General features: G+C 70.3%; 62 protein-coding genes and 1 pseudogene (1 of these 63 only partly in view). 18 read left to right on the top strand and 45 right to left on the bottom strand.

Translation table 11 applies throughout. The annotated features are described in order from the left end of the window. From WAT24_RS13995 to WAT24_RS13985, 3 genes are all read right to left on the bottom strand, one after another. Positions 1-2 carry a 2-nt sliver of a TfoX/Sxy family protein gene (locus WAT24_RS13995; RefSeq protein WP_336808566.1) on the bottom strand. 328 nt of this gene lie to the left of the window's left edge, so just 2 of its 330 coding nucleotides fall inside the window; the start codon is cut by the window's left edge — 2 of its three bases fall inside, at positions 1-2; its stop codon lies beyond the left edge, outside the window. Between the two features lie 65 nt (positions 3-67). Next, positions 68-742 carry a PAQR family membrane homeostasis protein TrhA gene (gene trhA / locus WAT24_RS13990; RefSeq protein WP_336808515.1) on the bottom strand — a complete coding sequence of 225 codons (675 nt, stop codon included), beginning with the start codon at positions 740-742 and terminating at the stop codon, positions 68-70. A gap of 85 nt (positions 743-827) precedes the next feature. After that, entirely contained in the window at positions 828-1,268 is a 441-nt protein-coding gene (locus WAT24_RS13985) for a hypothetical protein (RefSeq protein WP_336808514.1), read from the bottom strand. Between the two features lie 186 nt (positions 1,269-1,454). Here WAT24_RS13985 and WAT24_RS13980 point away from each other — a divergent pair, with 186 nt between their 5' ends. The 3 genes from WAT24_RS13980 to WAT24_RS13970 all read left to right on the top strand — a co-directional run bounded on the left by WAT24_RS13980 (position 1,455) and on the right by WAT24_RS13970 (position 4,214). Further along, complete coding sequence (locus WAT24_RS13980; protein WP_336808513.1) at positions 1,455-2,129, top strand: energy transducer TonB; 675 nt, start codon at positions 1,455-1,457, stop codon at positions 2,127-2,129. A gap of 89 nt (positions 2,130-2,218) precedes the next feature. Then, positions 2,219-2,788: a cysteine dioxygenase gene (locus WAT24_RS13975; protein ID WP_336808512.1), complete on the top strand. Its 570-nt coding sequence runs from the start codon at positions 2,219-2,221 to the stop codon at positions 2,786-2,788. A gap of 16 nt (positions 2,789-2,804) precedes the next feature. Then, complete coding sequence (locus tag WAT24_RS13970; protein WP_336808511.1) at positions 2,805-4,214, top strand: FAD/NAD(P)-binding protein; 1,410 nt, start codon at positions 2,805-2,807, stop codon at positions 4,212-4,214. On the opposite strand, the gene WAT24_RS13965 is transcribed toward WAT24_RS13970, so the two are convergent. Next, positions 4,211-4,579 (bottom strand): hypothetical protein, encoded by a 369-nt coding sequence (locus tag WAT24_RS13965; RefSeq protein ID WP_336808510.1) that lies wholly within the window; start codon positions 4,577-4,579, stop codon positions 4,211-4,213. The genes WAT24_RS13970 and WAT24_RS13965 overlap by 4 nt on opposite strands. Before the next feature lie 67 nt (positions 4,580-4,646). Here WAT24_RS13965 and WAT24_RS13960 point away from each other — a divergent pair, with 67 nt between their 5' ends. Then, positions 4,647-5,276: a nicotinamidase gene (locus WAT24_RS13960; protein WP_336808565.1), complete on the top strand. Its 630-nt coding sequence runs from the start codon at positions 4,647-4,649 to the stop codon at positions 5,274-5,276. A gap of 15 nt (positions 5,277-5,291) precedes the next feature. Here WAT24_RS13960 and WAT24_RS13955 read toward each other — a convergent pair whose 3' ends face one another. The 7 genes from WAT24_RS13955 to WAT24_RS13925 form a co-directional block, all read right to left on the bottom strand. Continuing rightward, a complete protein-coding gene (locus tag WAT24_RS13955) occupies positions 5,292-5,480 on the bottom strand; it encodes a CPXCG motif-containing cysteine-rich protein (protein WP_336808509.1) in 189 nt (62 codons plus the stop codon). Positions 5,481-5,531: 51 nt separating this feature from the next. Then, positions 5,532-5,978: a putative toxin-antitoxin system toxin component, PIN family gene (locus WAT24_RS13950; RefSeq protein ID WP_336808508.1), complete on the bottom strand. Its 447-nt coding sequence runs from the start codon at positions 5,976-5,978 to the stop codon at positions 5,532-5,534. A 10-nt stretch (positions 5,979-5,988) separates the two neighbouring features. Further along, entirely contained in the window at positions 5,989-6,762 is a 774-nt protein-coding gene (locus tag WAT24_RS13945) for an HAD family hydrolase (RefSeq protein WP_336808507.1), read from the bottom strand. Positions 6,763-6,768: 6 nt separating this feature from the next. Then, complete coding sequence (locus tag WAT24_RS13940) at positions 6,769-6,924, bottom strand: DUF3309 family protein (protein ID WP_425605309.1); 156 nt, start codon at positions 6,922-6,924, stop codon at positions 6,769-6,771. A gap of 300 nt (positions 6,925-7,224) precedes the next feature. Further along, complete coding sequence (locus tag WAT24_RS13935; RefSeq protein WP_336808506.1) at positions 7,225-7,599, bottom strand: YciI family protein; 375 nt, start codon at positions 7,597-7,599, stop codon at positions 7,225-7,227. A gap of 62 nt (positions 7,600-7,661) precedes the next feature. Further along, positions 7,662-8,213, bottom strand: a complete 552-nt coding sequence (locus tag WAT24_RS13930) for a hypothetical protein (protein ID WP_336808505.1) — start codon at positions 8,211-8,213, stop codon at positions 7,662-7,664. Positions 8,214-8,327: 114 nt separating this feature from the next. Next, complete coding sequence (locus WAT24_RS13925; protein WP_336808504.1) at positions 8,328-8,519, bottom strand: KGG domain-containing protein; 192 nt, start codon at positions 8,517-8,519, stop codon at positions 8,328-8,330. 235 nt (positions 8,520-8,754) lie between these two features. Between WAT24_RS13925 and mfd the strand changes: the two genes are divergently transcribed. Next, positions 8,755-12,192, top strand: a complete 3,438-nt coding sequence (gene mfd, locus WAT24_RS13920) for a transcription-repair coupling factor (protein WP_336808503.1) — start codon at positions 8,755-8,757, stop codon at positions 12,190-12,192. 45 nt (positions 12,193-12,237) lie between these two features. Here the strand turns inward: mfd and WAT24_RS13915 are convergent, their stop codons facing one another. Both WAT24_RS13915 and WAT24_RS13910 read right to left on the bottom strand, forming a co-directional pair. After that, positions 12,238-12,855: an OmpA family protein gene (locus WAT24_RS13915; protein WP_336808502.1), complete on the bottom strand. Its 618-nt coding sequence runs from the start codon at positions 12,853-12,855 to the stop codon at positions 12,238-12,240. Positions 12,856-13,069: 214 nt separating this feature from the next. Further along, positions 13,070-13,615 (bottom strand): hypothetical protein, encoded by a 546-nt coding sequence (locus tag WAT24_RS13910; RefSeq protein ID WP_336808501.1) that lies wholly within the window; start codon positions 13,613-13,615, stop codon positions 13,070-13,072. 196 nt (positions 13,616-13,811) lie between these two features. On the opposite strand from WAT24_RS13910, the gene WAT24_RS13905 reads away from it, so the two are divergent. Continuing rightward, a complete protein-coding gene (locus WAT24_RS13905; RefSeq protein ID WP_336808500.1) occupies positions 13,812-14,024 on the top strand; it encodes a hypothetical protein in 213 nt (70 codons plus the stop codon). Between the two features lie 22 nt (positions 14,025-14,046). Here WAT24_RS13905 and WAT24_RS13900 read toward each other — a convergent pair whose 3' ends face one another. After that, positions 14,047-14,268 carry a hypothetical protein gene (locus tag WAT24_RS13900; RefSeq protein ID WP_336808499.1) on the bottom strand — a complete coding sequence of 74 codons (222 nt, stop codon included), beginning with the start codon at positions 14,266-14,268 and terminating at the stop codon, positions 14,047-14,049. 105 nt (positions 14,269-14,373) lie between these two features. Then, positions 14,374-15,069, bottom strand: coding sequence for an aspartate/glutamate racemase family protein (locus WAT24_RS13895; protein WP_336808498.1), 696 nt, complete (start codon positions 15,067-15,069; stop codon positions 14,374-14,376). 201 nt (positions 15,070-15,270) lie between these two features. Between WAT24_RS13895 and WAT24_RS13890 the strand changes: the two genes are divergently transcribed. Beyond that, complete coding sequence (locus WAT24_RS13890; RefSeq protein WP_336808497.1) at positions 15,271-15,447, top strand: small, acid-soluble spore protein, alpha/beta type; 177 nt, start codon at positions 15,271-15,273, stop codon at positions 15,445-15,447. 99 nt (positions 15,448-15,546) lie between these two features. On the opposite strand, the gene WAT24_RS13885 is transcribed toward WAT24_RS13890, so the two are convergent. From WAT24_RS13885 to WAT24_RS13865, 5 genes are all read right to left on the bottom strand, one after another. Beyond that, positions 15,547-15,753 (bottom strand): hypothetical protein, encoded by a 207-nt coding sequence (locus WAT24_RS13885; RefSeq protein ID WP_336808496.1) that lies wholly within the window; start codon positions 15,751-15,753, stop codon positions 15,547-15,549. After that, positions 15,750-16,271 carry a hypothetical protein gene (locus tag WAT24_RS13880; protein WP_336808495.1) on the bottom strand — a complete coding sequence of 174 codons (522 nt, stop codon included), beginning with the start codon at positions 16,269-16,271 and terminating at the stop codon, positions 15,750-15,752. Before WAT24_RS13880 ends, WAT24_RS13885 begins: the two co-directional genes overlap by 4 nt. Continuing rightward, a complete protein-coding gene (locus WAT24_RS13875) occupies positions 16,249-16,458 on the bottom strand; it encodes a hypothetical protein (protein ID WP_336808494.1) in 210 nt (69 codons plus the stop codon). The genes WAT24_RS13880 and WAT24_RS13875 overlap by 23 nt, the downstream gene beginning before the upstream one ends. Before the next feature lie 77 nt (positions 16,459-16,535). Further along, positions 16,536-16,802, bottom strand: a complete 267-nt coding sequence (locus WAT24_RS13870; RefSeq protein WP_336808493.1) for a hypothetical protein — start codon at positions 16,800-16,802, stop codon at positions 16,536-16,538. Between the two features lie 145 nt (positions 16,803-16,947). After that, positions 16,948-17,415 (bottom strand): DUF1203 domain-containing protein, encoded by a 468-nt coding sequence (locus tag WAT24_RS13865; protein WP_336808491.1) that lies wholly within the window; start codon positions 17,413-17,415, stop codon positions 16,948-16,950. 155 nt (positions 17,416-17,570) lie between these two features. On the opposite strand from WAT24_RS13865, the gene WAT24_RS13860 reads away from it, so the two are divergent. Together WAT24_RS13860 and WAT24_RS13855 are read left to right on the top strand one after the other, a co-directional pair. Beyond that, on the top strand, positions 17,571-17,765 hold the full coding sequence (locus WAT24_RS13860; protein ID WP_336808490.1) for a hypothetical protein: 195 nt from the start codon (positions 17,571-17,573) through the stop codon (positions 17,763-17,765). 96 nt (positions 17,766-17,861) lie between these two features. After that, complete coding sequence (locus tag WAT24_RS13855; RefSeq protein ID WP_336808489.1) at positions 17,862-18,710, top strand: endonuclease/exonuclease/phosphatase family protein; 849 nt, start codon at positions 17,862-17,864, stop codon at positions 18,708-18,710. A 12-nt stretch (positions 18,711-18,722) separates the two neighbouring features. Here the strand turns inward: WAT24_RS13855 and WAT24_RS13850 are convergent, their stop codons facing one another. Together WAT24_RS13850 and WAT24_RS13845 are read right to left on the bottom strand one after the other, a co-directional pair. Then, positions 18,723-20,120 carry a phospholipase D-like domain-containing protein gene (locus WAT24_RS13850; RefSeq protein WP_336808488.1) on the bottom strand — a complete coding sequence of 466 codons (1,398 nt, stop codon included), beginning with the start codon at positions 20,118-20,120 and terminating at the stop codon, positions 18,723-18,725. 152 nt (positions 20,121-20,272) lie between these two features. Further along, positions 20,273-21,160, bottom strand: a complete 888-nt coding sequence (locus tag WAT24_RS13845; protein WP_336808487.1) for a bifunctional helix-turn-helix transcriptional regulator/GNAT family N-acetyltransferase — start codon at positions 21,158-21,160, stop codon at positions 20,273-20,275. Positions 21,161-21,311: 151 nt separating this feature from the next. Here WAT24_RS13845 and WAT24_RS13840 point away from each other — a divergent pair, with 151 nt between their 5' ends. The 3 genes from WAT24_RS13840 to WAT24_RS13830 all read left to right on the top strand — a co-directional run bounded on the left by WAT24_RS13840 (position 21,312) and on the right by WAT24_RS13830 (position 22,703). Beyond that, positions 21,312-21,653 carry a hypothetical protein gene (locus tag WAT24_RS13840; protein WP_336808486.1) on the top strand — a complete coding sequence of 114 codons (342 nt, stop codon included), beginning with the start codon at positions 21,312-21,314 and terminating at the stop codon, positions 21,651-21,653. Positions 21,654-21,719: 66 nt separating this feature from the next. Next, the gene (locus WAT24_RS13835; RefSeq protein ID WP_336808485.1) at positions 21,720-22,430 is read left to right on the top strand and encodes a M23 family metallopeptidase; all 711 of its coding nucleotides are present in this window, start codon (positions 21,720-21,722) and stop codon (positions 22,428-22,430) included. 111 nt (positions 22,431-22,541) lie between these two features. Then, positions 22,542-22,703: a hypothetical protein gene (locus tag WAT24_RS13830; RefSeq protein WP_336808484.1), complete on the top strand. Its 162-nt coding sequence runs from the start codon at positions 22,542-22,544 to the stop codon at positions 22,701-22,703. A gap of 11 nt (positions 22,704-22,714) precedes the next feature. Here WAT24_RS13830 and WAT24_RS13825 read toward each other — a convergent pair whose 3' ends face one another. Beyond that, positions 22,715-23,272 carry a GNAT family N-acetyltransferase gene (locus WAT24_RS13825; RefSeq protein ID WP_336808483.1) on the bottom strand — a complete coding sequence of 186 codons (558 nt, stop codon included), beginning with the start codon at positions 23,270-23,272 and terminating at the stop codon, positions 22,715-22,717. A 22-nt stretch (positions 23,273-23,294) separates the two neighbouring features. Next, entirely contained in the window at positions 23,295-23,759 is a 465-nt protein-coding gene (locus WAT24_RS13820; protein WP_336808482.1) for a hypothetical protein, read from the bottom strand. Between the two features lie 268 nt (positions 23,760-24,027). On the opposite strand from WAT24_RS13820, the gene WAT24_RS13815 reads away from it, so the two are divergent. Continuing rightward, a complete protein-coding gene (locus WAT24_RS13815; protein WP_336808481.1) occupies positions 24,028-24,618 on the top strand; it encodes an NADPH-dependent FMN reductase in 591 nt (196 codons plus the stop codon). A gap of 1 nt (position 24,619) precedes the next feature. On the opposite strand, the gene WAT24_RS13810 is transcribed toward WAT24_RS13815, so the two are convergent. From WAT24_RS13810 to WAT24_RS13775, 8 genes are all read right to left on the bottom strand, one after another. Continuing rightward, on the bottom strand, positions 24,620-25,552 hold the full coding sequence (locus tag WAT24_RS13810; RefSeq protein WP_336808480.1) for a M14 family metallopeptidase: 933 nt from the start codon (positions 25,550-25,552) through the stop codon (positions 24,620-24,622). 93 nt (positions 25,553-25,645) lie between these two features. Next, positions 25,646-26,236 (bottom strand): OmpH/Skp family outer membrane protein, encoded by a 591-nt coding sequence (locus WAT24_RS13805; protein ID WP_336808479.1) that lies wholly within the window; start codon positions 26,234-26,236, stop codon positions 25,646-25,648. Positions 26,237-26,319: 83 nt separating this feature from the next. Then, the gene (locus WAT24_RS13800) at positions 26,320-26,961 is read right to left on the bottom strand and encodes a hypothetical protein (protein WP_336808478.1); all 642 of its coding nucleotides are present in this window, start codon (positions 26,959-26,961) and stop codon (positions 26,320-26,322) included. 72 nt (positions 26,962-27,033) lie between these two features. Continuing rightward, complete coding sequence (locus tag WAT24_RS13795) at positions 27,034-27,735, bottom strand: hypothetical protein (RefSeq protein WP_336808477.1); 702 nt, start codon at positions 27,733-27,735, stop codon at positions 27,034-27,036. Between the two features lie 107 nt (positions 27,736-27,842). Further along, positions 27,843-28,394: a hypothetical protein gene (locus WAT24_RS13790; RefSeq protein WP_336808476.1), complete on the bottom strand. Its 552-nt coding sequence runs from the start codon at positions 28,392-28,394 to the stop codon at positions 27,843-27,845. Between the two features lie 74 nt (positions 28,395-28,468). Next, the gene (locus WAT24_RS13785) at positions 28,469-29,323 is read right to left on the bottom strand and encodes a methyltransferase domain-containing protein (protein WP_336808475.1); all 855 of its coding nucleotides are present in this window, start codon (positions 29,321-29,323) and stop codon (positions 28,469-28,471) included. A 4-nt stretch (positions 29,324-29,327) separates the two neighbouring features. Beyond that, positions 29,328-29,846 carry a PH domain-containing protein gene (locus WAT24_RS13780; protein ID WP_336808474.1) on the bottom strand — a complete coding sequence of 173 codons (519 nt, stop codon included), beginning with the start codon at positions 29,844-29,846 and terminating at the stop codon, positions 29,328-29,330. 118 nt (positions 29,847-29,964) lie between these two features. Further along, positions 29,965-31,335 carry an MFS transporter gene (locus WAT24_RS13775; RefSeq protein ID WP_336808473.1) on the bottom strand — a complete coding sequence of 457 codons (1,371 nt, stop codon included), beginning with the start codon at positions 31,333-31,335 and terminating at the stop codon, positions 29,965-29,967. A 550-nt stretch (positions 31,336-31,885) separates the two neighbouring features. Between WAT24_RS13775 and WAT24_RS13770 the strand changes: the two genes are divergently transcribed. Then, positions 31,886-32,848, top strand: a complete 963-nt coding sequence (locus WAT24_RS13770) for an ABC transporter ATP-binding protein (protein ID WP_336808472.1) — start codon at positions 31,886-31,888, stop codon at positions 32,846-32,848. After that, positions 32,848-33,609: an ABC transporter permease gene (locus WAT24_RS13765; RefSeq protein ID WP_336808471.1), complete on the top strand. Its 762-nt coding sequence runs from the start codon at positions 32,848-32,850 to the stop codon at positions 33,607-33,609. Before WAT24_RS13770 ends, WAT24_RS13765 begins: the two co-directional genes overlap by 1 nt. Here WAT24_RS13765 and WAT24_RS13760 read toward each other — a convergent pair. The 3 genes from WAT24_RS13760 to WAT24_RS13750 form a co-directional block, all read right to left on the bottom strand. Continuing rightward, on the bottom strand, positions 33,599-35,245 hold the full coding sequence (locus WAT24_RS13760) for an ATP-binding cassette domain-containing protein (RefSeq protein WP_336808469.1): 1,647 nt from the start codon (positions 35,243-35,245) through the stop codon (positions 33,599-33,601). The genes WAT24_RS13765 and WAT24_RS13760 overlap by 11 nt on opposite strands. Before the next feature lie 10 nt (positions 35,246-35,255). Further along, the gene (locus WAT24_RS13755; protein WP_336808468.1) at positions 35,256-38,129 is read right to left on the bottom strand and encodes a type 2 lanthipeptide synthetase LanM family protein; all 2,874 of its coding nucleotides are present in this window, start codon (positions 38,127-38,129) and stop codon (positions 35,256-35,258) included. A 71-nt stretch (positions 38,130-38,200) separates the two neighbouring features. Next, entirely contained in the window at positions 38,201-38,389 is a 189-nt protein-coding gene (locus tag WAT24_RS13750; protein ID WP_336808467.1) for a DUF6229 family protein, read from the bottom strand. Positions 38,390-39,109: 720 nt separating this feature from the next. On the opposite strand from WAT24_RS13750, the gene WAT24_RS13745 reads away from it, so the two are divergent. Then, entirely contained in the window at positions 39,110-39,730 is a 621-nt protein-coding gene (locus WAT24_RS13745; RefSeq protein WP_336808466.1) for an SEC-C domain-containing protein, read from the top strand. A gap of 51 nt (positions 39,731-39,781) precedes the next feature. Here WAT24_RS13745 and WAT24_RS13740 read toward each other — a convergent pair whose 3' ends face one another. Continuing rightward, positions 39,782-40,660, bottom strand: a complete 879-nt coding sequence (locus WAT24_RS13740) for an isocitrate lyase/PEP mutase family protein (protein ID WP_336808465.1) — start codon at positions 40,658-40,660, stop codon at positions 39,782-39,784. A 103-nt stretch (positions 40,661-40,763) separates the two neighbouring features. Between WAT24_RS13740 and WAT24_RS13735 the strand changes: the two genes are divergently transcribed. Next, a complete protein-coding gene (locus WAT24_RS13735) occupies positions 40,764-41,483 on the top strand; it encodes a GNAT family N-acetyltransferase (protein ID WP_336808464.1) in 720 nt (239 codons plus the stop codon). A 223-nt stretch (positions 41,484-41,706) separates the two neighbouring features. Here WAT24_RS13735 and WAT24_RS13730 read toward each other — a convergent pair whose 3' ends face one another. From WAT24_RS13730 to WAT24_RS16555, 7 genes and pseudogenes are all read right to left on the bottom strand, one after another. Beyond that, positions 41,707-42,183: a hypothetical protein gene (locus tag WAT24_RS13730; protein WP_336808463.1), complete on the bottom strand. Its 477-nt coding sequence runs from the start codon at positions 42,181-42,183 to the stop codon at positions 41,707-41,709. Positions 42,184-42,432: 249 nt separating this feature from the next. Continuing rightward, entirely contained in the window at positions 42,433-43,098 is a 666-nt protein-coding gene (locus tag WAT24_RS13725; RefSeq protein ID WP_336808462.1) for a CC0125/CC1285 family lipoprotein, read from the bottom strand. A gap of 194 nt (positions 43,099-43,292) precedes the next feature. Next, positions 43,293-43,706: a hypothetical protein gene (locus WAT24_RS13720; RefSeq protein WP_336808461.1), complete on the bottom strand. Its 414-nt coding sequence runs from the start codon at positions 43,704-43,706 to the stop codon at positions 43,293-43,295. A 119-nt stretch (positions 43,707-43,825) separates the two neighbouring features. Beyond that, positions 43,826-45,634, bottom strand: a complete 1,809-nt coding sequence (locus tag WAT24_RS13715; protein WP_336808460.1) for an amidase — start codon at positions 45,632-45,634, stop codon at positions 43,826-43,828. 315 nt (positions 45,635-45,949) lie between these two features. After that, positions 45,950-47,101: a response regulator gene (locus tag WAT24_RS13710; protein ID WP_336808459.1), complete on the bottom strand. Its 1,152-nt coding sequence runs from the start codon at positions 47,099-47,101 to the stop codon at positions 45,950-45,952. After that, positions 47,071-47,958: a PAS domain-containing protein gene (locus WAT24_RS13705; RefSeq protein ID WP_336808458.1), complete on the bottom strand. Its 888-nt coding sequence runs from the start codon at positions 47,956-47,958 to the stop codon at positions 47,071-47,073. The genes WAT24_RS13710 and WAT24_RS13705 overlap by 31 nt, the downstream gene beginning before the upstream one ends. 103 nt (positions 47,959-48,061) lie before the next feature. Continuing rightward, positions 48,062-48,361, bottom strand: a pseudogene (locus WAT24_RS16555) (PAS domain-containing protein); the annotation flags it as partial. Between the two features lie 476 nt (positions 48,362-48,837). Here WAT24_RS16555 and WAT24_RS13700 point away from each other — a divergent pair. Further along, entirely contained in the window at positions 48,838-49,068 is a 231-nt protein-coding gene (locus tag WAT24_RS13700) for a hypothetical protein (RefSeq protein WP_336808457.1), read from the top strand. A 36-nt stretch (positions 49,069-49,104) separates the two neighbouring features. Here the strand turns inward: WAT24_RS13700 and WAT24_RS13695 are convergent, their stop codons facing one another. Together WAT24_RS13695 and WAT24_RS13690 are read right to left on the bottom strand one after the other, a co-directional pair. Next, on the bottom strand, positions 49,105-50,319 hold the full coding sequence (locus WAT24_RS13695) for an MFS transporter (protein WP_336808456.1): 1,215 nt from the start codon (positions 50,317-50,319) through the stop codon (positions 49,105-49,107). 161 nt (positions 50,320-50,480) lie between these two features. After that, entirely contained in the window at positions 50,481-51,998 is a 1,518-nt protein-coding gene (locus WAT24_RS13690) for a beta propeller repeat protein (RefSeq protein WP_336808455.1), read from the bottom strand. Positions 51,999-52,488: the final 490 nt, after the last annotated feature.

Here is a 52,488-nt window from a genome sequence, read left to right as displayed (position 1 = left end):
AGCGGCTCGCCCGGCAGGCCGGCCGCGCCCTCGAGCTCGCGTCACAGTGCGAACGTCTCGGCGCGGGTCACGCCTGCCCGTCCGGAATCACGTACAGCAGCACGGCCAGGTAGTGCAGCACGCTGCCGGCCAGCACGAAGCCGTGCCATACCGCGTGATGGAACGGCAACCGCCGGCACAGGTAGAACGGCACGCCCAGCGTGTAGGTGGCGCCGCCGGCGATCAGCAGCGCCAGGCCGCCGGACGCCAGGTGCGCCCGCAGCGGCTCGAAGGCCGCCAGCGCCACCCAGCCCATCGCCACGTAGATGGTCACCGCCGGCGCGCGCGAGCGCACCCGGCGCAGCAGGCCCAGCTCCAGTGCGCTGCCGGCGAGGGCCAGTGCCCAGATGGTGCCGAACAGTCCCCAGCCCCACGCGCCCGGCAGCACGATCAGCGTGAACGGGGTATAGGTGCCGGCGATCAGCAGGAAGATCGCGATGTGGTCGAGCGTGCGCAGCACCCGCCGCGGCAGCGCCCCGGGGATGGCGTGGTAAAGCGTGGAGGCGGTGTACAGCAGGATCAGCGTGGTGCCGAACACGGCGCTGGCCACCACGGCGCGCGCATCGCCCCGCGAGGCCGCGACCGCGACCAGCGTCGCCAGCCCGGCGATGCTGAGCACGATGCCGACCGCGTGGATCAGCGTGCTGGCGAGGTCGTCGCCGGAGCGGTAACGCGGCGGAATGAGGCCGGAAGGCGCGGGCATGGCGGGAGCTCCTGGACGGTCGGCCGGAGAAGCACCCTACCATACCCGCGCGTACTGGTTTCGCGATGGACGTCCAGACGCCCGTTCACTGCTCGATGATGAAGGCACCGAAGGACACGCCCAGGTTCCAGCCCTCGCCCTTGCCGCTGAGGGCCAGGCCCACGTTGCCCTTGGTCAGCGCCTGCGCACCGGCCGACTTCACCGCACCCGCATGCGCTTCGGCATTGGCGTAGTGGCCGAGCACCTCGTGGATGTCGTACACGCCGGTGAACTTGCCGATGCCGTTGTCGATCCGGGTCTTGCCGAAGGTCAGGCCGCCGCCCTTGGCGCGCAGCTTCACGTGCATGCTCTGGCCGTTGCTGCAATGGACCGTACCGCTGCCGCTGGCGGTCTTGTAGAACACCGACCAGCCGGACAGCGAGAAGGTCATCTTGCAGGAGATCTCGCCGGCCCGCGCCGCGCCCGGCGCCATCGCCAGCCCGCCGAGCAGCAGCGCCACGGCACCCATGTAGTTCCAGGTCTTCATGACTTCCCTCCACGGCCCCCGTGGCCGCGCGCGCCGATTGTGCGGCAAGAAGCGCCGCGGGTGGGAGCCGGCGCGCGCTTGCGTGGCTGGGGCGGTCAGGCCTAGGCTGGAGCCGCGCCGGCCCGATTCCCTCTGCGCCTGCAGCGGGCCCGCGCCACATCGCAAGCACCGTCAGGAGGATCGCTCATGTCGTCCGCAGCCCTGGCTTCATCCCGTGCCCACGCCCACGCGGTTCACCCCGACCGCGTCCGCATCGCCGCCCTGAGCGCGGCCATCGCCGTCAACCTCACCGTGTTCCTGGCCGCCACGCGGCCGCTGCCACCGATGCCCATGCCGCGTCTGGTCGCCACCGCGCCCATCACGGCGCGCTTCGTGCCGCCCGAGGCACAGCCCCTGCCGCCGCCTCCGCCACCGGCGGTCACGCCGCTGCCCCGGCACAGCCAGGCGGTACCGACGCCGACGCCGGCCCGGGTCGAGCGCCCGAGCGACGAGGGCCGCGAGGCGGCGCCACCGGTGCAGGTCCCCACACCGACGCTCGTCCCGGACGCGACGCCGGTCACGTCAGTCGTTTCGCCGGTCCCGGTCGAGGCCAGCCTCGCCTATCGCACCGCGCCGCTGCGCTTCCCGCCGGAGGCGGTCCGCCGGCACATGCACGGCACCGTGTTGCTGCGCGTGCTGGTCGACGAGCAAGGCCGGCCGGTCGAGGCGGTCGTCGAGCGAAGCAGCGGCTACGGCCTGCTCGATCGCAGCGCCCGCGAACAGGTCCTCGCCGGCTGGCGCTTCCAGCCCGCCAGCGTGGGCGGCCACGCGGTACGCGCCTGGGCGCGCATCCCGGTCAGCTTCGAACTGCAGAAGCTGTAGCGAGCCCGCCAGCATCGCCCGGCGACGGGTTACGAGTGCTTAACGGCGCCCATGCTCCACTGGGCGCCGTTCTTCGTACGGGTTCATGCATGGCCAATCACCGGCAAAGCCTGAAGGTGCTGCGGCGTATCGCGCTGGCGCACTGCCGCGGCGAGCATCCCGACCTGGCCACCCTCGCGCGGGAACTGGGCAGCGCCGTGCGCAGCCATGCCGACGGGCTCGGCGCGCTGGCCGCACGCGTGCGTGCCGGTTCCGCGACGCCGCTGATCCGTGCGCTGCGCACCGGCAGCGCGAGCGGCCTGCAACTGCTGCTGATCGCCTGGCCGGCGAACCATGCCTCCGCGCTGCACGATCACGGTGCCTGCTGGGGGCTGGAGATTCCTCTGCACGGAGCGCTGGAGATCGACACCTGGCGCCGGCCCCCCGACGGTGGCGCGCCACAGGCGCAAGGACGCCACTGGCTCGGCCCGGGCGACGCCCTGTGGTTCGACGCGAACGAGGCACGGATGCACCGCTGCCGCAACCTGTCGCGTCGCGAGGTGGCGCTCAGCCTGCACCTGTTCGGTGGCGCGCCGACGAGCCTGGCCTATGCCCCGTCCGCGGCGGCACCGCGGCGCGTGCCGCCGCGTCAGCTGGTGGCCGGGCCGCTGCAGGGCTGAGTACCGGGGAGCTGCCATGATCCGTCGCATCGCCATCATCGGCGGTGGCGCCGCCGCCGTCGCCCTGCTCAGCGAACTGGTCGAGCGCGCCAGCGCACCGCTGCACCTGGACTGGTACACCGGGGGCGCCGAGCGCCTCGGACGCGGCGTTGCCTACGGCACGTCCTCGCCGCGCCACCTGCTCAACGTGCGCGCCGCCACCATGGGCATGTTCTCGCGCCGGCCGCGGGGTTTCCTCGACTTCGCGCAGCAACGCAACCCGCAGGTGACCGGCACGGACTTCCTGCCCCGCTCGCTGTACGGCGACTACCTCGAGCACGAAGCCGCGCAGGCGCTGGCGCGCTCGCGCGAGCGCGGCGTCGACGTGCACGTGGTGCCGTTCGTCGCCGACGCCGTGGTGCCCGAGCCCGACGGCGTCACTGTGCTGCAGGGGGAGCGGGTCACCCGCTTCGATGCCGCCGTGCTCGCGCTCGGTGCCCTGCCGGTGCGCCCGCTGCCGGGCGTCGATCCGGGACTGCTCGCCGACGGCCGCTACGCGCTCGACCCATGGGCGGCGCTGGCCGGCGCCCGTTCCGAACACGCGCCGCGCGAGGTCGCGCTGGTCGGCCTGGGGCTGACCGCGGTCGACGTGCTGCTGGAACTGGCCGAGCGCTGGCCGGACACCCGCTTCGTCGCGATCTCGCGGCACGGCCAGCTGCCGGCCGCGCACCTGCCGGCGTCGACGGTGCCCGAGGACGACGGCGGCGCGCTGGTGGAAGCCATGCAGGAGGCGCCGGAGATCCGCCGCTGGCTGCGCCTTCTGCGCGAGGCGATCGCCGCCAGCGACGACTGGCGTGTGGTGATCGACAGCCTGCGCCCGGCGACCCCGGTGCTGTGGGACGCCCTGCCGCTGCCGGAACGCGCCCGTTTCCTGCGCCACGCACGCTGGGCATGGGAGCGCGCCCGCCACCGCATGCCGCCGCAGGTCGAGCAGCAGGTGCTGGCGCTGGAGCGGGCCGGACGGCTGCAGCGCATCCGCGGCCGCGTCGCCGGCGCGCAGGCGGAAGGCGCGCGTGTGCGACTGCAGGTGCGCCACGCCGGTACGCCGGTGGCGGTGCCGCTGGCCGACCGGGTGATCCAGACGGTAGGCCTGGATACCGACTTGCGCAGCACGGCGCATCCGCTGATGCGCCAGTTGGTCACCAACGGCCACGTCACGCCCGACCCGTTGGGGCTCGGCTGCCAGGCCACGGCGGACGGACGGCTGTGCCGCGATGGCAGGCCCTGGCCGCGGCTGTTCGGCATCGGCAGCCTGCTGCGCGGCGCGCGCTGGGAAACCGTGGCGATGCCGGAGATCCGCCTGCACGCGCGCGTGCTGGCGAGCCGGATGCTGGAGCCGGTGCAGGCGCCCTCGCGCGGCCAGCTCGCGCCGGCCAGCTACGCCTAGCGGCGGCGCGCCATCCATTCGCTGGCCAGCCAGGCCAGCCCGATGCCCACCGCCACGCCCAGCAGTTCGCACAGCACGCGCGTGCCGAGCCCGTCGGGGTCGTGTACTTCCGCCAGCTTCACGCGCAGCAACTGCACCGACTGCAGCCGCGCGTAGTTGAAATAGAACAGGTCGGCCAGGTCGCCGCTGGCCGCCAGCACGATGCCCAGCACGTAGGCCCAGGCCATCTGCGCGCCGTGGCTCCAGGCGCTGCGGGTGCGCCACCGGAACAGCGCGAACAGCAGCGCGCCCGCCACGGTGGCGATCAGGCCGGCCTGCAGCCCGCCGACCCAGCCGTAGCCCATCCAGGATTGGTCGTAGTGCATCGCGTCCGCCGTGCTCACCAGCCGGCATTATGCCGTGCGGTGGCCCGCCCGCCGCTACACTGGGGCGATGGATGCGAGCTTTCCCGCCGACGTCGCGCTGATCGTGGTCGACGTGCAACCCGATTTCATGCCCGGCGGCCCGCTGGCCTGCCACCTGGGCGACGCCATCGTGCCGGGCATCGACGCGCTGCTGCGTGCACGGCGCTATCGGCACGTGGTCGCCACGCAGGACTGGCACCCGCGCGGGCACGTCTCCTTCGCCGCCAACCACGCCGGCCGGGCGCCCTTCACGCCGATCGAGCTGCACGGGCATCCGCAGACGCTGTGGCCGGTGCATTGCGTGGCCGGCAGCGAAGGCGCCGCGCTGCACCCGGCGATCGACTGGACGCCGCTGGACCTGATCGTGCGCAAGGGCACCGATCCGGCGGTCGATTCCTACAGCGCCTTCCGCGAGAACCACGGTCCCGGCGGCGCGCGCCCATCCACGGGGCTGGCCGGCTGGTTGCGCGAGCGAGGCGTGGACGAGGTGCACGTCTGCGGCCTTGCGCGCGACGTGTGCGTGCTGTGGACGGCGCAGGACGCCCGCGCGCTGGGCTTTCGCGCCCACCTGCTGTGGGACCTCACCCGGCCGGTGACGCCGGCGAGCGACGCGGCCACGCGTGCGGCCCTGGCGGCGCAGGGGATCGCGATCGCGTGAGGCGTGCGGGGCCGCTCAAGCCTCGTCCTCGCCCGCCACCCGGGCCCGCGCTTCGCCGTCGTCGCCCAGGTCCACGCGCACGCTGATCGGGCGGCAGCACACGGGACAATCCTCGATGTAGTCCTGTCCGCCGGCGGAGGCGTCGAGCAGCAGCTCGATCGGTTCGCCGCAGTAGGGGCAGGCCACGTGGGCCGAGGTGAGCATGATCGCCTCGCGTTTCGGCCTTCGGTGGAGCGAGCTTGCTCGCTCCTGCCATTACGGTGCGGAATTCCACGCCAGCGTCCATTGCTCCGGCGTGAGGACCGCGAAACCCGCGGTACGTAGCGTGCGGCGTCCCAGCCGCAACAGGGCGCCGTCGCGGCTGAGCAGCCAGCGCGCGCCCACGGCCGAGGCGAGCGCCAGGAACTTCTGGTCGTCCGGATCGGTGCAGCGCGGCAGCGGCGGCAGGCTCGCCGGCGGCTCGTACAGGTGCAGGTGCCGGTCGAAGGCCGCCATCGCGCGGTCGCGCACCGTAGCCTCCAGGCCCAGTTGCGGATAGTGCAGCACTGCCTGCCATTCCTCCCGGCAGGCCGGACAGGTCACCGCCTCGACCCCGCCCCGGCGCAGCGCGGCGGCCAGCGCCGCGCCGCGCGGATCGGCGAACACGAACAGGTCCAGGCAGACATTGGTGTCGAGCACCACGCGGGGCGTCGCGGCCGCCATCGTGCCCCGGCTACGCCGCCAGGCGGGCCGCCCGCTCGCGCAGGCGCGCCAGCGCGGCAGGAATCCCGGCCGGGCCGTCCACGCTGACCAGACGGTCCTCCTCGCCGCTGAGGCCGGTCTCCAGCTCGTGCGCCCAGGTCACGTGATAGGGCATGTGCACGCCCCAGCCGCCAATCGCCAGCACCGGCTCGATGTCCGAGCGCAGCGAGTTGCCGACCATCGCGAACTGCGCGGGCGCCAGCGCGAACTCGCCCAGCACGCGCCGGTAGGTGGCCTCGTTCTTCTCCGACACGATCTCGATGCGGTGGAACAGGTCGGCGAGCCCCGAGCGCGTTACCTTCTGCTCCTGGTGGAACAGGTCGCCCTTGGTGATCAGCACGATGCGGTGCTGCGCGGCGACCGCCTCCACCGCGGCGCGGATGCCCGGCAGCAGGTCCACCGGGTGCTGCAGCACCGTCTTGCCCAGCTCGACGATGCGGTGGATGTCGCGCGCCTCGATGCGTGCCCCGTCATCGCGATCGCGGTCTCCACCATCGACAGCGTCATGCCCTTGGCGCCGTAGCCGAACAGTTTCAGATTGCGCCGCTCGGTCGCCAGCATGGCGTCCTGCACGTCGCGGTCGCCCAGGTCGACGTAGCGGCCGAGGATGGCGGTGAACTCGGCGTTCGCCGTCTGGTAATAGCCTTCGCTGTGCCAGAGGGTGTCGTCGCCGTCGAAGCCGATCAGTTGCAGCATGGGATGCGGTCGTGCGTGGAAGTTGCCCATTCTCCCACGCACGCCGCATCGGGCGTCAGTGGAAGACGCCCAACAGCCAGAGCACGATGACGATCACGATGATCAGGCCAAGGCCACCGCTCGGGCCCCAGCCCCACGAACTCGAGTAGCCCCAGGTCGGCAGGCCGAGCAGCGCCAGGATCACCAGGATGACCAGGATGGTAATCAGCATGAGTTACTCCTTGCGGCCAGTGGAAGTACCAGCCATCGTGCGCGCGGCGCCCGTCTAGGGGGTGTGAGCCGATTGAGCGGGAAGCGTGCAGGCACGGCCTTGCCTGGCGGGGGCGCCGACAAACGTTCGCGGTCCATGAAGCGCACGCCAACGGCCGGTGACGGGACCGCCCGGTCTCAGGATCTGGGACGGCGGACGCCTAACCTGCCCGGGCCGTCGCGGTCCCTCCGCCGCCGGCACCGATCCGCTTGGCAGTGGCCCGGTATCCTTCGCCGCGCCCCTCGGGGCGCGGCCTCTTTTTCAGGCGCCCACGCGCCGGCGCACCACGTCCATGTCGCGCACCGGCCGTAACTCGATGGCGCCGATGCGCGCCCAGGGGAACTCCTGCGCGATGCGCATGGCTTCTTCCAGATCGGCCGCTTCGATGAGGTTGAAACCGGCCAGGTATTCCTTGGTCTCGGCGAACGGCCCGTCGAGCACCGTGGTGTGCTGCCCGCGCACGCGAAAGGAGCGCGCGGTCGACGGCGGTTCCAGCTGCTGCGAGTCGAGCACGCACCCGCTGGCGCGCAACTCGTCGGCATGCACGAGGCAGCCACGCATCATCCGGTCGAACTCCCCCGCCGGGAGCGCCTGCAGCAGGGTGTCGTCGACGTAGATCATCATCAGGAACTTCATGACGGCCTCCGGCCGGCTGGGGGTCGGCCGATTATGGCCGCGCCCCGTGACGGATGCAGCCTTCAGTGCAGACGCGCCGTCACCTGCTTGCCCAGCGCGAGCACGGCCGGGCGCAGCGTGGCGGGCTGGCGGCCTTCCACCTGCAGGTTGATCTGGCCCTGGTAGTCCCCGATGCGCAGCTTCAGGCCCTCGGCGCCCTCGGCCTCGGCGACGAAAGCCTCGTCACCCAGGTCCGGCACCGGAGTGACGGCCACACCGCGATCGGCGAAATCCTGCCGGCGCGCCGCCAGCGCCGCCTTCGCCTGGTCGGCGGACGGCATGCGGGTGAAGTCGATCAGCAACCGGGTGCGATAGTCGCCCGGCTGCGGCACGTGCAGGTAGGCGCACATCCCGCCCGCACCGGCCTTCTGCTCGGTGACGGTATCGGCACCGTTGGCCTGCAGGAGGGCGGCGACGTCGGCCACGGGCATGAGCTGGCACAGGTCCAGCGGCGTGTCCGCGGACGCGGACGGGGTGGCCGCCTGCGGCGCGGTCGGGCCGGCGCCAGTCTGATCCTGCGACGAACAGCCCGCCAGCAGCAGGCCAGCCAGCGCCAGCGTGTGGATGCGCTTCATCGTGTTCCTCCCCTTCCCGCCGCCCCTCGCGGCGCCGCCATGATAGGGCCGGCGGGCACAGGCAAGCGAAGGGCGGCCAAGGGGCCGCCCTTCGTACAGGCTCGGGTGTGCGGATCAGTCGTTCTTGTGGCTCTGCTGGCCGGCCTTCACGTGCTGTTCGTGCGTGCCGCCGCTGCTCTTCTTGCCGGCCTGCACGTGCTGCTCGTGGGTGGCGTGGTCACCGCCACCGGCCTTGCCGCCCTTGCTGGCGATCGCACGCTGCTTGTCTTCGTCCATCGAGGCGAAACCGCGCTTGTCGTTGCTCATGAGGTTCTCCTGTTGAGTGGAAAAAAGTCCGCCCAGCTGGCGAACGCTGACCACCCTAGCGGCGGGCACCTAAAGAACCTCTTAGCTGCGGATCAACAGGCTCGTCCACAGGTGTCCGTTCACGTTGGCTGTGCGCCGCCACCCGCATAAGCCTGGAGCGCGCGCCTTCCTGCGCGTATCCACCCCACACCTTCAGCGGTAGTGCCGCCGCGCTGCCGCGCCCATGCGAGTTTCGATGGCCCTGCACCTCCCACCACCCCCGCGTCCCGCCTCCGCCGATACGCAATGCCGGTGGCGGCCACCCCACGGCGCCGCCCGCGCCCTGCTTCCCGCGCTGGCGGCGCAGGCGCACGCGGGGCCGGTGGTGGTGGTCGCCGCCGATGCGCAGGAGGCCTGGGCCCTGGAGGACGAGCTGGCCTTCTTCGCCGGGCCCCTGCCGGTGCTGCATTTTCCCGACCGGGAGACGCTGCCCTACGACGTGTTCAACCCGCACCCGCAGATCGTCGCCCAGCGGATCGCCACGCTGTGCCGCCTGCCGGCGCTCGAGCGCGGCGTGCTGGTGGTACCGGCCGCGGCGCTGGCGCACCGTCTGCCCCCGCCCTCGTACGTGGCCAGCGCGGGCTTCACGCTGGCCGTCGGCCAGGCAAGCCCCGCAGCCGCGCTTCGCCGGCGCCTGGCCGCGGCCGGCTACCGCCGCTGCGCGCACATCGCCGAGCCCGGGGACTACGCGCTGCGCCGCGGCGTGCTGGAGATCCATCCGCCCGAGGCCGAGCGGCCGTTGCGCATCCGCCTGGCCGATGAAACCGTGGCGTCGATCCGCGCCTTCGACCCGCAGACGCAACGCTCGGGCGAGGCGCTGGACGAGCTGGCACTGCCGCCCGCACGGGAGTACCCGCTGGGCGCCGACGCGGCGCAGCGCCTGCAGGCCGGCCTGGCCGACGCCGGTTCCTCCCCGAGCGACGCCTGGCTGCGCGAACTGCACGAGGGCGAGCCACCGGCGGGCGTGGAGTGCTACCTGCCGCTGCTCCTCGACGACACCGCCACGCTGTTCGACTACCTGCCGAACGGCGCGCTGTTCGTGCTCGACCCTGGCGTAACGGCCGCGGTGGACGCGGTGTGGCGCGAAGCACGGGCGCGTCACGCGCGGCAGGCCACCGACCGCCCGCTGCCGCCGCCCGAGGCGCTGTACCTGGCACCCGGCGACGTGGAGGACCGGCTCGCCTCGCAACGGCGCGTCCTGTTCGCCGACGACGCCGACGCGCCGGCCAGCGCACCGGCGCCGGAGCTCGGCCTGGCGCCGGCCCAGCGCGGCGCGGCCTCGTTGACTCGCTTCCTTGCCGGCTACGCCGGCGCGGTGCTGGTAGCCGCCGACTCGCCCGGGCGACGTGCAACCCTGGCCGAGGCGCTCGCCGGCGCGGGTCTGGAGGCGGTCGCGGTGGAGGACTGGGCCGGTTTCCTGCAACAGGCCGGGCACGGCCACCGCCTGGCGCTCACCACTGCACCGCTGGAGCAGGGCTTCGCACTGGCCGAGCCGGCGCTGACCGTGCTCACCGAACGCGAACTCTACGGCGTGCGCGCGCGCCGCCCGCTGCCGCGCCGGCACCAACCCGGCCCGCTTGCGCCCGGCGGCGGGCTCGCCGACCTGCGCGAGGGCGACCCTGTCGTGCACGTCGAGAGCGGGATCGGTCGCTACCGCGGACTGGTGTCGATGGAGCTGGGCGGCACCAGGGGCGAGTTCCTCGCGATCGAATACGCCGAGGGCGACAAGCTTTACGTGCCGGTCACCCAGCTCGGCCAGGTCAGCCGTTACGCCGGCACCTCGCCCGAACACGCGCCGCTGCACGCGCTCGGCAGCGGCGCGTGGGAGCGCACGCGCGACAAGGCTGCCGCCGACGTGCGCGATGCGGCCGCGGAGCTGCTCGCCCTGCAGGCCGCGCGCGAGGCACGACGGCGGCCGCCGCTGGAATTCGATCGCACCCGGCTGGCCGCCTTCGCCGCCAGCTTTCCCTACGAGGAAACGCCCGACCAGCGCGCGGCCATCGACGCGGTGCTGGCCGATCTCGCCGCGCCGCGCCCGATGGACCGCGTGATCTGCGGCGACGTGGGCTTCGGCAAGACCGAGGTGGCCTTGCGCGCGGCGTTCGCGGTCGCCAGCGCGGGCAGGCAGGTCGCGGTGCTGGTGCCCACCACGCTGCTCGCGCAGCAGCATCACCGCAGCTTCGCCGAGCGCCTGGAAGGCTGGCCCGTGACGGCGGCCGCGATCTCGCGCTTCCGCTCCAGCAGGAAGCTCAGCGACACCCTGGCGCGACTGGCGGACGGGCGGCTGGACGTGGTGATCGGCACGCACAAGCTGCTGCAGCCGGACGTGGCCTTCCACGACCTGGGCCTGGTCATCATCGACGAGGAACAACGTTTCGGGGTGCGCCAGAAGGAGCAGCTGAAGAAGCTGCGCGCGCAGGTCGACGTACTCACCATGTCCGCCACGCCGATCCCGCGCACGCTCAGCATGGCCCTGGGCGGCTTGCGCGGCCTGTCGCTGATCGCCACGCCGCCGACACGGCGCATCGCGGTGCGCACGACGCTCACGCGCTGGGACGACGCGGTGCTGCGCGAGGCGCTGTGCCGCGAACTGAGCCGCGGCGGCCAGGCGTACTTCCTGCACAACGCGGTGGAGAGCATCGAAACGGTCGCCGAGCGGTTGCGCGCGCTGGTCCCGGAGGCGCGGCTGGCGGTGGCGCACGGCCAGATGAAGGCCGCCGTGCTCGCGCGCGTGATGGAGGACTTCTACCGCCGGCGCGCGAACCTGCTCGTCTGCACCACCATCATCGAGACCGGCATCGACGTGCCGAGCGCCAACACCATCGTGATCGACCGCGCCGAGTCCTTCGGGCTGGCCCAGCTGCAGCAGTTGCGCGGCCGGGTGGGCCGCTCCAACCGACGCGCCTATGCCTATCTGGTGATATCCGACCCGGCGGCGATGACCGAGGAGGCGCGCCAGCGGCTGGAGGCCTTCGCCCGCGAAGAGGAACTGGGCGCCGGGTTTGCGCTCGCCGCGCACGACCTGGAGATCCGTGGCGCCGGCGAACTGCTGGGCGAAGCCCAGTCGGGACAGATCCAGGCGGTCGGCTTCGACCTGTACGCGCGGCTGCTGGAGCGCACGGTGGGCGCCCTGCAGGCCGGCACGGAGCCCGACCTGGAGCTCGGCCGCAAGGACGTGGAGATCGAACTGCACCTGCCCGCGTCGATCCCGCCGGAGTACGTGCCGGACGTGCCGACCCGGTTGGACCTGTATCGGCGGCTGGCCGGCGCCACCGCTGCCGAAGCGGTCGATGCCCTGCAGACCGAGCTGATCGAGCGCTTCGGCCTGCTGCCGGAGCCGGCCGCCCGGCTGATCGCCGTCGCCCGCCTGCGCCTGATGGCACGAGCGCTCGGCATCGCGCGGCTGGACCTGGATCGCCGTGGCGGGGTGGTCAGCTTCGGGCCTGCCGCCACGATCGACGGGAAGGCGCTGGACCGGCTGCTGGCGAGCCAGCCGCAGGTCTATGCGCGGGAGGACGACACGCACCTGGCGGTCAAGCTCGAACTCGGCTCGGACGAGGACGTGCTGCGTGCGGCCGAAGAACTGCTGGCGCGTCTGGGGGCGCCGCGACCGGTGGCGGACCCGGCCGCGTGAAAGGTGCCCTCCCCGACCGGGAGGGCACCGTCGTCGCCATGGGTGTCAGCCGGTGGTGCTGCCGGACGACATGGCGTTGTTCGAGCTGGCCTGGCCGGCGAAGTCGACCACCAGCGTCACGCGGCGGTTGGGCGCGCCCTGCTCGCGCGTCTTGCCGCGTTCGACCTGGCGGTTGACCGCCTCGCCGTAGCTCACCGCACGCAGGTGGTCCGCCGAGAGGCCGTTCTGCACGAGGTAGTCGCGCACCGCCTCGGCACGGCGCTGGCCCAGGCGCCGGTTGTAGCTGGTCGAGCCGGCCGGATCGGCGAAGCCTTCCACGGTCACCACCGCGTCGGGATAGTGCTGGCTGATCACCTTGGCGAAATCGTCCAGCAGCGGCTTGTCCTCGTCGCGCAGGGTGGCGTCGTTGAAGGCGAAGTGCGCGGCGGTATCCAGCCGCACGCGGCCGCCCATCTGCGCGATCTGCGCGTCGTACTTGGCAAAGCGCTGCTGCATCTCCTGGGTCAACGCATCCAGTTGCTGCTGCTGCTTCTGGTCGTTCGCGCGCAGTTCGGCGATCGCCGCGTCGAAGTCGGCCTTCTTGACGTAGTTCGTGCAACCGCCCAGGACGATCGCGGCCAGCGCCAGCGGCCCCGCCGTCCACCGGAATGTCGAGTTGAACATGAGCGCCTTCTCCTTCACTAGCGAGCCCTTGGCAGGTGGCTGCCCTGCGGACGGCCACCGCCTTGTCGGCCCAGGGTCCCCGACCCTAGCACTACCGTTCGCAACCAACCTTGACGATGCCTGACTCGCGCGTGGGGCCGGTGCGGCGGAGCGGGCACGACCTGGCGCGACGCACGCGGCGCCTTCACGCAGCCTCGTCGCGCGCGGCGGGGCGCTAGATCTGCGGGTCGCGTTGCGCGTCGTTGCCGCTCTGCCCGCCCTGGATAATGCCTTCGTCGGCGTCCTGCCCGGGGATGTGCGAAGGCGCCATCTTCGCCGGGCCGCCGGGCGAGCCGGCGGTGCCGCCGCGATTGGGCGAATCGGCGCCGGTGGTGCGTTCGGCCGGGTCGCGCGGGACGCCGTGTACACGCTGGTCCTGTTGCGCGCCCAGGTCGGCGGCGGGCCCGGGCGAGCGCATCGGCGGCGTGCTCTCGCTGCCGGTGGCCAGGTGCGCGCCGTCGTCGCCGGTGAAACCGTGATGCGCGCGGCCATCGGCAGGATCCTCGCCGCCGCCCTCGTCGAGCGACATCTTCGGCGGGTCGACCTTGCCCAGCGGTCCGCCGGGAAGCCCGGTGGCCGGATCGTACTGCTCGCGCGCCGCCTCGACCACGCGGTGGCCGATGCCGCCCTGGCTCTGCGTGTTGGCGCCGGCGGTCTTGCCTTCGGCGTCGGGGGCCATTGGCCCGCCCGCCGCGCCGCGCTCGTTGCGTTCGTCACCCATGGCGCCTTCCGCCTGCTGCTTTGTCATGGCGACAGTGTGGCGCCGGCGCCGTCAGGATCGCGTCGAAAACCACGCCAGCGGCCGCGTCGTCACGGCGCTGGCTCCGCCATTACGGACACCTAACACGCGTCGTTGCACAGTCAGCATTCAGGCGATGGAGTGCGCCACCCTTCCTTGCCCTTTCGAGGATGCTCCCATGACGACCCACGCCCAGCTTCCTCCGCATGCCTTCTGGCCCCTGGCCAAGTGCCGCGAGCAGGCCGTCCGGCTCGGACGCTACCTGGGCCTGATCCCGCAGCAGGCGCCGGCGCTTCCGCCCACGCGCCGTCAGCAGCTGCTCGCCGCTCAGGATCGCCGCCGGGCCGAGCAGCGTCGCGCCGCGGAACTGGCGCGCAGCCGTCGCCATTGAGCCGCCTGCCACCGGCACGCCTTCACTCCCCACAGACCCAGCGATACAGGTCGCGTGCGATCGCCGTGCGCGGCAGCCCCTCCGCGTAGCCGTAGCGCACTTGCTCGCCGCGCGCGACGATCTGGCGCGCGAAGGCATCGGCCAGCCGCCGGCTCGGCTGGCGACCGAGCAGGAACGCGCGGAAGCCGTCGTAGCGCAGCCGCTCGGTCTTTGCGTCGGGCTGGATGATCCATTCGCTGTTCATCACGTCATGCGGCTCGCACTCGACCGTACCGGGCGAACCCGGCGCGCGTGAAGCTGGCACCGCGAGGGTGAAGCTGCCGCGCGCGTGCCGTGGTCAGGCCGACGGTCAGACGTCCGCCAACGCCCACGCCACCGCCGCTTCGGCGTGCAGGCGCGTGGTGTCGAACAGCGGCACCGGCGCGTCGGCGGCATCGACCAGCAGGCCGATCTCCGTGCAGCCGAGCACGATTCCTTCCGCTCCCCGTTCGACCAGGCGCGCCATGACCGCACGGAAACACTCGCGCGAGCGCGGCAGCATGCGGCCCACGCAGAGCTCCTCGTAGATGATCCGGTGCACCTGCGCGCGGTCGCCCTCATCAGGCACGCGCACGTCCAGTCCATGCGCCCGGAGCCGTTGCCGGTAGAAGGCCTGCTCCATCGTGAAACGGGTGCCGAGCAGGCCGACCCGGCGCAGTCCGGCCGCGGCGATCGCCTGCGCCGTGGCGTCGGCCACGTGCAGCAGCGGAATACGCACGGCCGCCTCCACCGCCGGTGCCACCCGGTGCATGGTGTTGGCGCCGATCAGCAACACCTCGGCGCCGGCCGCTTCCAGCCCGCGCGCGGCTTCGGCCAGTCGCGCGCCGGCCGCCTCCCACTCGCCGTGACGCTGCATCGCCTCGATCTCGTGGAAGTCCACGCTGTGCAGCAGCAGCTTCGCCGAATGCAGGCCGCCCAGGCGCGCGCGCACCGACTCGTTGATCAGGCGGTAGTACGGCACGGTCGATTCCCAGCTCATGCCGCCGATCAGGCCGATGGTCTTCATGTCGCTCCCGCGAGCCGTCGAAGCGGGAAAGGATAGGCCAGGACCGGCATGAAAAATCTCCTCGCGGCAGACGGTTTTTCAGCCTGCGCGGCCGGCACATGGCGCAACCGCGCGGCGTCGGTCTTGGCGCCAAGCTTGCATTGTCTTGCGATGCCCGGCTGGGCCGGGTTTTTTTGCATGCATCAACCCCACGGAGGCTCCATGAAGAACCAAGACAACGAGCGCAGCAACCAGCAGCAGACTGGCGGTCGTTCCTCGCACGAGGACAACGGCGACATGACCGTGCGCGAGGCCGGGCACAAGGGCGGCCAGCGCGTGCGCGAGCTCATCGAGGAGGGCAAGGAGTCCGAAGGCGACCGCGGCGGCAACGAGCGCTGAGGCCAGAACCGGCACCGAGGAAAGCCTGGCTTGGCGGCCAGGCTTTTCCGTCTCCGTCTCCGCACCTGCACCGGGTATGGGCGATCGGCACCATCCCGCTCACTGGTCGCTCGAACGCACCCGCGCCAACCCGGCCGGGGTCAGTTCCAGCGAGGGCGCCCCCTCGCACAACCGCTCGGGCCGACGGACCAGTCCGGCCCGCATCAACCGCGCGACGGCCGCTTCTGGCAAGGCGCCACCGCGGCCCTCGGCGACACGCGCCAGGTGGTGCAGGTCCTCAAGGTCGAGCTCGCGTTCGTCCATCATGCCCCGCCTCCGCGGCAACCACGGCAGTGTGCGCCACCGCGCGCGCGCACAGCCCAGGGCCACCAGCCCCGCCCCTCCCCGGCATGGCGATCGGCCGCCCGCTCCAGCGGGTTGCGCCCGCTCACGCCGCCACACAGCAGGTACACCGGCAGGAACAACGGGCCCAGCACCATGGCCTGGTACACGTGTGCCCGCTCGTGGTCGGCCAGACGGATCAACGGCTCGTCCGCGCGACCGGCCCGATGCGCATAGGTGCAGCAGGCCACCTCCAGGCTGTCGCCGGTGTGCAGGATGACGTTGCCCAGGGTGAGCGCACCACGCCACGGCGAGGGCATGCGCGCGAAGACCAGTGCGCGCTCGCGCCGGCCCAGGTACGCCCGCGCGCCCAGCAGCAGCCCGACGCAGCCCGCGAGCAGGCCGGGCAGGGTGGTGGGCGAGGCCCACGCGATACCGACGGCCAGCAGCAGGCGCCGGCCGAGGCCCGCGGCCGCGGCGCTAGCAGGAGCCCACCAGCTCATGGGCGAACGCGTTGGCGGCAGCCAACGCCTGTGCCTCGTCGGGGAAATGCTCACCCGGCACCACGCGCATCGTGCCGTCGGGCAGACGCACGGTGACGCTCAGCAGGCCATCGGGCTGTTCGTTGAGGATGGCCACGAACTGCTTGCCGCTCTCTTCGAACACGCGCTCATGGTGGGTGTGCTGCATGGCAGGACTCCTCGGATGGAATGCGCCGATCTTGCGGGTCGTGCCGTGCAATCCGCGTGGCCGGTAACCGCCGCCGTTCAGGCGGAGGGCACGCCCGGCGGGAACGGGACCGCGGTCAGCTCCGGCTTGCCCTGGACCTCCTTGGCCGCCTGGATGCCGGCCTGGTAGGCCGCCTCGGCGGCGTCGAACAGGTCGGGGAACGCAGCATCGCGGACCACGTCGGTACGGATCACCGGCAGGCCCGGCTGCGCCTGCAGCAGGGCGAACTGGCCCAGAAAGCCCTCGCGATCGGCAGGCGCCACCCACGACCCCACCACCACGATGTCTCCGACGAGGTACGCCATGGGCAAGCCCTCCTCCACTTCGGATGGCTCCATGGTGGTCTGCCCCACCATCACGCCGAGATGAAAAAGGCGGGGCACGCACGCGCAAAATGTGACGGTGCGCACAGGGCCGCGATGGGCCATGCCGGACCCCGGGGAGGACAGCTCACTCCCGCCCGATGTGGCAGGCGAAACACCCGCGCAGCGCGTAGTGCGCCTGCAGGTAGGCCACCTCCTCCTGCCCGAGCAGCCGTTCGATCGCCGGCTCCAGCGCGCTGCCGTCGACCAGCGCGGCGTCGACCATCATGTGCATGGCGTCGAACGCCCGCAGCGAGATCGGCCGGATCCGCAGCACCGCGGGGATCTCGTCCACGGCCTCGTAAGGCACGGTGGCGCCCTCGCGCACGAAGATCGCGTGGCTGGCGCGGTACGGCGTGTCCGCGCTCTGGTGCACGTGGTTGACCAGCAGCGCCGTCTCGCCCGGCCGCAGGTCGCGCATCTCCACCCGGTCCGGAAAGCCGGGCGCGTGGTCGACGACGTAGCGCCGTGCGCCGGCGGCCAGCAGCGCCGGCTCGTCGAGGTCGAACAGGTGGCGGAACGGTTCGGGCGAGAGCCCGCGGATACGAAAGTGCATGGACGTCCCGAGGGAAGCGGCGATGCGGGCAGGCTAGGCACCTGCCGCACGACGCACCATCCGGTTCCTGCGGGCGGCCGTGTCGACAGGCCGCTCACGCGCGCTTCCCGGGCGTCGCACCAGACTGCACGCACATCATCCGGCAGGAGAAACGCATGAACCCGTCCCGCCCCGACTCCCGCACCCCCGGGCCGCCACAGCGTTCGACCGCGCCCGGCACCGACCCGGGCGAGGAGATCCCGCGCAAGCCAGCCGACACCACCGCCGGCGGCGACGCACGCAACGATACCGGCGAGGACAACCAGCGGCAGAAGGGCGAACGGCCGGCGGGCGATTACATCCGCCGCTAGCGTCCCTGGCTGCGGTCCGCAGCAGGAGACCGGCCGCCTGCATGCCCGCGCTTCGCCCTGTAGGCTCTCCCGTGCCAACGACTCGGGAGAACGCCCATGCACCGGATCCGCCTGCGCACCCTCGCACTCGTCGCGATGCTCGGCCTGGCCGGCCCGCTGGCCGCGCAGACCTTGCGCATGATGAGCTTCAACGTGCGCCTGCCGGTGGCCAGCGACGGCCCGAACCGCTGGGAGCAGCGCCGCGACCTGCTGGTGCGCACGGTCCGCGAACGGCATCCGGACGTGCTGGGCACGCAGGAGCTGTACAAGCTGCAGGGCGACTACATCGTCGGCACGCTGCCGGACTACGCCTGGTTCGGCGAGGGCCGCTACGGCGGCGACCGCGACGAGCACATGGGCGTGTTCTACCGGCGTGACCGCCTGCGCCTGCTCGACTCGGGCAACTTCTGGCTGTCGGACACGCCGGACGTGCCGGGCAGCATCAGCTGGGGCCACCCGCTGCCGCGCATGGTGACCTGGGCGCGCTTCGAGGATCGGCGCAACGGGCGCACGTTCTACTACTACAACACCCATTTCCCCTACCGCGACCAGGACACCGACGCGCGCAACCGCGCCGCGCAGGAGATCGCCGCGCGCGTGGCCGGGCTGCCGCCGCACGCGCCGGTGGTGCTCACCGGCGACTTCAACACCGAACCGTCCAGCCAGGCGCACGCCCTGCTCGGCGGCGTACTGCGCGACGCCCGCCAGGCGGTCGCGCATCCGGATGGGCCGGAAGCGACCTTCCACGATTTCACCGGCACGCCGGACCGGCGCATCGACTGGATCCTGGTACGCGGTTTCCGTCCGCTGGACTACGCGACGGTGACCACCCACGAGGGCGGGCGCTATCCCTCCGACCACTTCCCGGTGGTCACCGACCTCGAGTGGGACACGCCGGCGAAATAGGCAGCCGCTCGCTCAGAGTTGCGAGGCGAAGCTCGCGTAGAAGCGGTCGGTCAGCTGCTGCGTCCAGGGCCGCGCACGCAACTGCTGCAGGCTCACCGGGACCGACACGGCCAGGTCGCGGTCGAACACCCCGGTCATGTGCCGTGCGAACCCGCCGTCGTAGACGAGGATGTTGGCCTCGTCGTTCAGGTGGAACGAGCGGTAGTCGAAGTTGGCCGAACCGGCGATGGTGAGGTAATCGTCCACCACCATCAGCTTGCTGTGGAACAGCGAAGGACCGTAGCGGTAGATCTTCGCCCCGGCGGCGATGAACTCGCCCCAGTAGGTGCGCGAGGCGTAGCCCACCGCATGACCGTCCACGTGGTCGCCTTCGACGAGGATGCGCACCTGCACGCCGCGCCTGAGCGCCGCCAGCAGGGCGCGGCGGGCCGGCTCGTCCGGCACGAAATAGGACGCCTCCAGGTCGATCGACCGCCGCGCCCCGGCGATGGCGAGCAGGAACATGCGCTGCGAGTTGTAGTCGCCCACGCGGTCGGCGCTGGCCACCACCTGTACCGGCAGGCCCCCCGGTGCGCTGGCGGGCACCGCGCGTTCGACCGGTGGCAGCGGCTGACCGCCGACGGCGAGCCAGTGCTCCTCGAACACCGCGCGCATGCGCGCCATCGCCGGACCCCGGATGCGGAACATCATGTCGCGCTTCTGCGAACCGGTGCGGGCGTTGCCCAGCCAGGCATCGTCGATGCCCATGCCGCCGGTGTAGGCGACGCGGTCGTCCACCACCATCAGCTTGCGGTGCGTGCGCTTGTTGAGGCTGTCCAGGTTGGCCAGCGTCGGCGGCCGGAAGAAGTGGAAGTCCACGCCGGCGGCACGCAGCCGCTCGGCATCGGCCACGTTGCCGCGCGCCCCCATGTAGTCGACCAGCACGCGCACCTTCACGCCGGCGTGCGCGCGCTCGGAGAGCGCCGCCACGAAGGTCTGCGCGATGCGTCCGGGACGCAGGATGTAGCTCTCCAGCTCGATGCTGTGCTGCGCCGAGCGGATGTCCGCCAGCATCGCCGGGAAGTACGCGTCGCCGTTCTGCAGGTCGGTCACCGCGTCGCCCTGCGTCACCGGACTGCCCAGCAACGCCTCGGCCTCGCGCCGGAACTGCACGCTGGCCACCGGCGCCACGTGGCTGGGAGGCTGCGTCAGTCCCCGCCCGGCCGGCGTCACGTTGCCCACGGTCAGCCCGGCCAGGCCCACCGATACCAGGCCCGCCAGGCCCAGGCCGGCCCTGCGCAGCCAGGTGCGCACGCGGCGGCGGCCGCGCGGGCCGGGAGCCGCCGGCTCGTCGGTGGCGACCGACGGGACCGGCGCGTGCGGGTGCTGCGACCGGGCGTCCTTCGCCAGATCCAGAGGGGACAAAACCATGGGAATACAACGCGGTGCAGGGACAGGCGCATCGTGGGACCGTTGCCGCGGCGGAGCAAGCAAGCTCACCCATGGAGCGGTCATCAAGCTGAAGGCCGCTTCAGCTCGATACCGCACGGGCGGCTGCAGACCCGGCAGGGACAGGCCTGCCTTCATTTCGCGCGCGCGATCCGCTTCTCGAACCAGTGATCGGCGTACGGGTTGTCGTTGTAGCGCGGGATCTCCCGGTAGCCGTTGCGCAGGTACAGCGCGCGGGCTTCGCCGAGCGCGCGGTGGGTATCCAGCCGCAGGGTGCGGATCCCCGTGGCAGCGGCATGCGCCTCCAGTGCCTCGAGCAGGCGCTGGGCGACACCCAGCCCGCGCGCTGAGGGCGCCACCCACATGTGCTTGATCTCGCCGACACCGCGTCCGTGGCTGCGCAGCGCGCCGCAACCGATCGCCTGCCCGTCCAGCCGGGCCACGAGGAACAGCCCGCCGGGCGGGAGGTAAGCCTCGGGCTCCGGCGCCCGGCCCGGATCGAAGCCCTGCTCGAAGCGCTGCGCGAGCTCGTCGAAATAGGCGCGCATGCAGGCGCGCGCGTCCGCATCGCACGGATCCGCCGGCACGATCGTCACCGCGGCCGCGCGCATCAGCCGCTCCACCTCCGCCATCGCGGCCAGCAGGCGTTCGCGTTGGGGTGCGCCGAGCGGCGCCAGCAGCGAGGCGGCGAACTCCCGCGAGTGGCGGTCGAGCGTGTCCCATTCGCGGCGCCCCTTGCGGGTCAGCACCGCCCGGCGCACGCGGCCGTCCCCGTCGGCGCGCCGCGACGCGACCAAACCTTGCGCCTCCAGCGAACGCAGCATGCGGCTCAGGTAGCCCGAGTCGAGGCCTAGGCGGGTGCGCAGGTCGCGCACGTCGGCGCCGCCGGGGCCGATCTCGAACAGGATCCGCGCCTCGCCCAGCGGACGGCCACGGCCGAGGTAGTCGTCGCTCAACACGCCGATCCGGCGCGTCAGCGCGCGATTGAAGTCGCGGACCTGGCTGATCTGGCTCGTCTTCATTAGCTGACCTTAGTCAGGTATTTGTCGCCGGTCAACGGGGGTGCGGCAGCCCGAGCGCCGCTCGCCCCGTCGCACGCGCCTTTCGCCCCCGCATGCTGGCTGCCCGCCGTGCGCTCGGCTAGGGTGCCGATCGACGAACCGGAGACGACGGATGCGTTTGCCCCTGGCCGTGCTCGGCCTGCTGATCCTGCTCGCGCCCGGTCCGCGCCTGCAGGCCGACCCCGCCGCGTCGCGGCCGACGGTCGAACTGGCGCTCCACGACGTCCCGCACGCCGTGCGGACGGACAGCGGCATCCGCTTCATCTACGAGCTGCACCTGACCGATCGCAGCGGCACGACCCTGCGTCTGCAGCGACTGGACGTGGTCGACGACAGCGACGGGCGCGTGCTGGCCTCGTTCGCCGGCGAGGCACTGGCGCGCCGCTTCGCCGCGACCGATGGCGCGCAGGGAACACAGGGGCCGACGCGGAAGAGCGTGATCTACCTCGAGTGAATGGCGCACGGACGCCGACCGCGTGCACTCGTCCACCTGCTCGCCTACGCCACGCCGCGGGATGCGATGGCGCGCATCCAAGGTGGCCGTACCGTGGTGTCGTACGCCGCCGGCGCACCGCTGGGCCCGCCACTGCGGGGCGGCCCGTGGATCGCGATCCACCATGCCGACTGGCCCAAGGGACACCGGCGGGTGTTCGACACGGTCGAAGGCAGGGCGCGCATCCCCGGGCGCTTCGCGATCGACTGGGTGCGCGCCGATGACGCCGGCCGCCTCGCGCACGGCGACCCCGACGTGCCGTCGCACGCGCTGGGCTACGGCGCACCGATGCTGGCCGTGGCCGACGCGACGGTAGCCGCGGTACGCGACGGCATGCCCGAGGCCGCGCGCGTTTCCGCCAACCCCCCTCACGCGCTGCAGGACGAGGCCGGCAACTACGTGGCCCTGCGCCTGGCCGACGGTCGCTATGCGTTCTACGAACACCTGCGGCCGGGCAGCGTGACGGTGCGGCCCGGCCAGCGCGTGCGCCGCGGCGCGGTGCTCGGCGCGCTCGGCTTCAGCGGCGCCTCGACCGGGCCACACCTGCATTTCCACGTGGCCGACGGCCCCTCCCCGATCGGTGCGGAAGGGCGTCCGTTCGTGCTGGACGCGTTCGAGCTGCTCGGTCGCTGCGCCGATCCGGCCGCGCTCGGCAAAGGCAAGTGGCCCGCTGGCGAGGCGACGCGCCGTGCCGGCGAGTGGCCGGCGGAAAATGCGGTGGTGCGTTTCCCGGAATGAACGCCGGGACAGGCACCCCGTCGCTTTACGCGACCTTGGGCGGCCGGCGACCTCGCGTTAACCGGGCAACCGCTAGCGTGTTCCCATCCCAAGCCCCTCGGGAGCCATGCCATGTCCAAGGGCGACAAGTCGTCGTACACCGACAAGCAGAAGCGCCAGGCGCACCACATCGAACAGAGCGAGAAGAAGGAAGGCAAGTCGCAGGAGGCGGCCGAACGCATCGCCTGGGCGACGGTGAACAAGCAGGACGGCGGCGGCAAGAAGAAGTCCTAGCGAGCAATCGCTCAGGCGCCGGCGGCACCGGTCGGCGCAAGTTGCGCCTGCGCGGCCTCGCCCAGGTGCACGGCGAACAGGCGAACCTCGCGCTCCGTACCGGGGACCGCTACCGTGCCATTCGCTTCGAAGCCGAGCTTGCCGAGCAGCCGGATCGACGGCGCGTTGTCTTCGTTGACGATGGCCAGCACCCGCCGGACGCCGAGGACGTGCCGCGCATGCCCGAGCACCGCCGCGGCCGCCTCGTAGGCGTAGCCCGAACCGCCGTATTCGGGCAGGAAGGCATAGCCGATGTCGATGTCCGGCAGGTAATCGCGCCGGATCAGGCCGCACATGCCGATGGGCGTGCCGGCACCGCCCAGTTCGACGCACCACAGGCCGAAGCCGTGGCGCGCGTAGCTGGCCATCGGGCCGTCGCGCAGGTAGCCGCGCGCGCCGTCCAGGTCGCGCACGCCCTTGTCGGCGATGTGCCGTACGAAGCTGGGCTCGTTGAGCTGGCGCAGGATGAACGCCGCGTCGTCGAGGGTGAACGGCCGGATCACCAGCCGTCCGGTCCGGATCGAGGTCATCGGGGCTCCCGCACCGGTAGGCTCATGGACGGTCGCCTTGCGGGGCCGACTCACTGAGCCGCAGCTTCTCCCGCTGGTAATCGATCAGCAGCTGGTCCGCCTTCTGGTAATCCTTGGCCGCCAGGGCCGCCCGCATCATGTCGGCCACCTCCTGGTCGCTCTTGCCGTGCAGCGGCTGACGGTAGCCATTGGAGCGGTCGGGATCGTAGGCGTTGGCAACCACCTGCGCTCCCTGCGGCGACATGCCCATGCTCTGCCAGGCTTCGGCAAGCCTGGCGCGGAGCCTGGTCAGGTTCTTCATCGAGTTCAGCCACGCCTGGTGGTCGCCGCGCTCGAGGTCGCTCTGCATGTTGCGCGCCTCGCGCTGGTGCAGCTCCTGGATGTTGCGCATGGACTGCTGCGTCGTGTCCCGTTGCGGTTGCTGCTGGGCGAGCGCAACCGGCACGACCGAGACCAGTGCCATCACCCATAGCGAAGACCTGTTCATCCCCGTACCCTCCTGATAGAGCGTCTGGCCAGCCAGCCGCGTGGACGTCCATCTCACCCCCGCCGTCTATCCTATACCCGCGCGTTCGCGTAAACCCACCGCCGCAGCGCCCCCAGCCGCCCGCCGCAGGCCACGCACACGCACGGCGATGTCGCGCCTGTGCGACAACCCGTTCCATGGTGCGTCTCCGCCTACCTGAGAGGGCTTCACCCGCGACAGCCGGCCGCCGTGCCACGCTCGCCCTCCCTGCGGCCACCGCCCTCAGCCGATGCCTCATCGCCTCCTCGTCTTCTACGGTTCCTACCGGTCCGACCGGGCGGGCATCCGCCTGGCGCGCTATGTCACGCAGCGCTTGCAGGCCAGGGGAGCCGATGCGCAACTGGTCGATGCCAGGGAGGTCGGCCTGCCGATGCTGGACCGCATGTACAAGGAATACCCGCCGGGCGAAGCGCCCGAGGCCATGGCCACGCTGGCCGGGCGGATCCGCGCGGCCGACGGCTTCGTGTTCGTGGCCGGCGAGTACAACTGGGGTATGCAGCCGGGCCTGAAGAACCTCACCGATCATTTCCTGGAGGAGTGGTTCTGGCGTCCCGCCGGCATCGTCAGCTATTCGGGCGGACGCCTGGGCGGTGCACGTTCCAACCTGCTCTGGCACGGCACGCTGTCGGAGATGGGCATGGTGGTGGTTTCCAGCACGGTCACGGTCGGCCCGATCGCGCAGACGCTGGATGCGGACGCGGAACCGCTGGGCGAGGCGGGCAAGGCGCTGGAGCGTGCCTTTGCCCGCTTCGCCGACGACCTGGCCTGGTGGACGGAGGCCGCGCGCGCGCAGCGGCAGCGCACACCGCCGCCGTACTGAATCAGGCCGGCACGGGCTCGTGCGCGAGCGCGTAGTCGATTGCCGCGCACACGGCCGCGACCTGCGCGGCGTTGCACTGCTCGGGCGTGGCCCGCGGGCTGTCCGGATAGACCTCGGTGGTGGTCCTGTACGGCGCGGCGGTGATGCCTGCGCACAGCCCCAGCTTCCGCAGCGGGTAGTGGATCACCCCGGGCGCGACCACGGGCGAGCCGATGATCTGGCCGTTGGCGTCGGCCGGCGCGATGTGCGTGACCTTGGACACCGCCGCGATGATCGCCTGCTGGAACGCCGGCTGCGCGTTCTCGCTGTCGTCGACCAGGTAGAAGCCGTCGGGGATCTCGCCGGGTTCGAACGGCACGCCGTCGCGCGCCGCGAGCGCCGGGCGGAACTCCGACTCGTCGGAGTCGGTGGTCTCGTGCAGGTCGATGTGCACCCGCACGCGCTCGCGCAGGGGCGCCACCAGGCGCATGAGCGCCGCCGATTCCTCGGCCGGGCTGTTCTCGCGGAAGGAGCGGTTCGGGTCGACCGCGTGCATGTTCCAGCGGTGGATGCGCTCGTACGCCCACGGGCTGATGCAGGGCGCGACCAGCAGGTTGGCCCGCCCGGCATAGTCCTGCGCATGCCGCTCGAGGAACTGCAACGCCCCGTGCACGCCGCTGGTCTCGTAGCCGTGCACGCCGCCGGTCACCAGCACGCAAGGCAGGTCGTCGCGCCACTCGCGGCTGCGGATCGCCAGCAGCGGGTAGCTGTCCGGGCGGTAGTCGAGCCGGCCGTACTGCAGCACGTCGAACCGCGGGCGCAGGGCTTCCACGCGGCTCGCGACGTCCGCCTCGTAGCTGCGCTTGCGCGTCTGCCGGGCCAGCCAGGTGGACACTTCCGCGGGGCCCCACGGCATGCCAGGGCGGCCGATCGGGTAGGAGGCGCGTTTCGTCATCGGTGCTCGAGGGTCGTCCAGGGTCCTTCACTCTAGCACCGGGGCCGCCGGCGCCGGCCTGGGCAGCGCCGCAGGCCGGCGGGCGTGCGTGGCTTACTTGCCCTGCGCGGCGGGCAGCGGTTCCAGGTTGAAGCTCAGCGTGGTGATCTTGCGGTCCAGGCCCTGCACCACTTCGCCGGTCAGGTCGTTGGCCATGTTGCCGCCAAGTACCGAATCACGGTCCAGCAACAGCCCGCACTGGTGGCTCTTGTAGACGCTGGCGACGATCGGCTCGGCTTCCTGGCCGATGCGCTGCATGGCCTTGGCGCGGGTCAGCTGGATCCGCTGGTTCAGTTCGCCGGCCTGGGTCTGGTACGCCTGCATGCGCTGCTGCAGGGCCTCACCCTGCTGCTTGCGCTGCGCCTCGCTCAGCGAGGGCGCCTTCTGCTGGAAGTTCTGCAGATCCGTATCCAGCGGCTTGCGCTGGTCGTCCAGCTGCGTACGTGCCTGCTGCGCGAGCTGGCCCAGGCGCTCGCTGGCGGCCTGGCCGACCTTGGCCTGCGCGAAGACCGCCTCGCGCGAGAGCATGCACACCCCCGGCACGGGATTGCCGCCCAGGGTATCGGCCGCGTGCGCGGACGGCACGGAAACCACGGCGGCGGTGGCGATCAGGGAGGCGGCAAGCAGCGAGCGGTGCAAAGTCATGTCGGGCAGCGTCCGTTGTGGAGAAACATGGTGCGTGGACCGCGCAACGGCGCGGGGGTTCCCCGTCGTCGGCGCGCGGACCGCTACCGTACCGCATCCTCCAGCGAACTCCAGCTCGCCGGATCGAAATCGAGCGCGGCGGGTGCGTCGCCTTTCACCAGCGGCAGGTTACGGCACGCCGGTCCCATCGACGCGGGCCAGTACGACGTGTGCATGGTCGCCGTGTCGAGGAACACCACGCCCAGCCACTGCCGCGTCGCGTCGAGCCGGATGCGGAACATGCGCACCGGCGCCCCCGCGACGCTCGCCGTCGAAAGCCACCCATGCTGCCGGAAGAACGCCGCCCGCCGGGCGGCCAGTACGCCCGCCGGCGCCTCCTGCGCTCCGCCCTGGTCCCGCAGCTGCCAGGCGAACGGCTGCTGCAGGCGCCACGCACCGCCGGCATGCAGGTAGGAGACCGTGCCCAGCGCCGCCGACGCATGCAGGATGTCCACGCGCCCCGGGCCACCCACGCAGAGGCTCGGATAGCCCCGTGCCGGTCCGTGCACGGCCACATACACGTCCTTGCCGGAACGCAGCAGGCGCAACTCCCCGCCACCGGCCAGCGCCACGCGGCGGGCACCCCGCCAGTCCGCCTCGCGGTAGGGGGCGGCGACATCGGGCGGCGCCGCCACCGGCGTCGTGCCTGCGGCCGCCGTCGCGGCAAGCATCAGGTAGGGACCCATGGAAACCTCCTTGCCGTCGGACATGCATGAACACGGTAGAAGACGCACCCGCGCACGGCAGCGGTGCGCATCTCAGGACACCGGCCGCCGCTCCGGCCGCATGCCCTCGCCACGCAGCAGCAACCAGGCCGCCACGGGAACGAAGGTCAGGAACACCAGCGGCAGGTAGGCGGCGGTGTACGCATCATCGAAGCGGGTGCCCAGCAGGTAGGTGTCGCCCATGCGCAGCAGCAGGCGCAGGGCGTTGAGGCCGAAGGCCGCGCGCGCCAGCCAGTCGATGCGCCGCTCGCCCAGGCCGAGGCAGACCAGCACGCTCGCGATCGTCCAGCCCAGGCCGAGCGGGAAATACAGCGCGTGCTGCACGGCTTCGAAGGCGGCCTTCGCCGCCAGCACGCCCGAGCGCTCCAGCGCCGATGTCGCCGCTTCGTACTGCGCCGGCAGGTGCAGGAACACGTAGAACAGCTCGACCGAGCGCAGCTGGATTTCGAGCACGCAGAACACGAGGAAGCCGAGAAGCGCGGCCACCCCGCACGCGGGCGCCCGACGCGCGACCAGGCCGCAAGTGACCAGGAACAGGTAGATCAGCGCGGGAAAGGCCAGCAGCATGGCCACGGCCCGCGTCAGGTTGATCGGCAGCGGCCCTTGCAGCAGTTGTGCCTCGGGCGCGGACGCCGGTGGCAGCTGCGCGAAGGCGTACCACTGGAAGGTCTGGATGGCGACGTAGGCCAGCGCGACGGCCGCCGCGGCGATACGGTGCTTCCTGGAGTCGAACACGGGCGCCCTCCCCACTGGGACGCGCCAGTATTCCGTTGCGTCCGCCACGCGTGACCTGCCATTGGTCACGCCCGGCAGCGGCGCGCGCGCCGGGCCGCACGGATCGTTCACCGGCACGCGGACAGGCGCGTGCAGGCCGGGCCGTGCGCGCTTTCCAGGGCCCACGCATCGCACATCCGTGCATCGGCATCGCCCTGGCGCTCGGCGACCACCGGGTCCGGCGGCAGGGGCGGCGGGCGCGGAGCACTGGCGTACGAGGAAAGCCCCTTGCCCGCCAGGCCGCCGGGGGCCACGCGAAGAACCAGTACGTAAGAGGCATCGACGCCCTCCGGGTCGAGGTCCACCCATACCCCGCCGAGGCGCTCGCCCCGCCACAGGGCGGGACCCGCCCGAGGCCCGCCGAGCAGGCCGTGCCGGCGAAGCGTGGTGAACAGGAAGCACCCGTTCACCGGCTCGCCACCCGGGGTGGTCCGTACCGCCCCGGCTGCGTCGCGCATCGGCATGGCGAGCAGCACCAGCGTGCCCTCCGCCCACGGCACCCCCGCGTTGCAGGAGCCCTCGCAGATCCGCAGCCGGTATCGGCCGGGCACGCTGGGCGGCGCCTGGGCAAGGGCTGCGGGTGCGACCAGCAGGGCGAGCAGGAGCAGGCGGGCGAACATGGCGCATCCCCGCGTACGTGGGCAGTCAGCGTACGAGGCGACCCCGCCCTCGCCCGTGAAGGCATGCCCCGGTCTCACGCAGCGGGCCCGGCGTGGAACAGCGCCACCCGGTCCGCCACGGGCGGCGCGTCGGTGCGCAGCCACGGCTCGTCGGCCAGCGCCAGGGTGCATGGGCCGAAGCTGCACAGCCGCAGGTTGCGGTGGGCAGCCTCGGCGCGCAGCGCGTCGAGCATCGCGCGCAGCACCGTGCCGCGGAACGGCGTGTAGAGGAAGAACACGGTGCCCGTCGACAGGTCGGCCGCGCGTGCGTCCTGCGCGAGGAAGTGCGCCCGATCCAGTCCCAGCGCGCGTGCCGCGCTCCGCGCGCTGGCGACGTAGGCGGGCGCGATCTCGATGCCGACCGCGCGCGCCGCGGTGCAGGCCGCAGCCAGCAGGGGAACGTGGCCCAGCCCGGCGCCGAGGTCGACCAGCACGTCGCCCGCGTGGAGGTTCAGGCGCAGGAGCATGTCCAGCACGTGGCGCGCCGGCGTCGGCTGGTAGAAGACCATCTCCGGCGGCAGGGCGGGCACCTCGCCCGGGTCGGGCGACCGCAGGACGCCGGCGACCAGTTCGTCCAGCGCGTCGTAGCCCTCGCCCCCGGGCGGCGCCTCGGTCTCCGCCCGCCAGTGCTCGAGCAGGCGGGGCCCGGCACCGGCGCGCACGGCGGCGCGCAGGCGCCGGTGCAGCGCCGCGTCCGCGCGGTCCAGCCGTCGCCACAGCGCCTGCACGTCGGCGGGAAGACCGGCGATCGCCTCGCCATCGGCCACCTCCGGCCAGCGCGCCTCGATGCCCGCGCGCAGCTCGGCGCGCGCCCGCCAGGCGCCGGGCGCGTCGAGCGTGCCGATGACCGGATCCGGCGCGAGCCTTGGCAAGTCCGCGGACAGCCGCACGCCGCTACATCTGCTCCATCGGCAGTACCCGCCGGCGGGCACGCTCCTGCAGCGAGCACTCGCGCAGGGTGTCGGCCAGCCCTTCCAGCCCGGGAATGCCGAACAGGTCGACCATCGGCATCTCCGGGTCGGAGGAGTGCAGCTGCACGCGGCACAGGCCGACCAGGCGCATGCCCAGCGGCTTGAGCACGTCGAAGTGGTCCACGCGGAACAGCTCGAGGTTGTCCTGCGACTTGGACAGCAGGCCGCGCTCGACGCGCACGCGCTGGGTGGTGATGGTGAAGGTGAGGCTCAGGCTGCGCAGCCAGTAGACCAGCAGGGCGAGGCCCAGCGTGCAGACGACGATCACGTACTGGCCGAAGGTGTAGAGCGCGCGGGGGTGGCCCGCGAACAGGGTCTTCTCGACACTCGCCTCGTGGGTCGCCACGTAGGCGTCGATGTCGGTGCCGCAGTAGCGGCATTTGCGTGCCGCGGCCTGGATCAGTTCGGCGCAGGCCGGGCAACGCTTCATTTCGTCGTTCATCACCCTCACCTCTGCTGGCGCAGGTCCGTTCCGGCGGCGATGGTAGCGCCGATCCGTGCGGGCCACGCGATGCGGCGGTGCGCCGCGTCGGATCGCGGACGGCCTTTCGACGCCGTGCTCAGCCCGAACGCCCGGCCGAGCGCCCGACGCCCCAATGGCCGAGCGCGGCCGCCGCCAGCAGCAGCACCATCGAGATGCCGGTCGATGCGTGCAGCCCGCCCACGATGCCCTGCGCACGGTTGCCCGCCAGGGCACCGAACAGCGCCACGCCCATGGCACCGGCCGCCTGGCGCGCGGCATTGAGCACCGCCGAGGCCACCCCGGACCACGCCTTGTCCACCGCGGACAGCACCGTGTGCGTCATCGCCGGCACGCCCAGGCCCATGCCCAGCGGCAGCAGCGCGAACGCAGGCAGCATCCGCCAGTACGAACTGCCGGCGTCGACCCACAGCAGCGGGATGAACGCCGCCGCGGCGACCAGCGCGCCCACGGTCATCGGCTGCCGCGCCCCGGCGCGGCCGACCCACCAGCCACTGACGATGTTGATGAGGAAGAAGGTCGCGGTCAGCGGCAGGTAGGCCAGGCCGGTCCGCACCGGGCTGTAGTGCAGCACGGTCTGCAGGTACAGGCTCAGCAGGAACACCAGCCCGTAGTAGGCCAGGTTGACCGCGATGCCGTAGCCCACCGCGCTGCTGAACCCCGGCAGGCGGAAGAAGTGCAGCGGCAGCATCGGGTGCGGGCTGCGCCGCTCGACGTGCAGGAAGCCGCCACCGGCCGCCAGCGCCAGGGCGAAGCCGCCGATCACCCAGGGACTGGACAGGCCGAGCGGACGCGCCTCGATCACGGCGCCGATCAGCGCCCCCAGCATGGCCACCGCGAGCACCTGCCCGGCCAGGTCGAAGCCGTCCGGCGCCGGCTTGCGGATGGTTTCCGGCAACGCCCAGGCCAGCGCGACGCCGACCGCACACACCGGCAGGTTGACCAGGAAGATGCTGCGCCAGCCGCCGAGGCCGAGCAGCAGCCCGCCCAGGATCGGCCCCGCGGCGATGGCGATGGCGCCCGCCGCCGTCCACCAGCCGATGGCACGCGCGCGGACCGCGGGCGCATGCGCGGTGGCATGGTTGAGCAGCGCCAGCGAACTGGGCAGCATCGTCGCCGCGCCCAGGCCCTGCAACGCGCGCCCGGCAACCAACCAGCCGATGCCCGGCGCCAGGCCGCAGGCCAGCGAAGCCAGTGCGAACAGCGCCATGCCGGCGAGAAACACCTTGCGCGCGCCGATCCGGTCGCCCAGGTAACCCATGCTGAGCAGCAGCGCGGCGAACACCAGCGCATAGCCGTCCACCACCCACTGCAGGCGATCGACGCCCGCCTGCAGCTGCGCGGCGATCCGTGGCAGCGCCACGTTCACGATGGTCACGTCCAGCTGCACCAGCGCGAAACCGAAGCTGGTGGCGGTGGTGACTCTTGCGATGCCGTGCGGGGAGTTCATCGGCGGCGGTCGAGGGGAGGACCCAGGTCAGCCGCGGCGGCAGGTGAACGCTTCGATGGGCATCGAAGGATGCCTTGCGGCCGATCGCCGTATCGCCGGCGGGCGCCCCCGTCCGACACCCTGCGGCCATGCGGTCCGTCCGCACCGATCGCCTGCCGTGGAATTTTCATGAAGCGGATCCTCGCGACCTCCAGGCCCGCGCGGCATCGACCACCACGCGCGGCAGCACCCTCACGGCAATGCTGCGGACATGCACCCGCAAGCAGACGGTGCCAAAAGGCCCGGCCATGATCCGGGCGAGGTGCGGGCCGACCCGGACCGGTTCAAGGGCAATGCCGGCACGGCCACGTGGGCGCGACCTTCGGCAGCGCAGCGTACGGACGTCAGGCCCGCCTGCACGGGTCGCATCCTGGGCGCCGTCGTCCGTACGCTGCACGGACGGGCGGTCCGCGCTAGCATGCGCCGGCAGTGCGGCCCGCATGCGGCCGCCTCCTTCACCCACAAGGAACGCCATGAGCCTGCATTGCGCAACTCGGCGGGGTGCCTGCCGATGACCCTCCTGCAGAACGAAGCGCCCGCGACGCGGGTGGCCGACCCGGTCATCGTGGTCAAGGGCCTGGACAAGACCTACGGCTCCGGCTTCCAGGCGCTCAAGCCGATCGACCTGACCATCCGCCGCGGCGAGATCTTCGCCCTGCTCGGCCCCAACGGTGCCGGCAAGACCACGCTGATCAGCATCATCTGCGGTATCGTCAATCCCGGCCACGGCACGATCACCGTGGACGGCCACGACGTGGTGCGCGAGTTCCGCGCCACGCGCTCGCGCATCGGCCTGGTGCCGCAGGAACTGACCACCGACGCCTTCGAGACGGTGTGGAACACGGTCAGCTTCAGCCGCGGCCTGTTCGGGCTGCCGCCCAAGCCCGCGCACGTGGAGCAGGTGCTGCGCGACCTGTCGCTGTGGGACAAGCGCCACAACAAGATCCTGACCCTTTCCGGAGGCATGAAGCGGCGCGTGATGATCGCCAAGGCGCTCGCGCACGAGCCGAAGGTGCTGTTCCTCGACGAGCCCACCGCCGGCGTCGACGTCGAACTGCGGCGCGACATGTGGAACCTGGTGCGGCGCCTGCGCGACGAGGGCGTCACCATCATCCTCACCACCCACTACATCGAGGAGGCCGAGGAGATGGCCGACCGCGTGGGCGTGATCAGCAAGGGCGAGCTGATCCTGGTGGAGGAGACCGCCACGCTCATGCACAAGCTCGGCAAGAAGGAGCTCACCCTGCAGTTGCACGACCCGCTGGCGGCGATCCCGCCCTCGCTCTCCCGCTACCCGCTGGCGCTATCCGCCGACGGTGCCGAGCTCACCTACACCTACGACACCCAGGCCGAACACACCGGCATCACCGCCTTGCTCGGCGACCTCGCCGCCGCGGGCATCCGCTTCCGCGACCTCAGCACGCGCCAGAACTCGCTGGAAGAAATCTTCGTCGACCTGGTGAGGAGCCGCTGATGAACTGGTATGCCATCGCCGCCATCTACAAGTTCGAGATGGCCCGCACGCGGCGCACGCTGATGCAGTCGATCGCCTCGCCGGTGCTCTCGACCTCGCTGTACTTCGTGGTATTCGGCTCGGCCATCGGCTCGCGCATCACCTCGGTCGAGGGCGTGAGCTACGGCGCCTTCATCATCCCGGGGCTGATCATGCTCTCGCTGCTGATGCAGAGCGTGTCCAACGCCTCGTTCGGCATCTACTTTCCCAAGTTCACCGGCACCATCTACGAGATCCACTCCGCGCCGGTGTCGTTCGTGGAGATCGTCGCCGGCTACGTCGGGGCGGCCGCGACCAAGTCGGTGATCGTCGGCGTGATCATCCTGGCCACGGCGCGCCTGTTCGTCGATTACCAGATCGCCCATCCGCTGCTGATGGTCGCGTTCCTGCTGCTGACCTCGATCACCTTCAGCCTGTTCGGCTTCATCATCGGGATCTGGGCGGACAACTTCGAGAAGCTGCAGGTGATCCCGCTGCTGGTGATCACCCCGCTCACATTCCTGGGCGGCAGCTTCTACTCCATCCACATGCTGCCGCCGTTCTGGCAGAAGGTGACCCTGCTCAATCCGGTGGTCTACCTGGTCAGCGGCTTCCGCTGGAGCTTCTACGACCTGGCCGACGTCGCCGTCGGCACCAGCCTGGCGGCGATCACGGGCTTCCTGGTCGCCTGTCTGGCGTCGGTCGGCTGGATCTTCCGCACCGGCTACAAGCTCAAGAGCTGAGCGCGGCGACCGCGTCGCGCGAGGGAGCGCGCACCACCCTCCCCGCATCGAGGGCGATCACCCGGTCCGCCATGTGGAAGTAGCGATCGTCGTGGCTGATCGCCACGACGGTCTTGCCGCCGGCCTTCAGCGCGGGCAGCAGGGTGCGGTAGAAGTGGTCGCGAAAGTGCACGTCCTGGTCGGCGGCCCACTCGTCGAAGAAGAAGATGTCGCGGTCCTCGGCGTAGCACTGGAGCAAGGCCAGTCGCTTGCGCTGGCCGGTGGACAGCGCCAGCCGGGACAGCTCGCCCTCGTGCGCCTCCACCTGGGCGTCCAGGTCGAGCACGCGCAGCAGTTGCTCGATCCGCTCGTCGGACAAGCGATTGCCCGCCGCGTCCAGCACGTGGGGGAACAGGAAGAAGTCGCCGAACACCCCGGTGAACCGCTCCCGGTACGAGCGCAGGTCCGTCTCGATGGGCGTGTCGTCGAGATAGATGGTTCCGGCGTGCGGCCTCAGCAGGGAGGTCAGCAGGAGCAGCAGCGTGGACTTGCCGCTGCCGTTGCCGCCCACGATGAAGATCGTCTCGCCGCGCGCGATCTCCAGATCGACAGGGCCCACCGTGGGCTTCGCCGCGGCGCTGCCCGGGTAGCTATAGCAGACGCCCTGCAGCCTGATCGTGCGCCACGACTCGAACGTCCGGCGCCGCGCCGCCCTGGGCACGTTGGCGTCCGCATCGACGTCGGCATCCAGCCCGACGCGCTCCAGGTGCCGCAGGCTTGCCGCCCCGACGGCCACCTGCCGCCCCGCGCTCACGATGAAGCTCACCGGCCCGCCCAGGAATACCGCACCGATCACGAAGCGGACGATGGTGTCCTGCCTCATCGCGAAGGCGGCGTATCCGAGATAGACGATCAGGAAGACCGAACCGTACATGACGGCCATCGACCAGGCCTCGTTGAGCCCCAGGCCCGCGTGGGCCCGCACCATGAGGCCACGCGCGCGGCCGATGGCGGGGAGCATCAGCTCGTCGGAGAACTGCCTGGCGCGCGCGGCATTGAGGCTCATCTCCTTCTTGCCTTCGCCGATGAACCGGAAGTACTCGAATACCTTCTCGTTGGCCTGGCGCAGTTCATCGAGTCTGTCCCGCATGACGCGCTCGAGCGCCAGCGAGGCTGCCAGGCTGGTGCCCAGGAACAGCAACAGCGTGCCGAGCAGCGCGATCGACACGGTCGCGAGGTAGCTTGCATACAGCACGGCGAGCAGCAGGTTGTAGGCAAGCAGGGGCGCCACCAGCGCGAGCGGCGCGATGGCTGCGACGTCCTCGATGAGCGAGCCGAACACCGCGTGCTTGCGGTCGGCCAGCTTCTCGTACTCCATGGCGACGAAGCGGCGCGAAAGCTCCGTCCGCAGCTGTGCTACCAGGCTCCCGCCCAGCCGCGCCAGCAGCAACTGGGACAGGGCGTTGGTGGCGAGCAGGCAGGCCAGCCACAGGATGCCCAGCAGCAGCGGGCGCGACGCCGGGCCATGCATGCCCGCCGAGGCCAGCCGGTTGATGTGCGACAACAGCGCCACCGTGGAGGCGGCGCTGGCGCAGGACAGCAGCGCCGCGCCGGCAAGTGTCCGGTAGTGCTGGCGCAGGAAGCGTCCGAGGATCATGGGCCGGCGGCTAGGCGGTCAGGAGCTCGGCTTCGAACGCCTGGCTCCTCGGGTACTCGTCCAGGCGGCACTCCATCAGCAGAGGTGAGGGAATACGGCAATCCGGATGCATGCGCAGGAGCTGGTGGATGGATCCGGAAATGCCACTCATGAACCCTGGCGTGAAGGCATCCCTCGCCAGGCCGCCGACAATGCCGTGCTCCTCGATGCTCGACAGGATCAAGGCGCTGTCGGGCAGGGCATCGGCCGGCCGCAGGTCGGGCGCGACCGCACTCGCGCGCATCATCAGCTCCCACATGCTCAGGTCGCCGTGGCACAGCGTGTGGCTGTAACCCCAGCCGCCGCGCCGTGCCGCCTGCACGGCGCGGCGCAAGGTGCCCAGGTGGCGCTCGTCGCCGGTGCGCGTGTAGAGATCGCAGGCAGCCAGGCCGATGCCCACGCTGCCGTGGCACCAGGTGTTGGGGAAGTCGCGGCTCTCCGGCTTGCGCACGTCGACCCAGTTGCCGAACTCGGGGCGATAGAGCGAGTCCTCGAACTCGAACGCCCGCTCGCCCAAGGCCAGCCAGCGGGCGCGGTCGGCGGGGCTGCCCGCCGCGCTCATTGCCAGGCGGGTCAACGCCCAGCCGATGCCGGTAGCGCCGTGGGCGAATCCGCCGATCGGTTCGTCGAACACCGAGGCGGGCCAGCGCGCACCGCGTGCATCGACGATCGCAGCCCGTTCCAGCCGTCGGCCCGCCTCCACTGCCAGGTCCAACCAGCGCGCGTCGCCCGTCACCTCGGCGAGCTGGAGCACGGGCACGATCGCACCGGCCACGCCTTCCAGGATGTCGAGGACGCGCTCCTCGTCGAGATTCCAACGCGCCAGCACATGCCCCTGCCGCAGCGCCATGGCGAGATGATCGGCCTGTGGCTGGAGCGCATGCAGCGTCAGCCAGGCAAGGATCTGCGCGCCCAGTCCGATGAAGCCGCCCACCGCCTCGGCTGGGCGTGCCTCTTCCGTACGACGCCAGACCCCGAGCACGCCGCGCAGCGCCTCCTCCACACCCTCCACCGGGTCGGCGCGGCCCTGCCGCATTTCATGCAGGTAGCCGGCCAAAGCGATCGCGATGCCGCTCAAACCCACGTAGAGGTTGGCCTGCAGGCTGCGCATGGCCCAGCCGCCACGCCCCAGGATGGGGCTGATCCAGGTCATCGTGCCGTCGCTCCCCCGCACGGAGAGCTGCAGCAGCTCTCGCAGCGTCAACGCTGCCATCGCGCGCCGGCGGCGGTCCAGGTTGGCCGCGCTGGGGTGTCGCGGCTTGAGGTCGTAAGGCGAGCGCTTGTCGTCGTTAAGGCGCGCGTTGAGGTGGGCGGTGACCAGCGCACCGCGGATCGTGAGTTCCTCCAGATCCGGCCGCATCGCGCGCCACGCCTGGAACACCTCGTCGAGCTGCTTTTGGTCGAGGGTATTGGCGAACACGGGGATGTCGCCGTAGCGCATGTCGTCGATCTCGGCAGCGATCGCCGCCGGCTCCGTCGGTGCGACCAGGGATACGGCCGAATTCTTCTCCAACAGGTCGCGCGCCCGCTCGATTGCGGCCACCTCGTCGTGCAGCGAGGCCGGATGCCACAGCATGCGCATGATCTCGACATAGATCTGCGTGGCGCGGCGGATGCGCCGGATGCGGCAGCCGAGAAACACTTGGAGCCGCGGCGCGAGCACTCCCTCGCGATCCATCGCCGCAAAGCGCTCGGTGAGCTCCAGGAACCCCCCCACGATGTCGGACCAGAACCGCGAGATGTTCGGGTTTTCGCACGGGTGGTTCCTTGCCGTGCCGATATCGACACTGACCAGGCCGAAGCGCGCCTCGGCGGTGCCGTGCTGCAGGATCTCGGGCACGCGGATCTTCGGCTGCTCGCCCGGCAGCGCGCCGATGGCGGAGATGTCGACGCCGTCCAGGCCCAGTACCGGCGCGCGGAACGGCACCAGCCCGGTGCGCAGCACCGACGAACGGATCATCGCCTCGGCCAGGTCCACCGCCTGCCCCAGCCCGGAGGGCCTGGCGGGCGGGTCGGGAACGAACAGGCTTTCCACATCCACCACGTACGGCACCGGCCCCGAGGCGATCAGGTTCTCGTGGTGGATGTCGGTGCCGCCGAGCAGGCGCATCACCGCGAGCCAGTGCCCGATGTTGCGGTAGAAGAGCTTCAGCTCGCCCTCGTCCGCGCAATAGCGGTGGTCGGCGAACGCGGTCCAGCCATATGCGCCGCGGTCCAGCACCGCGGGTACGCGGATGGCATGCTCCACGCCCGGGAAGAGATGCCCGAGGAATGCCTGCAGCGCCGCATCGATGCGCAGCGAGCGTGGCTTGTACATGACCTTGCCGCCATCGAAGTCGAGTTGCGCCACCGTCTGGCCGCCATCATGCACGTCGCCCTCGCCCAGACTGACGGCGCGCAGGGCGCCGGCGGGCCGCCCGCCCATCAATCCACGAAGCGCGTCGCGATCGCAGGCGATGCGCCCGGCCAACCGGACGACGGCGTCGCCCTGTTGCGCCAGCGCTCGCCCGAGCCGGGCCTCCAGCACGGGGTAACGCCGCCGTAGCCCGTCCCTGAAGGCCTCGCACGTGGCCAGATCGAGGAACTGGGCGAACTTGTCCTTTTCGTCCGCCGCGGTGAGCTGCCCGGCCAGCTTGGCCGCGTGCAGCTCGAGCAGGAGGACCCGGTTGAGTTTGCGCTGCGCGCTTTCGCGCAACGCGCGGATCGCCTCCTCGACGAGGACGGAGCGCTCGTCGGCACCCAGGCCCGGCAGCGACAGAAGCCTGTCGGTCACGGACCGCCTGGCGTCCAGGGTCAGGACGTCGATGATGGTGAGGAACGTATCGTTCGACGGCTCGTCGTTCATGCTCGATACCCGGCAATGAGGGGGTGAGCTCGTCCGCAGCCGTGGCGCGCCACGGCTGCGGCGAAGTCAGATCAACAGCAGAGCACCGGACGCGAAGCCGTGCAGGAGCTGCAGTTGGTCAGCAGCGCGATGTCGGTGTTCGTCACGGCGGCGATCGTCACCTCGTGACCTTCGGTGTAGAGCGGGCCGGCCGGATTGGCGTAGCCGTTGACGCTGTCGGAACCCTTCAACCAGCCTGCCACGATGTTTTCGGTTTCCATGTGCGTACTCCTTGGGTGAGTGGATTGCGCTCATGACACACGTGCGTCACCGCAGTGAGCGCAACTGCGGTGATGCGTCGCGACGCAAGACGGTTCCACACGAGCGGGGCGCCCGTGGATGAAGGAAGCGGGGAATGGGGCGCAGGGTCGAGCGGGACGGCCCGGACGAGGTCCTCTCCCTGCCATGCATGCTTCATCACGCGATGCCCCCTGCATGCGTATGGCCACCTGCCGTGGCCTGTCCCTGAAGCGCCCTGCGGGCGTCCTTGAATCCGCGGCTAGTCAACCATCCGCCGCGGTGAAGGAGTCGTGAGGCGAGCCCCGGCAAAATGAGAGCTGACGCACAAGACGAACACATGGGCAAGAACACCTGGCCGGAGCCGCGCGTCGAGAACCCGACCGGTACCGCAGCGCTACGCGGCTCGGAGGCCCGACCACGGGCGGGCCCGGCTTCCCTTCCGCTGCGCATGGCCAGGCGCGGCCCTGCTTAGATGCCCTCTTCGCAAAGGCCGCGGCATCCTCTGCGGTCGCCGCGTGATCGATGCCGCACGACGGCGGGCGACACGTTGGCTCCGACCCGTGGTCGCGACGTCGCCATGGCGGCATCGGGACGACCACACGCAACGACCCACCGACGGGCTGCATCCGGCAGCCCCGCACGCCCGCATTTCCGTCCGGCCCCATGCGCTCGGACGGCGGGCGACACCGAGCGAGGAGGCGATGTACACGACGACGACACCTGCCCGGATCGGCCCGGCCGTGCGCCGGTTGATCGACACCGTCACGCCGGGTGGCCAGGCGCGCTACCTGCGCGTCCGGCCCGAACCCGGCGCGACGGTCAACGAGTGCTTTTCCAACGTGCGCGCCAAGCGTGCTCGCGACGGCGGCCGCATGCTTTGCGGCTGGCAGCTCTGGGAGTGGCCACGCGTGATGGTGGAAGCCGAGTTCCATGCCGTCTGGCTGTCACCCGAGGGCGAGATGGTGGAGATCACCCCCAAGCCGCACGGCGAAACCCAGGTGCTGTTCGTACCGGACGAGCGCCGCCGTCACGATGGCACCGTGGTCGACAACGTGCGCATGGCGCTGCACGAAGACCAGCTCATCGAGCATTTCATCCGCGTCAGTGGGGCCATCGTGCAGGTCGCGGCGCACAGCGGGTGCGCCACACGACACGGCCGGGTCTGGGTGCCCGAGGAACAGATCGCCCCCTGGCGGCAGGTGCAGCGCTTCCTCGGGCGTTCGATCCATGCCGGCCTGCGCGAGGACGACCCCTGCCCCTGCGGCAGCGGATCGCACTACCGGCGATGCCACGGTCGGGAGCTCGAGGAGGCGCTGGCCTGAGCGTGGCGGGACCCGCGCTCGCGCCCTGCGATCAAGGCACGGCCTTCCGCCTCAACCGGCCACCGCGCAGCAATCCGCCGCGTACCCGCGCAAGGCCTCCATGACGCGCAGGTACGGCGCCGGCCCATGGCTGATGCGTGCCACCCCGAGCTGGGCCAGCCGGGCAGCGGACGGCAGCATCGGCATCACCATCACGTTCACGGGGAGCGCCACGCCTGCGCACAGTTCCGCGATGAGCTCTTCGGCCACCAGGCCGGGTACGAAGAAGCCACTCGCACCCGCCTCGGCGTAGGCGGCGGCCCGCTCGATGGCTGCAGGCAGCAGGCCGGCGTGTTCCGCCGCCGGCGACTGCAGGAACAGGTCGGTGCGGGCATTGACGAACAGCGGCAGGCCGGCAGCGTCGGCGCGCGCCCGGATCGCGCGAAGGCGCGCCTGTTGCTGCGCGATCGCGTGGAGACCGCCTGCCGCAGCGCGGTCCTCGAAGTTGATGCCCGCCACGCCGATGTCGAGCAGCCCGCCAAGGTGCTCGGCCACGCGCTCGGGCTCGGTGGCGTAACCGCTCTCGAAGTCCACGGTCAGCGGAAGCCTCGTGGCCATCGCGATGCGCTCGTACACCTGCAGGGCGACATCCAGCGGCAGCTTCTCGCCATCGGCGTAACCCTGCGCGGCGGCGACCGACCAACTGCTGGTCGCGATGGCGCTCGCACCGGCATCGGCGACGGCGCGCGCACTGCCCGCGTCCCAGGCATTGCACAGCACCAGCGGCCTGCCGCGTACGTGGAGCGCGGCAAATTGTTCGGCTTTCTCTCGTGCACTCATGAGGACTCCTTGGGGGATCGGATCCACCGCCCAGGTGGCAGCCTCGGCCTCTCGGCTGCACGCACCTGCCTGTGACGGCGGCGATCCTTTGCGATGGGTGGGGGCGAGCATGATCGGGCGGCGCGACAAGCGCTGCAATGACCTGGCAGGTCATGCCGCGATCGCGGCCACTGGCGGGGCGTCCTGCCCCCTCGCCTGGTCGGACGGAGGGCCCATGTCCCGCCGGACCGGGCGATCGACCGACGGCGCCGAAGCGCACCTTCGGCCTGCCCTCGCTTTTCCGCAGGAAAGCGGGCGAGGCGCCCGAATTGCCCCCGGAAAGCCCGTTTGCGCGTATGCAATGCAGCGCCTTCCCTGCACGACGGATGCGTCCCGACATGTCCTGGTTCGACCATCCACTGATCCTCAGGGGCCGCTGGCCGAACCGTGGCCGCTCGAGGAAGACGCACTGCCCGAGTTGTTCGAGGTCGCCCGCGATCCCGGCCTCTGGCGGCTGACCTCCGTGGATTATTCCGATCCCGCGCTCTTCTACCCCAGTTTCGAAACCGCCCTGCACGAGCGACGCCTGGGCAAGACCTACCCGTTCGTGGTGCGCCTTGCCGGCAGCGGCCGGATCGTCGGCACCACCCGCCTTCTGGACATTCAACCCAACGCCAGGAAGCTCGAGATCGGCGTGACCTGGCTCGCGCGCGAGTGCTGGGGCCAGGGCATCAACGCCGGATGCAAGCAGCTGCTGCTCGCCTACTGCTTCGAAAAGCTGGCCGCCAACCGCGTCCAGTTCCGGGCCAAGGCCGACAACGGACGCTCACGCCGCGCCCTGGAAAAGATCGGTGCGGTCTTCGAAGGTGTCCTGCGGCAGGACACGATCGAGCCCAACGGCTCCCCAGGGACACGGCCTTCTACAGCATCCTGCGCGAGGAATGGCCTTCGGTGAACGCCCGCCTGAGTGACCTGCTCGGCATGCCACCGACACCGCAGGGCCCGCACCGTCCTCAATGACAACAATGTCGGTCGAAAGCGGCGGCGACCTGCCGGTCGCCCCCGCCATTTCACACCAGGCAAAGACGCTCCGGCCCGGTGCCGGCGCACGCCTGGTCACGTCCGGATGGCATGCCAGGGCCCGTATAGCGGCAGACCGGGCCCGCATCCCTGCGGGTTCAGATTCCGTCGTCCGCCGGAAGGGTGAGCTCCGCGCGCTGCTGGGCGTCGGCGGTGTTCCACCGGCGCAGGTAGTCGAGCTTCTTGGCACGGATGTCCGCCTCGTGCTCGCTGTACCACTGTTCCGCTGCCGGCGTTACCGTGACCCAGTCGGTCTTGGCCATCCACTGGCGGAAATCGCTCGATTGCGTGCCGTACTTCGCGTCGGGCCGGTTATGGATGGGCAGCAGCGAGAAGCGCGCCTTCCACACGCCCAGGCGCGGGCTCACCAACGTGTAGTAGGTCTTCCCGGCGTCCAGATGAGCCACCATGAAGTCGGCATTTTCCGCCACCACCATGAACAAGTGATCGCCGGGATCGGCCTGGTAGGCGATCTTCGTCTTGGTCGAGACGATGCCGATGAACTTGTCCTTGTCACCGGTGTCGTACACCGACGACTGGATGGCGCCGCCCAGCGAGGAGGGGCGCATGAACACGACCAAGGCCTTGCCCGGTGCCGGCTTCGGCTCCGCCCCCCCGCCTTCGTCATCAGCGACGACTGGCACCCCGCCAGCCCTGCAAGCAGCAGCAGCCCTACGCTCCATCGAATCAAACGCATTTCTGTTTCCCCTCGGTTCCACTACCAAAAATGCGGCCGCTTCGAGCGACCGCTCCCTGTCGCACGATGCGGACCTCATGCGACGAATCTTGCGCAGGTGTTCGCTCCTGGTCGTCAGCCTGCTGCGTCAAATGCCCCATGGCGCGTCCCGCAGGGGCGGCGGAGGTGACGGTGGCGCTAGCGGCGCGTACGGCAAAGGCGCCTGCGTTCGGGGCTTGATCGGATGGCTGAAAAGGTAGGCATCGAACTTGACGATCGCGTGCCCAGGGCCGACCACATAGGCGGCCTCGCGCAGAAGCGCTTTACGTGAGGGAACGGGCACCTTGCCACTGGTCTGCACGTAGCGGGTCAGCTGGTCGATCACGACCGAGGCCTTGAGGAAGGGCCTGTCCTCGGGGAGATGATCGTTGTACATCGCGACGACACCCGCCGCATGCCAGGTGGACACGGTGCCACCCGGGATGTAGATGAATCCACCCGCGACCGGGATGGCGCTGGCGCCATCGCGATCGGTCAGGACCATCGGTTGCAGCCGTGCGCGCCCATCCTGGTCGAAGCTGCTGTTGGTCGGCCGGGCATCCGGGCTGACCGTGAAGTAGGTGTAGCCGCGCGACGCGGTCAACTGGGCGCAACGGAAGATCCAGAAGTACCAGACCCGGTCGCTGGATGCGTAGCCGTTGCCATCGAAGCGCACGTCATAGTGCGTATCGTCGATCCGACGCTCGCTGTAGCCGCCGGTGATGCCGCGCTTGCCGTATCCCGTGGCACACCCTTGCAGCGCGCACGCGACCACGACGAGCAGCCGTCCTCACCATCCTTGGCATGGCATCTCCCCTGATTGCCAATCCTTTCCGGACGGCTTGTAGCCCGCCACCCGGTCCCCCTGCGCAACTTTGCACTGCACTGCGTCTCAATTCAAGAACGCGGAGCCACTCGCCGGCTGGCACGTCCCCCGGACGGTCGGGTCCTCTGCGTCAAACGTGGAAACTATTCTTTCGACGGTGCGCGCCCGATGTAGTCGACCCGGCGAAAGCGCAGGGCGGACCAGTCGTCGTCGATCGCGACCTGGCGCACGCTGTCGAAACCCTTGGCGCGGATGACGTCCCAGCCCGTGTCGCGGTTGAACTCGCAGCGGTAGCGCCTGGAAGCCTTCTTGGGGTAGGCGAACCACAGCACCGCATCGCCCTCGGCCTTGTCCGCGAGCAGCGCAGACAGGGCATCGAGCTCGCTCTGCGTGGTCACGAAGGCCAGCGCGAAACTGATCGTGGCGGGCCTGGCCGGATCGCGCACGACGGCCACGCCGGTCAGCGCCTGCAGTTCCGACTCGAACGTCGGTGGCGCATCGACCACGACGATCTCTGTCTGGTTCTTCAGGTTGAGCTTGGCGAAGATGGGTGGCACGCGCGACTCCTGTAGGCTTGAGCTCACTACGCTAGCTCATATCGCTTCCGTGGCCGGAGCCGTGCCGCCTGGCGCCCTGCTGTTGCGGCAGCTGCCGCGCCCTCCCTGGTGCGACTCGGTCAGAACCCTGGCGGCCGCTCCCGCGCCACCCCGGCCTTCGCCTCCAGCGCGCGGCCGACACGGCCCAGCGTGCCCTCCTCGAACAGCCGGCCGATCAGCGTGACGCCGTAGGGCACGCGGTGCGGCCTGGGCAGCATCGGGCGCGGGTGTGCCGGGTTGGGCGCCCAGTCGCTGCGCACCTGGCTCACCTCGACGAAGCCGGTGCGCAAGGTGAGCGAGGGATGGCCGGTCATGTTGGAGATCACCAGCATCTCGTCGCGCAGCGAGGGCACCAGCAGCAGGTCGACCTCGCCCATCACGCGTGCCATTTCGGTCGCCACCTTGCGGCGCAGGCGATCGGCCTGCACGAAATCCACCGCGGAGAGGAAGCGTGATTCACGGAACAGGTTCGGCCAGGCATCCGGGGTCTGCTCGCGCATCCGGTCGGCGGCGCCGGAAAGCGTGAGTTCCTCGAACGCCGCGGCCGATTCTGCGAACAGCAGCAGGTTGAGGTCGTCGTAGGGCCAATCCGGCAGCGACACGGCAGTCGGCACCAGGCCGAGCGCGCGCAGCTGCTCGAGCGCGGCGCGGTCCAGCTCGGTGGCCGGCGCCTCCTTCATCCAGCCGGGGAAGTAGCCGACTTTCAGGCCCTTGATCGGGGCCGCGGCCTCGTAGTCCAGGTGTGCCGGCACGCTGGCGGTGTCGCCGGCGTCCGGAGCGCTGATGGCGCGCAGTACCAGCAGGGTGTCCTCCACCGAGCGGGCGATCGGCCCCAGCTTGTCCATCGTCCAGCACAGCGTCATCGCGCCGGTGCGCGGCACGCGGCCGTAGGTCGGGCGCAGGCCGGTGGTGCCGCAACGCATGCACGGGCTGATGATGCTGCCCTGCGTCTCGCTGCCCATCGCGAACGCGACCAGGCCGGCGGCGGTGGCCGCGGCCGGACCGGCACTGGAGCCGGAGGCGCCTTCCTGCAGCAGCCACGGGTTCATGGTCTGCCCGCCGAACCAGATGTCGTTGAGCGCCAGTGCGCCCAGGCTCAGCTTGGCGACCAGCACTGCGCCGGCCTGGTCGAGCATGCGCACCACCGCCGCGTCGTCCTTGGGCACACGGTGGCGGAACGGCTCGGCGCCGTAGGTGGTGGCGATGCCGGCGGTGTCGAGCAGGTCCTTGGCGCCCCACGGGATGCCGTGCAGCGGGCCGCGGTAACGGCCGGCGGCGATCTCCTTGTCGGCCTGCGCCGCCTGCGCCAGCGCGTGCTCTTCGCACAGCGTGATCACGCAGCGCAGTTGCGGGTCGTAGCGCTTGATGCGGTCGAGGTAGATCTTGGTCAGCCGCGTCGACGTGAGCTTGCGCGTGCGGATCCAGGCGCCGAGCTGCGCCACGGACGCGAAGGCGATGTCCTCGTCCCTGGCCGGCAGCGGCGCGAGCGGCAGCTTGGCCGGCACGAAGCGGTCGTGCGCGGGGCCGACGTGCGTGCGCCCCATCGCTGGGAACCAGGTGGTGGCCGGCGCCAGCCCTTCTTCCAGCGTCACCTTGCGTGGCCCGGTGCGGCGTTCCAGCAGCGCGGCCATGGAGGTGGGCCAGTTGGCCACGGCCATCTGCCGCTGCGCCTCGGTCATGGTCACCTGCACCAGCTTCTCGGCCTCGGCGAAGGTGGCCGTGGTCAGCTTCGGCCCCACCGGCGGCGCGGTGTTGAAGGCCCCCGGCGAGCCGGGCGGCGGCGTGCTCTGGGCCGGCGCTGCCCCGGTCTGCGCCACCGCGCGGCCGGCCACCACCGCACCCAGCACGCCGAGCGGCGCCTGGGTCAGGAAATCGCGACGCGTCTTCATGGTCTTCCCCCAACGGGCCGCACCGGCAAGCTCCTGACGGCACGGCGGCAGACATGGGCCGGCCGCGTATCCGTGTCGGCCACGGCTCCGATGGGTCGGAGCATCACGCACTTTGGCGAAGCGCCAGCGCGGAGGCAACCGCGCGTGCGTCGGCGCAGAGGCAGCGTGCCACTGGCGGCGCCCATGTATCCCGTGGAGCTGTTCGCTCTACGGCCAGCCGTCGCGTCGCCGTTGCCGTTTCTGCGGCCATGTCCGCGAAGGGGTATCGCATGGCCGATACCAAGCCTCAGGCTTCTGCCTGAAACCTCGGTGGCGCTATTCAGCCGTGCGCGCGCGGGCAGCCGCCGTGTGCAAGGGAATGACCTTGCCCTGATTCAGCAGGGCAGACAGGGCGTCGGCAAGCTCGATCTGCTTGAACGGTTTGGCCAGGCGGGGCCATCCGCCAGCCTCCTGGTCGGTAAGGGCGGCATAACCCGTGATCATCAGGATCGGCAGGCCAGGCCGAAGCAGGCGCATCTGGCGGGCCAGTTCGGCGCCAGTCATTCCCGGCATGGCGTAGTCGGTCACGAGAACATCAAAGGCGACGCCACTTTTCGCCTGTTGCAGGGCTACGTATCCGGCCGGGGCCTCTCTGACCGTATATCCCGCATCGGCCAGCATCTCCGCGGTGCCGGCACGCACCAGTTCCTCGTCGTCGACCAGCAGCACGATGGCCGATCCCCGGGGCCTTGGCGCGGCGACGTGGATGGCCGCGTCCATATCCGACACGCGCTGCTTCGAGGTGGGCAGCCACAAGGTGGCGGTGGTGCCGCAACCAGGGGCACTCTCCAACGTGAAGTCCCCTCCCGACTGGACGGCCAGGCCATGGACCGACGAGAGGCCCAGGCCCGTCCCCCGCCCGATCCCCTTCGTCGTGAAAAACGGCTCGACCGCGCGCTTGACGGTCGTTTCATCCATCCCGACTCCGGTATCCGTCACCGCTATCTTGAGGTAGCGGCCGTTGGGCAGCTTGGGGTGCCCATGCAGCCCCTCGCTCGATGCGATGATCGCCAGCTCGCCGCCCTGGGGCATGGCATCGCGCGCATTGATCGCCAGGTTGAGCAACGCCAGCTCCAACTGGTTGGGATCGACCATCGCCGCCGGCAGACCGCCCGGGCATTGAACAAACAAGCGGATTTGGGGGCCGATGGAACGCGCGACCAGATCGCCCATCCCTTCCAGGAGGTGGCCCACGTCCACCGCCCGGGGCGCCAGATGCTGGCGCCGCGAGAAGGCCAGGAGGCGTTGGATCAACACCCGCGCCCGCTCGGCCGCCTGCAGGCCACCGGCGGTCAACCGCCTGGCGCGCTCGTCGCCCTGCAATCGGTGCGAGAGCATGTCCAGCGCGCCCACGATGGGAGTGAGGAGGTTGTTGAAGTCGTGTGCAACACCGCCCGTCAGCTGCCCGAGCGTTTCCAGCTTCTGCATTCGTGCACCTGGGCAAGGGCGGCCTGGCGCTCCTCGACCGCCTTGGCCACTCGCTCCTCCAGCTCGGCCGTCAGTTGCTTGAGCGCCTCCTCACCGCGCCGGCGCTCGGTCACATCGCTGGCGGTACCGAACCATTCCACGATGTGGCCCGCGTCATCAAAGATGGGCACCGCTCGCGAGTGAGTCCAACCATACGTGCCGTCGGCCAATCGGACCCGATGCTCCAGCTCATACATGTGCCTTTTGGCCGACGCCTCCCTGACGGCCTGCATCACGAGCCGCTGATCATCCGGATGCACGTATGCATCCAGCCAGGCCTCACTGGGTTCGTTGGTGTCCGCCAGGAAGCCCATGCCTTCCAGTTGCCGCAATTGCGTCCAATCGGGGTTCATGCGGTACACCGCATACGTGCCGGCGGTCATCAGGGCCCGGAAGCGCTGCTCGCTCTTGCGCAGTGCCGTTTCGGTCTCGGCCTGTTCGGCCGCCGACCAGATGCGGCCGGCGACGTCCTCCAAGAGGGCGACATCCTCGGGCAGCCAGTGATGCGCACCACCGGATTGCACGTACAACACGGCGACCCAGTGGCCGTCACGCACGATGGGTACCCAGGCGAAAGCATCCCTGGGTGGGCGCTCGTCCCCAAGCGGCCCGGTGGCGCCATCCATCTCTCTGGAAACGACACTCAGGCCTTGGCGCAGCCGGATGAGATCGCCGGTGCCCAGATCCTTCGCCGCCAAGGGTGCCTCGCCAGGCGCCAGCCCGCTGGTATAGCCGGCCTGCCACGCCAGCCTGGTGCCCAGGGTCACTTCGCCGTAGTCCACGCGGCTGGCGTGCAGGTAGCCACCCAACGCCTCCACTGCCGCCTCCTTGATGGCCTAGGGTATCCGCCAGGCCCGCCAGGAGACGCTCGAGCCGCACCAGGAAACTCTTACGCCGCTCCGCCAGCACCAGGTCGGTCGCTTCGGCCACCGCGCAGAACAAGCCGGCCACCTGGCCGCTTTCGTCGCGTAGCGGCGAATAGGCGAACGTGAACCACGTGGCCTCCGGGTAGCCCTTGCGGTTCATCAGCAGCGGCAGGTTTTCCCGGTAGATCGATTGGCCTGCCAGCGTGGCCTCGATGAGCGGAGCAATGTCCGGCCAGATTTCCGACCAGATGTCGAAGAAGGGGGCACCGAGCGCCCGTGGGTGTTTGGCGCCGAGAATTTCCGCGTACGAATCGTTGTAGAGGTAGCAGAGCTGCGGCCCCCAGGCGACGAACATGGGGAACTTCGAGCCCAGCAGCAGACCGACGACGGAACGAAGGGATTGCGGCCAACCCGCTGGTGGTCCCAAGGGGGACTCCGACCAATCGTGGGCGCGCATCAGGGCGCCTATGTTCCCGCCGCCCGCGAGGAAGGTTTCTTCGGGGAGCACAGCCTCAGGTTTCGTCATATACCCCTTGTCTCATAGCCCCATCGCGTCAGGCAACGCGCGGTGTGGAAGTCGGACACGGAGCAGACGCTACCAGCCCGAATGTGGAAACGTCGTCACGGAGGCTTCACGTCCGCGCATCAGATGCTTCATGTTCTCCCCCTCAGAAAGCGGGATGGCCCAGGCTGATTTCCGAGGGGCGGGCATTGTCCCTTGCACCTTTACTCCTCCACTGTTCGTCGCACCCCGTTTCAGCCCATTGCCGCGCTTGCTGTCGCCAGAGCGCGGCGCGACCATGAATGCACCGAACAGCATGGGGCGACGACATGAGCACCCACAGATGCGACCGGTACACCGAGCTGGGCCCGTACATCGCGTGGCTCTGCAAGGTCAATGATGGCGAGTACAACATCGTCGTCCAGATCGCAGAGCACCCGCCGGAATGCGCCGACCAGCCCTTCGAGACCGAAGAACAGGCCCTGCGGGCGGCTGACGTGTTCGCTCATCAGCTGCAGCAGTCGACGCACGGCGCTGCCTCCGGTCACGCCAGTCATTAGGCGTTCTTGCCAACGAGGGGATTGCCTCGCCTCCCCTTATTTCTGGGAATGCAGCTCAAGCGAGCTGGCGCCCGTGTTCACCAGCGGCACGAAGTTGTCGTCCGGCGTCACTTCGCGCTTGCGGTGGGTGAAGCGATGGAACGCATAGGCGGCAAGCGTTCCATCGAGGATGGCAAACCAGACGAACAGCAATTTGGGCCCGAGCAGGCTCATGAGCGACCCGGCCAGCAAGGGTCCGAGCGCCGAGCCGACGCCGTTGACCAGCAACACCGTACTCGACGCGGACATCAGCTCGTCGCGATGCACGTAGTCGACCAGGTGCGCCACGGCGATCGGATACAAGGTCAGGCTCATGCCGCCGAAGGCGAAGATCACCGCCATCGCCGCGCCACCGCCGGGATCGATCAGCAGCAGGTTGGTCAGCGCGGCCAGCCCGGCCACCGCACTGATCAGCGACAGCGCGAGGCGCCGATCGATGCGATCGGAAAACCGGCCCAGCGGCCATTGCAACACCACGCCCCCCGCCACGCCCACGCTCACGTAGGTGCCGATGCCCCCGGCGCTCAGACCACGCGCCGCGGCATACACAGGCAACAGCCCCCAGAACGCACCCATCGCCAGGCCGGAAAGGAGTGCGCTGACCAGCGCGGTTGGCGCCAGCCGGAACAGGTGCCCGATCCGGACCCGCGGCACCGAGCGCATCTGGGGCTGCGGCTGACGGCTCGTCACCACGGGCAGGCTGGCGGCGCACACGAGGATCGCCACCACGCAGAACAGCACGAAGCCGTCACCGCGGATGCGCAGGAACTGCTGGGCGGCAGCGGTCGCGCCAAGGTTCACCATCATGTAGATGGCGAAGATCGAGCTTCGATGCGCCGGATCGGCCGCGGCGTTCAACCAGCTCTCGATGATCGCGTACAGGCCCACCAGCAACAGCCCCTGCAGCAGGCGCAGCACCAGCCACACGCCGTACGCCGGCACGAGCGCCTGCACCAGCACCACCAGGGTCACCAGTGCCGTACAGAATGCGAATGCGCGAATGTGGCCGATGCGGTGGGTGAGCCGCGGCACCGTATAGGTGCCGACCAGGAAGCCGGTGTAGTACCCCGACGTCAGCAAGCCGATCATCGCCACCGAGAAATCCAGCGCCCGTCCCTCCAGCGCGATGTGCGAGTGGAGCAGGCCGACGCCCATCAGCAGGAACAAGGTGCTCAGCAGCAGCGACGTGGAGGTGCGAAGGCTGGTCAGCATGGGGGCGCAAACGAGGCAATCGGAGAAGCAGCCTACTGCCCCGGCCTGCCGCGCTTCGTGACGAACGAGCACCCGTCGCCCGAAGAGGCGACACGGGTCTTATCGCCCCGGGTAGCTTGCGGTAAGTGAACCTGCCCCCGTTAGCTGTGCCCTGACACATCCTAATAGGCTGCCGACTCGATTCGCCACTTGCCCGCATCCTGGCCTAGGACTGCACCGCCGCGCGCAATGCAAAACGCGGGCTGGCCGTTCGCGTCATCAATCATGTGTTCGCATTCCTCGGGTGGCTGGGTAAGCAAGGACCACTCATCGGCTCCCGGCTGATACCGCAGCAACATAACGGTGACGGAGAAAGCGTTCGGCCGCACTCGCACAGCCAAGCCGTGGGTGGGATCGGAAAATTTCATATCGTCGATCACCAGCGGGGGAGCCTTGTACTGTTTCCAGGACGCGCCCTTGTCGGTGGAAAGGTAGAGCTTTGAAAAGATGCCCTTCGCATGGAACACAGTCAGCAGATCGCCGTTGGGACTGACATTGAAGCCATCCACGTCAGTGGGCGTGGGGACCTTGTTCCATTGCATGGATTCCAGATCGAGGCGGTAAAGATCGGGATCCGCGTTGACGTAATACGCGTCTTGCGTCAGCTGCCCACGAATGTGGAATCCCCACCGCGCGAATGCCTGGTGAATCCGCGCGAACGTGCCGAACGCGTCTCCAACGCTCGCGTACACGTTGACGGCCTTGCTGGCTCCGAACGTGGTGGCGAGCCAGCGCTTGCCGCTCCAGCTGATATCGATCACCGGCTCCTCGCTAGCCAGCGTGGCTGCCGCGCTCCAGGTCTTTCCTCCATCCGCGCTTGCACGGATCCACCCGTTGTCATACCCGGCCACGAGCAGGTCATCCCGACGCGCAAGCGCCGTAACGGTGGCGAGCACACCCGAATCGATCGATGTCCAGGACGCATCGGGATGCCGAACCCGGATCTGGCCAAGGTCGGCTCCGTATAACAAGTCGCCCTTAGCGTCTGTCAGTGCGGTCTGTGTTGTCGGGGGAACGGACGCCTTAGCCAGATCGAAAAAGGCCTGACTGGATTTCGCCCCTGCCAGTTGCTGGCGCAGCGGCGCGCGATTCACCTTCCTCTGGTACGCCATCATCAGGTCGGCGATGAGGCCAAGTCCGGTGGAGGGCTGTGGTCGCTGGATGGCGTGTGGTGGCGCCGTAGGCCGCCATTCGATAGGAGCATCGTGAAGATGTGAGGCGAATTCGGCCTGGACCGCTTGTAGGGAGCTATCGCCTACGGTCGGACGGATCGGAAGCACAACGAACTTGTAATCACCGATCGCCATCGGCACTAGCGCACCGAGGTCCGTGATCCGTCCGGCTTCGACATGGAAAGACGTGTAGTCGCCGAACGCCAGGCCATCCCAACGATCCAATTTGTAGTCGCCTGGAGGCAGCCAGCTCTCCACGACGTGTGAACCGCCCTCATAGACGACGTCCAAAGGGTATGTCGCGGAACCGCTCACTGCTCGCACCGAAATAGAGTCGGTGGCGTTCTCGCCGGGCAGGCTCGCGTAAACAAGGCCGGTGCCTGCGGCCGGGCCGAGCCGCGTCGGCACTGTCGTAGCGCATCCGGCAAGGCCCAGCAGGCACGCGACCAACGGTAGATATCCCTTCATTTTTTTCCCCTGTATCTAAAAACGGCAAACATGGTCAGGTTCGGTTCTCGGCTCTCGTAAGAAGAACATGACTCGATAGCTAGCTGTTATCTGCAGACCCGCTCCCTTGGTCCATGGCGGCAGACCCAGGCATATCGAGCCCTCGGGAGCTTATACAGACAAAGGAGCCAGATGCATTTACGGGAATCAATTAAATGAAACTGCCCCTCTTTCTGCTTCTAGCGCTGTGAATGTCGGGCTTCCGTTCCATGTAAGCCTTAGTTGGAAGCGTCTGACGGGAAGAGGCTCCGACCCCGCTAGCCACTGATCCTGTTAGCTAGCATCTCGGGAAGGCGAACCTGACCCCATTAGGTGGTTGTTATCGCACGGCTCCCCGCACCGCCGTGACGAGGGTAATCCCCCCGCTTTCAGCGGACGCCAAAAGTGGAGCTATGCGGCAAGCGCCAATTTCTGCATCGGCGTGATGCCACCGAGTGCCATATTCGGGCGC

This window comes from Fulvimonas yonginensis (assembly GCF_037137055.1).
GTDB classification, from domain to species: domain Bacteria; phylum Pseudomonadota; class Gammaproteobacteria; order Xanthomonadales; family Rhodanobacteraceae; genus Frateuria_A; species Frateuria_A yonginensis.
The sequence above is the reverse complement of the archived record's forward strand: the minus strand, read 5'-3'. Positions and strand labels throughout refer to the sequence as shown.

Excerpts from the sequence above, each read along its gene's own strand:
- trhA (WP_336808515.1), bottom strand. The coding sequence starts at position 742 with ATGCCCGCGCCTTCCGGCCTCATTCCGCCGCGTTACCGCTCCGGCGAC.
- WAT24_RS13985 (WP_336808514.1), bottom strand. The coding sequence starts at position 1,268 with ATGAAGACCTGGAACTACATGGGTGCCGTGGCGCTGCTGCTCGGCGGG.
- WAT24_RS13980 (WP_336808513.1), top strand. The coding sequence starts at position 1,455 with ATGTCGTCCGCAGCCCTGGCTTCATCCCGTGCCCACGCCCACGCGGTT.
- WAT24_RS13975 (WP_336808512.1), top strand. The coding sequence starts at position 2,219 with ATGGCCAATCACCGGCAAAGCCTGAAGGTGCTGCGGCGTATCGCGCTG.
- WAT24_RS13970 (WP_336808511.1), top strand. The coding sequence starts at position 2,805 with ATGATCCGTCGCATCGCCATCATCGGCGGTGGCGCCGCCGCCGTCGCC.
- WAT24_RS13965 (WP_336808510.1), bottom strand. The coding sequence starts at position 4,579 with ATGCACTACGACCAATCCTGGATGGGCTACGGCTGGGTCGGCGGGCTG.
- WAT24_RS13960 (WP_336808565.1), top strand. The coding sequence starts at position 4,647 with ATGGATGCGAGCTTTCCCGCCGACGTCGCGCTGATCGTGGTCGACGTG.
- WAT24_RS13955 (WP_336808509.1), bottom strand. The coding sequence starts at position 5,480 with ATGCTCACCTCGGCCCACGTGGCCTGCCCCTACTGCGGCGAACCGATC.
- WAT24_RS13950 (WP_336808508.1), bottom strand. The coding sequence starts at position 5,978 with ATGGCGGCCGCGACGCCCCGCGTGGTGCTCGACACCAATGTCTGCCTG.
- WAT24_RS13945 (WP_336808507.1), bottom strand. The coding sequence starts at position 6,762 with ATGCGGCGTGCGTGGGAGAATGGGCAACTTCCACGCACGACCGCATCC.
- WAT24_RS13940 (WP_425605309.1), bottom strand. The coding sequence starts at position 6,924 with ATGCTGATTACCATCCTGGTCATCCTGGTGATCCTGGCGCTGCTCGGC.
- WAT24_RS13935 (WP_336808506.1), bottom strand. The coding sequence starts at position 7,599 with ATGAAGTTCCTGATGATGATCTACGTCGACGACACCCTGCTGCAGGCG.
- WAT24_RS13930 (WP_336808505.1), bottom strand. The coding sequence starts at position 8,213 with ATGAAGCGCATCCACACGCTGGCGCTGGCTGGCCTGCTGCTGGCGGGC.
- WAT24_RS13925 (WP_336808504.1), bottom strand. The coding sequence starts at position 8,519 with ATGAGCAACGACAAGCGCGGTTTCGCCTCGATGGACGAAGACAAGCAG.
- mfd (WP_336808503.1), top strand. The coding sequence starts at position 8,755 with ATGGCCCTGCACCTCCCACCACCCCCGCGTCCCGCCTCCGCCGATACG.
- WAT24_RS13915 (WP_336808502.1), bottom strand. The coding sequence starts at position 12,855 with ATGTTCAACTCGACATTCCGGTGGACGGCGGGGCCGCTGGCGCTGGCC.
- WAT24_RS13910 (WP_336808501.1), bottom strand. The coding sequence starts at position 13,615 with ATGGGTGACGAACGCAACGAGCGCGGCGCGGCGGGCGGGCCAATGGCC.
- WAT24_RS13905 (WP_336808500.1), top strand. The coding sequence starts at position 13,812 with ATGACGACCCACGCCCAGCTTCCTCCGCATGCCTTCTGGCCCCTGGCC.
- WAT24_RS13900 (WP_336808499.1), bottom strand. The coding sequence starts at position 14,268 with ATGAACAGCGAATGGATCATCCAGCCCGACGCAAAGACCGAGCGGCTG.
- WAT24_RS13895 (WP_336808498.1), bottom strand. The coding sequence starts at position 15,069 with ATGAAGACCATCGGCCTGATCGGCGGCATGAGCTGGGAATCGACCGTG.
- WAT24_RS13890 (WP_336808497.1), top strand. The coding sequence starts at position 15,271 with ATGAAGAACCAAGACAACGAGCGCAGCAACCAGCAGCAGACTGGCGGT.
- WAT24_RS13885 (WP_336808496.1), bottom strand. The coding sequence starts at position 15,753 with ATGATGGACGAACGCGAGCTCGACCTTGAGGACCTGCACCACCTGGCG.
- WAT24_RS13880 (WP_336808495.1), bottom strand. The coding sequence starts at position 16,271 with ATGAGCTGGTGGGCTCCTGCTAGCGCCGCGGCCGCGGGCCTCGGCCGG.
- WAT24_RS13875 (WP_336808494.1), bottom strand. The coding sequence starts at position 16,458 with ATGCAGCACACCCACCATGAGCGCGTGTTCGAAGAGAGCGGCAAGCAG.
- WAT24_RS13870 (WP_336808493.1), bottom strand. The coding sequence starts at position 16,802 with ATGGCGTACCTCGTCGGAGACATCGTGGTGGTGGGGTCGTGGGTGGCG.
- WAT24_RS13865 (WP_336808491.1), bottom strand. The coding sequence starts at position 17,415 with ATGCACTTTCGTATCCGCGGGCTCTCGCCCGAACCGTTCCGCCACCTG.
- WAT24_RS13860 (WP_336808490.1), top strand. The coding sequence starts at position 17,571 with ATGAACCCGTCCCGCCCCGACTCCCGCACCCCCGGGCCGCCACAGCGT.
- WAT24_RS13855 (WP_336808489.1), top strand. The coding sequence starts at position 17,862 with ATGCACCGGATCCGCCTGCGCACCCTCGCACTCGTCGCGATGCTCGGC.
- WAT24_RS13850 (WP_336808488.1), bottom strand. The coding sequence starts at position 20,120 with ATGGTTTTGTCCCCTCTGGATCTGGCGAAGGACGCCCGGTCGCAGCAC.
- WAT24_RS13845 (WP_336808487.1), bottom strand. The coding sequence starts at position 21,160 with ATGAAGACGAGCCAGATCAGCCAGGTCCGCGACTTCAATCGCGCGCTG.
- WAT24_RS13840 (WP_336808486.1), top strand. The coding sequence starts at position 21,312 with ATGCGTTTGCCCCTGGCCGTGCTCGGCCTGCTGATCCTGCTCGCGCCC.
- WAT24_RS13835 (WP_336808485.1), top strand. The coding sequence starts at position 21,720 with ATGGCGCGCATCCAAGGTGGCCGTACCGTGGTGTCGTACGCCGCCGGC.
- WAT24_RS13830 (WP_336808484.1), top strand. The coding sequence starts at position 22,542 with ATGTCCAAGGGCGACAAGTCGTCGTACACCGACAAGCAGAAGCGCCAG.
- WAT24_RS13825 (WP_336808483.1), bottom strand. The coding sequence starts at position 23,272 with ATGACCTCGATCCGGACCGGACGGCTGGTGATCCGGCCGTTCACCCTC.
- WAT24_RS13820 (WP_336808482.1), bottom strand. The coding sequence starts at position 23,759 with ATGAACAGGTCTTCGCTATGGGTGATGGCACTGGTCTCGGTCGTGCCG.
- WAT24_RS13815 (WP_336808481.1), top strand. The coding sequence starts at position 24,028 with ATGCCTCATCGCCTCCTCGTCTTCTACGGTTCCTACCGGTCCGACCGG.
- WAT24_RS13810 (WP_336808480.1), bottom strand. The coding sequence starts at position 25,552 with ATGACGAAACGCGCCTCCTACCCGATCGGCCGCCCTGGCATGCCGTGG.
- WAT24_RS13805 (WP_336808479.1), bottom strand. The coding sequence starts at position 26,236 with ATGACTTTGCACCGCTCGCTGCTTGCCGCCTCCCTGATCGCCACCGCC.
- WAT24_RS13800 (WP_336808478.1), bottom strand. The coding sequence starts at position 26,961 with ATGGGTCCCTACCTGATGCTTGCCGCGACGGCGGCCGCAGGCACGACG.
- WAT24_RS13790 (WP_336808476.1), bottom strand. The coding sequence starts at position 28,394 with ATGTTCGCCCGCCTGCTCCTGCTCGCCCTGCTGGTCGCACCCGCAGCC.
- WAT24_RS13780 (WP_336808474.1), bottom strand. The coding sequence starts at position 29,846 with ATGAACGACGAAATGAAGCGTTGCCCGGCCTGCGCCGAACTGATCCAG.
- WAT24_RS13775 (WP_336808473.1), bottom strand. The coding sequence starts at position 31,335 with ATGAACTCCCCGCACGGCATCGCAAGAGTCACCACCGCCACCAGCTTC.
- WAT24_RS13770 (WP_336808472.1), top strand. The coding sequence starts at position 31,886 with ATGACCCTCCTGCAGAACGAAGCGCCCGCGACGCGGGTGGCCGACCCG.
- WAT24_RS13765 (WP_336808471.1), top strand. The coding sequence starts at position 32,848 with ATGAACTGGTATGCCATCGCCGCCATCTACAAGTTCGAGATGGCCCGC.
- WAT24_RS13760 (WP_336808469.1), bottom strand. The coding sequence starts at position 35,245 with ATGATCCTCGGACGCTTCCTGCGCCAGCACTACCGGACACTTGCCGGC.
- WAT24_RS13755 (WP_336808468.1), bottom strand. The coding sequence starts at position 38,129 with ATGAACGACGAGCCGTCGAACGATACGTTCCTCACCATCATCGACGTC.
- WAT24_RS13750 (WP_336808467.1), bottom strand. The coding sequence starts at position 38,389 with ATGGAAACCGAAAACATCGTGGCAGGCTGGTTGAAGGGTTCCGACAGC.
- WAT24_RS13745 (WP_336808466.1), top strand. The coding sequence starts at position 39,110 with ATGTACACGACGACGACACCTGCCCGGATCGGCCCGGCCGTGCGCCGG.
- WAT24_RS13740 (WP_336808465.1), bottom strand. The coding sequence starts at position 40,660 with ATGCTCGCCCCCACCCATCGCAAAGGATCGCCGCCGTCACAGGCAGGT.
- WAT24_RS13735 (WP_336808464.1), top strand. The coding sequence starts at position 40,764 with ATGTCCCGCCGGACCGGGCGATCGACCGACGGCGCCGAAGCGCACCTT.
- WAT24_RS13715 (WP_336808460.1), bottom strand. The coding sequence starts at position 45,634 with ATGAAGACGCGTCGCGATTTCCTGACCCAGGCGCCGCTCGGCGTGCTG.
- WAT24_RS13710 (WP_336808459.1), bottom strand. The coding sequence starts at position 47,101 with ATGCAGAAGCTGGAAACGCTCGGGCAGCTGACGGGCGGTGTTGCACAC.
- WAT24_RS13700 (WP_336808457.1), top strand. The coding sequence starts at position 48,838 with ATGAGCACCCACAGATGCGACCGGTACACCGAGCTGGGCCCGTACATC.
- WAT24_RS13695 (WP_336808456.1), bottom strand. The coding sequence starts at position 50,319 with ATGCTGACCAGCCTTCGCACCTCCACGTCGCTGCTGCTGAGCACCTTG.
- WAT24_RS13690 (WP_336808455.1), bottom strand. The coding sequence starts at position 51,998 with ATGAAGGGATATCTACCGTTGGTCGCGTGCCTGCTGGGCCTTGCCGGA.